Raw genomic sequence first — 54,849 nt, 5'->3', positions numbered from 1 at the left:
CCTTGGAAACGAGAGTGCGCAATGCTGGACGAGCTACTTCGCCGAATGAGCAACCACCAACCTGCTTCACTGGAAACCGACCGACGGTTCCCCGAGGCCGCGGTACTCTTGCCCATTACCCGCAGCGAAGCGCCCGAACTGGTCTTGACCCTGCGTGCCAAGGGCTTGTCGACCCATGGTGGCGAAGTCGCCTTCCCCGGTGGCCGGCGCGACCCTGAAGACCCTGACCTGGTGTTCACCGCACTGCGCGAGGCCGAGGAAGAAATCGGCCTGCCGCCTGGCCTGGTCGAAGTGATCGGCCCGCTCAGCCCGCTGATTTCCCTGCATGGCCTGAAAGTAACGCCATTCGTCGGGCTTATCCCCGATTTCGTCGAATACCGCGCCAACGATGCGGAGATCGCGGCAGTATTCAGCGTGCCGCTGGAATTCTTCCGCCAGGACCCGCGCGACCACACCCACCGTATCGATTACCAGGGCCGCAGTTGGTACGTGCCCAGCTATCGCTATGGCGAATACAAGATCTGGGGGCTTTCGGCGATCATGATCGTCGAGTTGGTCAACCTGTTGTACGACGCTGGGATCAGCCTGCATCACCCCCCCGAGCGCTACATCGAAATCTGAGCGGGGCCCACCCCGCCGCCGTTGCTACCCTGAGGAGCGAACATGAAATACCGCCTGGGCGACCTGCGGGTCGAATGCCATCCCACCAGTTGGGCTGCCCCCAACGCCATGCTGATTGGCAAAGTGCGCCTGCAGGCGCGCGCCAGCGTGTGGTTCGGCGCGGTGCTGCGCGGCGACAACGAGCTGATCGACATCGGCGAGGACAGCAATGTCCAGGACGGTACCGTCATGCACACCGACATGGGCGCGCCGCTGACCCTGGGCAAGGGCGTGACCATCGGCCACAACGCCATGCTGCATGGTTGCACGGTCGGCGATTACAGCCTGGTTGGCATCAATGCGGTGATTCTCAACGGCGCGCACATTGGCAAGCACTGCATCATCGGTGCCAATGCGCTGATTCCCGAGGGGAAGGAAATTCCTGATGGTTCGCTGGTGATGGGCTCGCCCGGCAAGGTGGTGCGCGAGCTGACCGAGCAGCAAAAACGCATGCTCGAGGCCAGCGCCGCACACTATGTGCACAACGCCCAGCGTTATGCGCGGGAGCTGGTGGTGGACGATGAGTGAGGTCATTGCCACTGAACGCCCGGTCGCTTCGCCGTGCGTGAGCATCTGTGCGCTGGACGAGCAGGATATCTGCACCGGCTGCCAGCGCACCGTGGCCGAAATCGGCCGCTGGGGGCGGATGGACAATACTGAGCGCCGGGCGGTGTTGAAGCTATGCCATGAGCGGGCGGTGGCTGCCGGGTTGATCATGTAGGGGCTGCGACTGACCCGAAAATCAAGTAATCTGCCCGGCTTGCCCGACGGTCACCGCCCATGTTCTTTCTCATCGCCTACATCAGCAGCGTTGTACTGATCAACTTCGCCTTTTCCAGCGCTCCGCACCTGGACGTGATCTGGTCCGCCTGGGGTGGGCTGGTGTTCATCCTGCGCGACATGGTGCAGACCCGCTACGGCCATGGCGCGCTGATCGCCATGCTGATGGCCCTGGTGCTGTCGTACGTCACCTCGGAGCCGGCCATCGCCCTGGCCAGCGCCACGGCGTTCTTCATCTCCGAGCTGATCGACTGGCTGGTGTTCAGCGTCACCCGCCGGCCCCTGCGTGACCGCCTGTGGCTAAGCTCGGCGCTGAGCATCCCCGTGGACACGTTCATCTTCTTCGGCATGATCGGCGCCCTGACCCCGGCGGTGATCGGCACCGCCATGGCCTCGAAATTCGCCGGCGTGACGGCGGTTTGGCTGGCCATGGCATTTCGCGCTCGGCGGGCTGCCGTTACCAGCTGATGGTGTAGAATACGGGTCCTTTTTCAGCGGGCGGCGCTAAGCCTGGCGCGGCCCCGGACGCCTTCGAGGACCTGAAATGACCCGTATCGGAACCCCCTTGTCGCCTACCGCGACCCGTGTACTGCTCTGTGGCTGTGGCGAGCTGGGCAAGGAAGTGGTGATCGAGCTGCAGCGCCTGGGCGTCGAAGTGATTGCCGTGGACCGCTACGCCAATGCCCCGGCCATGCAGGTCGCGCACCGTAGCCACGTGGTGAACATGCTCGATGGCGTGGCCCTGCGCGCGGTGATCGAGGCTGAAAAGCCCCATTACATCGTCCCTGAAATCGAAGCGATCGCCACTGCCACCCTGGTCGAGCTGGAAAGCGAAGGCTTCACCGTGGTGCCGACAGCCCGCGCCACCCAGCTCACCATGAACCGCGAAGGCATCCGCCGCCTGGCCGCCGAAGAGCTGGACCTGCCGACCTCGCCGTACCACTTTGCCGACACCTATGAAGACTACGCCAAAGCCGTGGCCGACGTGGGCTATCCGTGTGTGGTCAAGCCGGTGATGAGCTCGTCGGGCAAGGGCCAGAGCCTGCTGCGCAGCGACGCCGACCTGCAGACGTCGTGGGACTATGCCCAGGAGGGCGGGCGTGCCGGCAAAGGCCGGGTGATCATCGAAGGCTTCATCGATTTCGACTATGAAATCACCCTGCTGACCGTGCGCCATGTGGGTGGTACCACGTTCCTGGAACCGGTCGGCCACCGTCAGGAAAAGGGCGACTACCAGGAATCCTGGCAGCCCCAGGCCATGAGCGCGAAAGCGCTGGCCGAATCGCAGCGCGTGGCCAAGGCGGTCACCGATGCACTGGGCGGGCGTGGCCTGTTCGGTGTCGAATTGTTCGTCAAGGGCGACCAGGTGTGGTTCAGCGAAGTGTCGCCGCGCCCGCATGACACCGGCCTGGTCACGCTGATTTCCCAGGACCTGTCGCAGTTCGCGCTGCACGCGCGCGCCATTCTCGGCCTGCCGATCCCGGTGGTACGCCAGTTCGGCCCATCGGCCTCGGCGGTGATCCTGCCGGAAGGCCAGTCGCAGCAAGCCAGCTTCGCCAACCTTGGCGCGGCGTTGAGCGAGCCGGATACCGCGATCCGCCTGTTCGGCAAGCCGGAAATCAACGGCCAGCGCCGCATGGGCGTGTGCTTGGCGCGTGACGAGTCGATCGAAGCGGCGCGGGCCAAGGCAACCCGTGCATCGCAGGCAGTCAAGGTCGAGTTCTGATTCAACGTGGGGCCGCTCTGCGGCCCCCGTTCATTAAAGCTCGGTGTTGCGGGTCTCTTTCAGGCACAACACAGCAATCAAGCTGATCACCGCTGCCACCGACACATAACCACCCACCCAGCTCAACCCGCCCATGCTCACCAGTTTCTGAGCAAAGAACGGCGCCGCCGAAGCCCCCACGATGCCACCCAGGTTGTACGCCGCCGATGCGCCGGTATACCGCACATGGGTCGGGAACAACTCGGGCAGCAACGCCCCCATCGGCGCGAAGGTCACGCCCATCAAAAACAGTTCGATGGCCAGGAACAGCGCCACACCCGTGGTCGAGCCCGAGGTCAGCAACGGCTCCATGGTAAAGCCCGAAGCCACCGCCAGCAGGCCGCCGACGATCAGCACCGGTTTGCGCCCGTAGCGGTCGCTGAGCCATGCCGAAAGCGGTGTGGCCAGGGCCATGAAGACCACGGCGAAGCACAGCAGGCCCAGGAAGGTTTCACGGCTGTAGCCCAGGGTCGTAACCCCGTAGCTCAGCGAGAACACCGTGGAGATGTAGAACAGTGCATAGCACACCACCATTGCCGCAGCGCCCAGCAGGGTCGGCAGCCAGTACTTGCTGAACAGGTCGACCACCGGCATTTTCACCCGTTCATGGCGCGCGACGGCTTTGGCGAACACCGGGCTTTCTTCCAGTTTCAGGCGCACGTACAGGCCTACCAGCACCAGCGCGGCGCTGAGCAGGAACGGAATTCGCCAGCCCCATTCACGGAACTGCTCGTCACTCAGCGTCAGGGCCAAGCTGAGGAACAGGCCGTTGGCGGCCAGGAAGCCGATCGACGGGCCAAGCTGCGGGAACATGCCGAACCAGGCGCGTTTGCCGGGTGGGGCGTTTTCGGTGGCCAGCAACGCCGCACCTCCCCATTCACCGCCCAGGCCCAGGCCTTGGCCAAAGCGCAGCAGGCAAAGAATGATCGGCGCCCACACGCCGATGCTGTCGTAGCCCGGGAGCACGCCGATCAACGTGGTGGACACCCCCATCAGCAGCAGCGAGGCAACCAGGGTCGATTTGCGCCCGATGCGATCGCCGAAGTGGCCGAACAGCGCCGAGCCCAGGGGCCGGGCGAGGAAGGCGATACCGAAGGTAAGAAAGGCCGCGAGCATCTGCGCGGTGCCCGACCCGGACGGGAAGAACACCGGGCCTATCACCAGGGCGGCGGCAGTGGCGTAAACGTAGAAGTCGTAGAACTCGATGGCAGTGCCGATGAAGCTGGCGGTGGCCACCCGCGCAGGCGAGTTGACCGGCGCGGCAGGCGCTTCGGCATAGGTGCTGGTGGTCATTAAGTAGGTCCCTGACAGTCTGGTCGTGCTCCATGGGCCTGATCCGCGTAGGCGCGCGCTGACAAGGGCAGGCACGGTTGCGCGGACGCCGGAGCGTATTGTTCTTTTGCTCGCCCGACTGACGATAGCCCAAGGGGGATAGGGGCGGGAGCGGGCACTGTTCGGGGTGTTGAAGCAGGACCGCGGGGCGTGTCAGTGGAGCGGACTGGCCGTGGGGCGCCGGGTGCGGGTAGCAGGCGGGACGGCGGGGCTGGGTAAGCGTGACCCGAGTATAGCTAGCGGGTCACGGTCCACACCAGTACCTTGCTGGCGCAATTGTCCTCTGTTTCGAGGATTTCCAGGCGATAGCGGCCGATCTTCAGGCAAACAGCGCTTTCCGGGATGCTCTCCAACGCTTCGGTCACCAGCCCGTTGAGGGTTTTCGGGCCGCCGTCACAGGGCAGGTGCCAGCCGAGGGTACGGTTGATCTCACGCAGCGAGGCAGTGCCCTCGATGACAAACGTGCCATCGGGCTGCGGATGCACGTGGGGGTTGTCGAGGCTGTGTTCTTCCTCGAACTCGCCGACGATCTCTTCGAGGATGTCTTCCAGGGTGACGATGCCCTGCACCTCGCCGTATTCGTCCACCACCACGCCCAGGCGCCGTTGCTGCTTGTGGAAATTCAGCAGTTGCAGCTGCAATGGGGTGCTCTCGGGCACGAAGTAGGGCTCGTAACACGCGCCGTGTAGCTTCTCCAGGGTCAGTTCGGCCTTGGGCAGCAGGTGGCTGATCAGCTTGGTGTTGAGGATCGCTTCGACCTGGTTGATGTCGTTGTGGTAAACCGGCAAGCGCGTGTGGCGGCTGACGATCAACTGTTCGATGATCCGCTCGATCGGCTCGTCCAGGTTGATACCGTCGACTTCGTTGCGCGGCACCAGGATGTCGTTGACGGTGACCTTGTCCAGCGACTGCAGGCCATCGAGCAAGCCATGGCGCGGCATCTCGTGGTCTTCATCTTCGGCGAAATCATCATCGGCCTGCGGGTGCAGGGCGACGGCCAGGGGTTGCGCGCGGAAAGGCCGAAGGATCAGTTTGGCGCAGCCGTCCAGCAGGCAGGCGAAAGGTTGCACAACGGCAAGCGGAAACTTCAGCAGGCTGGCGCCCAGGCTGATGAAGGCCAGCGGGTTGCGCCGCGCCAGGCGCCGTGGCAGGTATTCGGCAAAAATCAGCAAGGCCACGGTGGCGACCAGGCCCGCCAGCCAGAACCCGTGCTCGCCGCTGTAGCGCTGGCCGATCAGGCAGGCCAGCCCCAGCACCAGCAGCTTGCCCAGGCTGGCGCACAGCACCAGGGCCTGGGCCGGCAGGGGCGGCTGGCCATCATCGCCTGGGCGTAGCGAGCCATTGAGCTGCAGGCGGGCGGCATCCACCGCGCTGAAGAGCGCCGACCACAGCAGCGCCAGTGCCAGAGTGCCGAGTAGCGGTGCGTACGGCAGGGTGTCCATGGGCGACCGTCAGATATGCAGGATGAATTCGCGAACCAGCTTGCTGCCGAAATAGGCCAGCATCAGCAGGCAGAAACCGGCCAGCGTCCAGCGGATCGCCTTGTGCCCACGCCAGCCCAGGCGGGTGCGGCCCCACAGCAGAACGCTGAAGACGACCCAGGCCACGCAGGCCAGCAAGGTTTTGTGCACCAGGTGCTGGGCGAACAGGTTATCGAGGAACAGCCAGCCGGAAATCAACGACAGCGACAACAGGCACCAGCCGGCCCAGAGGAAGCCAAACAGCAGGCTTTCCATGGTTTGCAGCGGCGGGAAGTTACGGATCAGGCCGGACGGGTGCTTGTTTTTCAACTGGCGGTCCTGCAGCAACAGCAGCAGCGACTGGAACACCGCGATGGTGAACAGGCCGTAGGCCAGGATCGATAGCAGGATGTGCGCAAGGATTCCCGGTTGCTCATTGATCAGCGGCACCGTGCCGGGAGGCGCGAACTGGGCCAGCAGGGCCGTCACCGCGCCGAGCGGGAACAGCAGCACCAGCAGGTTTTCCACCGGTATGCGCAGGCAGGCGAGCAGGGTCAGGCTGATGACCGCCACGGCGATCAGGCTGGCAGCGCTGAAAAAATCGAGGCTCAGGCCCAGCGGGGTGATCAGCTGGAAGAACAGCGCGCCGCCTTGCGCGATCACGGCGAGTGCGCCGAGCAGTCCGAGCAGCCGTTTGTCGGCTTTGCTCGACTGGGCCAGGCGCGAACCCTGATAAACGGTCGCTGCTATATAAAGGCCGGCGGCGATCAGGTTGGGGATGAGGCTGGGTGAGGAGAACATAAGTCCTGGTGGGCAAGCCTTAAAGAGACGGAGTTTGGCATAGATCGCGCTGGTCTAGGAAGACTGATGCTTGCCGCTGGGAAGCCGAGGTGTGCGCCGCCGCCGCTCTTCGCTATAATCGCCGCCTTGCTGTGCCCAGCGCGTGTGCATTTTCACCTGGGCGCCTGACAAACCTCGGCTTTTACTGGGCCTGAAAGGATCACCATGTTCGAAAACCTGACCGACCGCCTGTCACAGACGCTGCGCCATGTCACCGGCAAGGCCAAGCTGACTGAAGACAACATCAAGGACACGTTGCGCGAAGTGCGCATGGCCCTGCTCGAGGCCGACGTTGCCCTGCCGGTGGTCAAGGATTTCGTCAACAGCGTCAAGGAGCGTGCGGTCGGCACCGAAGTGTCGCGCAGCCTGACGCCCGGCCAGGCGTTCGTGAAGATTGTCCAGGCTGAGCTTGAAAGCCTGATGGGCGCGGCCAATGAAGACCTCGCGCTGAATGCCGCACCGCCCGCCGTGGTGCTGATGGCCGGCTTGCAGGGCGCGGGTAAAACCACCACCGCCGGCAAACTGGCGCGCTTCCTCAAAGAGCGCAAGAAGAAAAGCGTGATGGTGGTGTCGGCCGACGTCTACCGCCCGGCGGCGATCAAGCAGCTGGAAACCCTGGCCAACGACATCGGCGTGACCTTCTTCCCGTCTGACATCAGCCAGAAGCCTGTGGCCATCGCCGAAGCGGCCATCCGCGAAGCCAAGCTCAAGTTCATCGACGTGGTCATCGTCGACACCGCCGGCCGTCTGCACATCGACACCGACATGATGGACGAGATCAAGGCGCTGCATGCCGCGGTCAAGCCCATCGAAACGCTGTTCGTGGTCGACGCCATGACCGGCCAGGACGCCGCCAACACCGCCAAGGCCTTTGGCGAAGCCCTGCCGCTGACCGGTGTGGTGCTGACCAAGGTCGACGGCGACGCCCGTGGTGGTGCCGCGCTGTCGGTACGTGCCATCACCGGCAAACCGATCAAGTTCATCGGTATGGGTGAAAAGACCGAGGCCCTCGAGCCATTCCACCCGGACCGTGTCGCCTCGCGCATCCTCGGCATGGGCGACGTGCTCAGCCTGATCGAGCAGGCCGAGCAGACCATCGACAAGGCCAAGGCCGACAAGCTGGCCAAGAAGCTGAAGAAGGGCAAGGGCTTCGACCTCGAAGACTTCCGCGACCAGCTACAACAGATGAAGAACATGGGCGGCCTGGGCGGCCTGATGGACAAGCTGCCGAGCATCGGCGGGGTCAACCTGTCGCAGATGGGCAATGCCCAGGGCGCGGCCGAGAAACAGTTCAAGCAGATGGAAGCGATCATCAACTCCATGACCCCGGCCGAGCGCCGTGACCCGGAGCTGATCAGCGGTTCGCGCAAGCGCCGCATCGCCCTCGGCTCCGGCACCCAGGTGCAGGATATCGGCCGGCTGATCAAGCAGCACAAGCAGATGCAGAAGATGATGAAGAAATTCTCCGCCAAGGGCGGCATGGCCAAGATGATGCGCGGCCTGGGCGGGATGCTGCCTGGCGGCGGCATGCCGAAGCTGTAACCCCTATTCCGAGTGCTTGTCTTTTACCGGACGAGCGCTCTGAACCCCCGCTGCGGCGGGGCAACGGCCGCATAATCTGCGGCTTAACCGGCAGATCTGGACGGCGTGGCGAGGCCTTGCCGAAAAAGTCATTTGCAAATGTCCGTGTATTCCCCGAGAATATGCGGCCTTTTGGGCACGCGTGTGCCTATTTGGCATTCAGATTTGCAGCACCGACTATAGGAACGATGTTCACATGGTAACCATTCGTCTTGCCCGTGGCGGCTCGAAAAAGCGCCCTTTCTACCACCTGACCGTGACCAACTCGCGTAACGCCCGTGACGGCCGTTTCGTTGAGCGCGTTGGCTTCTTCAACCCGATCGCATCGGGCGCCGAAGTCAAGCTGTCGGTCAACCAGGAACGCGTCACCTACTGGCTGAGCCAGGGCGCGCAGCCGTCTGAGCGTGTTGCTCAGCTGCTGAAGGACGCTGCCAAGGCCGCTGCCTAAGAAATATGAACGCGACGCCAGAAAAGGCTGACGACCTCATCGTCGTTGGCAAGATTTTTTCGGTTCACGGCGTTCGCGGCGAGGTGAAGGTGTATTCCTTTACCGATCCGATTGAAAACCTGTTGGATTATCCACGCTGGACGCTTCGGCACGAAGGCAAGGTAAAGCAGGTCGAGCTGGTCAGCGGTCGTGGCTCCCAAAAGGGCCTGGTCGTGAAACTGAAAGGCCTCGAAGATCGTGATGAAGCCCGTCTTCTGAGCGGCTTTGAAATCTGCATACCGCGGAGCCTTTTGCCCAACCTGGCCGCAGACGAGTACTACTGGTACCAGCTGCAGGGCCTGAAGGTCATCAACCAGGACGAACAGCTGTTCGGCAAGGTCGATCACCTGTTGGAGACCGGTGCGAACGATGTAATGGTGGTCAAGCCCTGCGCAGGCAGCCTGGATGATCGCGAGCGTCTGTTGCCCTATACGGCGCAATGCGTGCTGGCAATCGACCTGGAAGCAGGCGTGATGCAGGTTGAATGGGACGCGGACTTCTAAACGATGGGTAACCTTCGCGTAGACGTCATCACGTTGTTCCCCGAGATGTTCTCGGCCATCACGGAGTACGGCATTACCAGCCGCGCGGTGAAACAGGGGTTGCTTCAGGTGACTTGCTGGAACCCGCGGGACTACACCACAGATCGCCACCATACCGTGGATGATCGGCCGTTTGGCGGTGGTCCGGGCATGGTGATGAAAATCAAGCCTCTGGAAGACGCACTGGTTAGCGCCAGGCAAGCGACCGGAGCATCGGCAAAGGTTATCTACCTTTCGCCGCAAGGCCGCAAGCTGGATCAGCAAGCGGTCAAAGGCTTGGCCGAACAGGAATCTTTGATCCTGATCGCCGGCCGTTATGAAGGCATTGACGAGCGTTTTATTGATGCTTATGTCGATGAAGAGTGGTCGATTGGCGACTATGTGCTTTCCGGTGGCGAGCTGCCGGCCATGGTACTGATCGATGCGGTTACACGGCTGCTGCCCGGAGCTTTAGGGCATGTAGGCTCGGCGGAGGAAGACTCCTTCACCGATGGCTTGCTGGATTGCCCGCACTACACCCGACCTGAGGTGTATGCGGATCAGCGTGTACCCGACGTGTTGCTAAGTGGCAACCATGCACATATCCGGCGTTGGAGGATGAAGCAGTCCCTTGGTAGGACCTTCGAACGACGCGCCGATCTTCTGGAAAGTCGCTCGCTTTCTGGAGAAGAGAAGAAGCTGCTCGAGGAATATCTCCGCGAGCGGGACGATAGATAAACGTATCGATGGTGGATCAAGTATCCATCTTAGGAGCACAGCATGACCAACAAGATCATCCAGCAGCTCGAAGCAGAGCAGATGAGCAAGGAAATCCCGACCTTCGCACCAGGCGACACCATCGTCGTTCAGGTTAAAGTGAAGGAAGGTGAGCGTTCCCGTCTGCAGGCGTTCGAAGGCGTCGTTATCGCCAAGCGTAACCGTGGTCTGAACAGCGCCTTCACCGTGCGCAAGATCTCGAGCGGCGTTGGTGTAGAGCGTACCTTCCAGACCTACAGCCCGCAGATCGACAGCCTGGCCGTGAAACGTCGTGGTGACGTGCGTAAAGCCAAGCTGTACTACCTGCGTGACCTGTCCGGCAAAGCCGCTCGCATCAAGGAAAAACTGTCCTGAGTACAGTTTGCCCGGTGGCCAAGGCCGCCTAGCGAGAAAAAAGCAGCCTTCGGGCTGCTTTTTTGCGTTTTGAAAGCCGAGAAAGTGACGGACATGACCAGCCGAGACCAGGAAATCCAGCGCCGCACCGAGTTGTCGGTGACCCGCGTGACCAAAGCGGTGTTCCCCAACACCACCAACCACCACAACACCCTGTTCGGCGGCACCGCGCTGGCCTGGATGGACGAAGTGTCGTTCATCGCCGCCACGCGCTTCTGCCGCCTGCCGCTGGTGACCGTGTCCACCGACCGTATCGATTTCAAGCACCCGATCCCGGCGGGCTCGATTGTCGAACTGGTGGGCACGGTGACCAAGGTGGGCAACACCAGCCTGCAGGTGCAGGTGGATGTGTTTGTCGAAAACATGTACCTGGACGGGCGCGAGCGCGCTATCCATGGCGTGTTCAGCTTCGTTGCCATCGATGAGGACAAGCGCCCGGTGCCGGTGCTGTCGCAGGATTGAGGCCTCAACCTGGCGTGCCTGGCGTGCCGGTAACGGGTGCTGGCACGATCAGCGCCACCAAGGTCCCAGCCGGGCTGCGGTGTGAGCGGGTTGTGGTGGCTCGCTACGTGCACCCAGCCGCAGAAGGGGCTGCTGTTCGTTCATGCAGGCTCCCTATGCCAGCGTTGTTATGAAAGACTAAGCGCCAATTCGTCGTTTGCCACCGAGTTTCCATGCCAGCCCTCGACCACCCTCTGATCGACCAGTTTCTTGACGCCCTGTGGCTGGAAAAAGGCCTGTCCGACAATACCCGCGTCTCCTATCGCAGCGACCTCGCCCTGTTCAACGGCTGGCTGCAGGCGCGCGGCATGACCTTGCCCGACGTCGGTCGCGAGCTGATATTCGATCACTTGGCCTGGCGCCTCGACCAGGGTTACAAGCCGCGTTCCACCGCGCGTTTTCTCTCAGGTCTGCGGGGGTTTTTCCGCTACTTGCTGCGGGAAAAGCTGATTGGTGTCGACCCGACCCTGCAGGTCGAGATGCCGCAGTTGGGCAAGCCCTTGCCCAAGACCCTGTCGGAGGCCGATGTCGAGGCGCTGCTGCAGGCCCCGGACCTTGGCGAAGCCATCGGTCAGCGCGATCGCGCCATGCTTGAGGTCCTGTACGCCTGCGGCCTGCGCGTTACCGAGCTGGTCAGCCTGACCTTGGACCAGGTCAATCTGCGCCAGGGTGTGCTGCGGGTGATGGGCAAGGGCAGCAAGGAGCGCCTGGTGCCGATGGGCGAGGAGGCGGTGTTGTGGCTGGAACGCTACCTGCGCGATGGCCGCGCCGAGCTGCTCAACGGTCGACCAAGCGACGTGCTGTTCCCTAGCCAGCGCGGCGAGCAGATGACCCGCCAGACCTTCTGGCACCGCATCAAGCATCAGGCGCAGGTGGCCGGGATCGACAAGTCGCTGTCGCCGCACACCCTGCGCCACGCCTTTGCCACCCACCTGCTCAACCACGGCGCCGACCTGCGCGTGGTGCAGATGCTGCTGGGCCACAGCGACTTGTCGACCACGCAGATCTACACCCATGTGGCCAAGGCGCGCCTGCAGCAACTGCACGCCCAGCACCACCCCCGTGGATGAATGATTTTCATGTTCCGCCGACCGGTACTCGCAAGCCCCTTACTGGCTAGCGTGTTGTGGTAGGCTTGGGCGGTTTGCACCAAGGGCCGCACGGTCGCCGCGTTATTTACGCAGGTGACGCCTTCCGGCCCCTGTCCGCCTTCAGGAGTTCCCATGCGCGTGACCCAGTTTTTCGCCGCCGCCGCGTTGGCGCTGGCCAGTACCTTTGCCGTTGCCGCGGCAACCGACAGCAATGCCGGGGCCGAGCAGGCCATTCGCAAGTCGTTGCAGAACCTCGAGCTGGAAGTGCCGGTAGAAAGCGTTGCCAGCAGCCCGCTCAACGGCCTTTATGAAGTCAAGCTGCAAGGCGGCCGCGTGCTGTACGCCAGCGCCGATGGCCAGTTCGTCATGCAGGGCTACCTCTACCAGATCCAGGACGGCAAGCCGGTCAACCTGACCGAAAAGACCGAGCGCCAAGGCGTTGCCAAGCTCATCAACGGCATTCCAGCCGCCGAGATGGTGGTTTATCCTGCCAAGGGCGAAACCAAGTCGCACATCACCGTCTTCACCGACACCACCTGCCCTTACTGCCACAAGCTGCACGCCGAAGTGCCAGAGCTGAACCGCCGCGGTATCGAAGTGCGCTATGTCGCCTTCCCCCGCCAGGGCCTCGGCTCGCCGGGTGACCAGCAGTTGCAGGCCGTGTGGTGTTCCAGCGACCGCCGCGCGGCGCTGGACAAGATGGTCGAGGGTAAGGAAATCAAGGCCGCCAAGTGCGCCAACCCGGTCAGCAAGCAGTTCCAGCTGGGCCAGTCGATCGGCGTCAACGGCACGCCGGCGATCGTGCTCGAAAGCGGCCAGGTGATCCCGGGCTATCAGCCGGCGCCGCAGGTAGCGAAGCTGGCCCTGGCCGGCCAGCAGCAAGCAGCCAAGTAATTCATTCAGTACGCCGTCGTCATGGGGTGACGGCATGTTTCACGGTCGGCGCAGGTGCCGGCCGTTCAATGGGGAGTTCACTGTGAAACCGGTCAAAGTAGGCATCTGTGGGTTGGGGACCGTCGGTGGCGGAACCTTCAATGTACTTCAGCGCAACGCCGAGGAGATTGCCCGCCGTGCCGGGCGCGGTATTGAAGTGGCACAGATCGCCATGCGCTCGCAGAACCCGAACTGCCAGATTACCGGTACCCCCATTACCGCTGATGTGTTCGACGTTGCGAGCAACCCGGAGATCGACATTGTCATCGAGCTGATCGGTGGCTACACCATCGCTCGCGACCTGGTGCTCAAGGCCATCGAAAACGGCAAGCATGTCGTTACCGCCAACAAGGCGCTGATTGCCGTGCACGGCAACGAAATTTTCGCCAAGGCCCGCGAGAAGGGCGTCATCGTCGCCTTTGAAGCCGCAGTGGCCGGCGGCATCCCGGTGATCAAGGCCATTCGCGAAGGCCTGTCGGCCAACCGCATCAATTGGCTGGCCGGCATCATCAACGGCACCGGCAACTTCATCCTCACCGAGATGCGTGAAAAAGGCCGCGCCTTCCCCGACGTGCTGGCCGAAGCCCAGGCGCTGGGTTATGCCGAAGCCGACCCGACCTTCGACGTCGAAGGCATCGATGCCGCACACAAGCTGACCATCCTGGCGTCCATCGCCTTTGGCATTCCGCTGCAGTTCGACAAGGCCTACACCGAGGGCATCACCCAGCTGACTACCGCTGACGTGAACTATGCCGAAGCCCTGGGTTACCGCATCAAGCACCTGGGCGTGGCCCGCCGTACGGCCGAAGGCATCGAGCTGCGCGTACACCCGACGCTGATCCCGAGCGACCGCCTGATCGCCAACGTTAATGGCGTGATGAACGCTGTGATGGTCAATGGTGACGCTGCCGGGTCCACCTTGTACTACGGCGCGGGTGCCGGCATGGAGCCGACCGCTTCGTCGGTCGTTGCCGACCTGGTCGACGTGGTCCGCGCCATGACTTCCGACCCGGAAAACCGCGTGCCGCACCTGGCCTTCCAGCCGGACTCGCTGTCGGCTCACCCGATCCTGCCGATCGAAGCCTGCCAGAGTGCCTACTACCTGCGCATCCAGGCCAAGGATCATCCGGGCGTGCTGGCCCAGGTGGCGAGCATCCTTTCGGAGCGGGGTATCAACATAGAGTCGATCATGCAGAAGGAAGCCGAGGAGCAGGATGGCCTGGTGCCGATGATCCTGCTGACCCACGGTGTGGTCGAGCAGCGCATCAACGACGCCATCGTCGCCCTGGAAGCCCTGCAGGACGTGGTTGGCAAGGTCGTGCGGATCCGCGTAGAACAGCTTAACTAATATCGCCGTCGGGCCGCTCGGGCGGCCCGGGCCCCCAGTATCGAAGGTTTGAAGCCATGCGTTATATCAGTACCCGCGGCCAGGCACCGGCCCTGAATTTCGAAGACGTCCTGCTGGCCGGCCTCGCCACCGATGGCGGCCTGTACGTGCCAGAAAACCTGCCACGCTTCACCCAGGAAGAAATTGCCTCCTGGGCCGGCCTGCCTTACCACGAGCTGGCCTTCCGCGTGATGCGCCCGTTCGTCGAGGGCAGCATCGCCGACGCCGACTTCAAGAAGATCCTCGAAGAGACCTACGGTGAGTTCGCCCACGCTGCGGTGGCTCCGCTGCGTCAGTTGAACAGTAACGAGTGGGTCCTGGAGCTGTTCCACGGCCCGACCCTGGCCTTCAAGGATTTCGCCCTGCAACTGCTCGGGCGCCTGCTCGACCACGTGCTCGCCAAGCGCAACGAGCGTGTGGTGATCGTCGGTGCCACCAGTGGCGATACCGGCTCAGCCGCCATCGAAGGCTGCCGCCGTTGCGACAACGTCGATATCTTCATCCTGCACCCACACCAACGTGTGTCGGAAGTGCAGCGCCGGCAGATGACCACCATCTTCGGTGACAACATCCACAACATCGCGGTCGAAGGCAACTTCGACGACTGCCAGGAGATGGTGAAGGCCAGCTTCGCCGACCAGTCGTTCCTCAAGGGCACGCGCCTGGTGGCGGTCAACTCGATCAACTGGGCGCGGATCATGGCCCAGATCGTCTACTACTTCCACGCAGCCCTGCAGTTGGGTGGCCCGGCGCGTTCGGTGGCGTTCTCGGTACCGACCGGCAACTTTGGCGACATTTTTGCCGGCTACCTGGCGCGCAACATGGGCCTGCCGATCAGCCAGCTGGTGGTCGCGACCAACCGCAACGACATCCTGCACCGCTTCATGAGCGGCAACCAGTACGTCAAGGACACCCTGCACGCGACCCTTTCGCCGTCGATGGACATCATGGTTTCGTCCAACTTCGAGCGCCTGCTGTTCGACCTGCACGGGCGCAACGGCGCCGCTATTGCCGAACTGATGGCCAACTTCAAGCAGGGCGGCGGCTTCAGCGTCGACCAGGACCGCTGGACCGAGGCCCGCAAGCTGTTCGACTCGCTGGCAGTCAGCGATGAGCAGACCTGCGAGACCATCGCCGAAGTCTTCGCCAGCACCGGTGAAGTGCTCGACCCGCACACTGCGATCGGCGTCAAGGCCGCCCGTGAGTGCCGCCGCAGCCTGGACACACCGATGGTGGTGCTGGGCACTGCGCACCCGGTCAAGTTCCCGGAAGCGGTGGAGAAGGCAGGTGTCGGCAAGGCGCTTGAGCTGCCTGCGCACCTGAGCGACCTGTTCAGCCGCGAAGAGCGTTGCACGGTGCTGCCCAACGACCTCAAGGCGATCCAGGCCTTCGTCAGCCAGCACGGTAATCGCGGCAAGCCGCTTTAACTGACTCAAGAAGGGCCGCATAGCGGCCCTTTTTAGTGGTTTCCTTCAGCTGATTCAGAATTTTCCTATTTAGGGTGCTCAGCGCCTTACTTAAATTGGCCGGTCCTTCCTCCAGGAGCGGCTCATGCATCAGCCCTACGTGTTGATTCACCAGGCACTGCCTTCCCATCAGGTCCTCCTGCACCAGGCGTGTAACGCCCAGGGCATTTTCCGCGTGCGCGTTACTCTCGACCTTGCCGACCTCGATGCCTGCCTGGCGCGTCAGCGTAAAGCCGACCTGCTGATCCTCGACCATGCGCTGGCCCTGGCCGGCGGGGTTGCCTTGCTCGAACGCATCAAGCGCAACGAAGCTTCGCGCGCACTGCTGTTTACCGGCCAAGCCAACGCGAGCCGCCCGAACCTGGCCAAAGAAGCACGGCGGCGCGGGCTCTGGGTACTCGCCGATCTACCGTGGCCCTTGCCGGTGTTGCAGTGGCAGCAGGCCTTGCGGCGTATTCAAACGGTCACATCGCCCACGCATGCTCACTGAAACAGCCGCGGCGTAACGAACTTTCCGCTGCGCTTGCTGGTCAGTTCCTTCATGTCCCACCACGCAGCGAGTGATCCGGATGGAAAGAATCTGCAGACTGCTTAATGACGCCCTGAGCCCCTACCAGACCCAGCTCGGCACCGCGGATGCCAACGGCAATCGCCAATTGACCATATTCGACAGCCTCGGCGGCACCACCTTGCGCCGCACGGTCAGCCTGCGCCAGTTGCAGGAGCAGAGCCTGCTCATCGACCTGGTCGACGGCTTGCACCGTGACTTGCAGATTGCCGAAGGGCGCCTGCAACCCTGTGTCATCGCCGCGCTGCAGCAACGACAGCAGCCCCAGGGAACCTTTGCTTAGCTGGCTAATCATAGACAGTACGCGTAGCCCGCCAGCACACAGCTCCGGTGATGGCAGGCTGTCGCGGGAAGCCCGACAGGGCTTGCGATTGGCCCCGGGCGTCCTCCCCAGCGTCCGGGGTTTCTTTTTTTACGGCGCTTCGAAGAAGTGTTTGCTCTGTTCCAGGTAATCCGCCTGCAGCTCCGGGTCCAGCCACCGTGCATAAAGCGCTGGCAGGGTGCCTTGGCGTAGCGCAGGCAACAGCTGGTCGATGTGCGCGACGGCTTCGCGCCCCAACGGCGAGTCGGAGCAACCTACATGCAGGAACTGGTAGCGGTTCACCCCTTGTATCGGGTGAAACTGGTACTCATCCAGCGATCCACCTTGCTGCTGGATCAGGTAACGCACTTCCGGCCAGTAGCCCAGCACCAGTTGCAGGCGCCCCAGGCGCTGCATCTGCAGCAGGCTGGCAGTGGCATCGTTGCCGTAGTGGCGGTTGAACACGGTATCGGGCAGTTGCCGCAGGATGTCGTCAATCTGTGTGCTGTAGCTGCGTTCGGCGACGATGCCGAGCTTCAGTTGGGTGGCGCTCAGCAAACCCTTGAGGTCGATCTGCTGGCCATCCAGAAAGGGTGCCAGCCTTGCCTCGCCTTGCTTGTGTATTACCAACCCACCGCTCATCACACCCAGTGTCGGTTCGGAGAAATGCACGAATTTGGCACGTTCCGGTGTCCACAGCAGGGTTGGGTCGCAGGTGAAACTGTTTGGGTCTTGCAGCATCTGGATGCCGCGTGCCCGGTTGACCCGCACAATGGCGTGGTCGTACTCGGGCATCTGCTGGATCAACAGCGGCAACATCTGGTCGATCACGCCCTGGCCTTTTTCCGCACCCTCGAAGATGGTGAAAGGCGGCAGGTCACGGACCAGCCACAGCAGGCGTTCCTTGGCCTGCGCCGGTGCGCCGACGATGCCGAACAGCAGCCCGCACAGCAAGGCCAGCATGCGCATGGGTGAAGGCAATCTCAGACCGTGCCTGCCTGGCGCAAGGCGGCAATGGCGGCGGTGCCATAACCCAGGGTGGTGAGCAGGGCATCGGTATGTTCACCCAGTGCCGGGCCTACCCATTCGGTGGAGCCGGGCGTCTCCGACAGCTTGGGCACGATGCCCGGCATCTTGAACGGTTTGCCATCTGGCAGACGGGCCTGCAGGAACATCTCGCGGGCCAGGTATTGCGGGTCGTTGAACATGTCTTCTGCCGAATAGATGCGGCTGGCCGGCACTTCGGCCGCGGTCAGTGTCTGCATCAATGGCTCCAGGGGCAGGCTGTTGGCCCAGCGGTCGATCACCCCGTACAGCTCGTCACGCCGCGCGTCGCGGCCATCATTGCTGGCCAGCGTGGGGTCATCGGCCAGATCGTCTCGGCCGATGGCCTGCATGAAGCGCTTGAAGATCGCATCGCCATTGGCGCCGATTTGCACGTGCTTGCCGTCGGCGCTGGTGTGGATGGAGGAGGGCGTGATGCCCGGCATGATGTTGCCGGTGCGCTCGCGGATGAAGCCGAACACATCGAACTCCGGGACCATGCTTTCCATCATGGCGAAGATCGCCTCGTACAGTGCCACATCCACCACCTGGCCGTGGCCGCCGTTGACTTCGCGGTGACGCAGCGCCATCAGCGCGCCGATCACGCCCCACAGCGCCGCGATCGAGTCGCCGATGGAAATGCCGGTGCGCACCGGTGGGCGGTCGTCGAAGCCGGTGATGTAGCGCAGGCCGCCCATCGACTCCCCCACGGCGCCGAAGCCTGGCTGATCCTTCATCGGCCCGGTCTGGCCGAAGCCCGACAGGCGCACCATCACCAGTTTCGGGTTGAGGGCGTGCAGGACGTCCCAGCCCAAGCCGAGTTTTTCCAGCACGCCGGGGCGGAAGTTCTCGATGAGAATGTCGGCCTGGGCCAGCAGCTTTTTGAGGATCTCACGGCCTTCCGGGTGCTTGAGGTTCAGCGTCAGCGATTGCTTGTTGCGCGCCTGCACGAACCACCACAGCGACGTGCCCTCGTACAGCTTGCGCCATTTGCGCAGCGGGTCGCCGCCGTCAGGTGACTCGACCTTGACCACCTCGGCACCGAATTCGGCGCAGATGCGTGAGGCGAACGGGCCGGCGATCAGGGTGCCAAGCTCGATGACTTTCAGGCCGGCGAGGGGTTTGCTGGGCGTAGACATGAGGCATCCGTGGCATCAGGGCAGAGCCGTGGTTTTATCATAGGTCGGTAACGGCAGATACTGCTGCGGGGCAACGAAGATCAGGATCGGTTAGACTGTGTGACTTTTCTTTGCGCAAGAAGCCCGTCGACCATGGCCCAGCCGTCCACCACCTACAAATTCGAACTGAACCTGACCGATCTCGATCGCGGCGTGTACGAAAGCGTCAAGCAGACCATTGCACGTCATCCTTCGGAAACTGAAGAGCGTATGGCGGTTCGTCTGTTGGCTTATGCGCTGTGGTACAACGAGAATCTGTCATTTGGCCGCGGTTTGTCGGATGTCGATGAGCCGGCATTGTGGGAAAAGAGCCTGGACGACCGCGTTCTGCACTGGATCGAAGTCGGCCAACCGGACGCTGACCGCCTGACCTGGTGTTCCCGTCGCACCGAGCGCACCAGCTTGCTGGCTTACGGCAGCCTGCGGGTTTGGGAGAGCAAGGTGGTGGGTGCGGTCAAGAACCTGAAGAACCTGAACATCGCCGCGGTGCCTCAGGAAGTGCTTGAAACCCTGGCTACCGAGATGCCACGCAGCATCAAGTGGGACGTGATGATCAGCGAAGGCACGGTGTTCGTCACCGACGACCGTGGCCAGCACGAAGTGCAGCTGCAGTGGCTGCTCGGCGAGCGCGGCTGAGCCGACAGACCCCATGCGTATCGAACCTCGCCCGCTGCCACCGACCCTGCCATTTCTGGGTAACCTGCCACCCTTGCTGACCCGCCTGTACGCTGCCCGTGGCGTGCAGTCCGAGGCCGAGCTGGACAAGAGCCTGGCACGGCTGCTGCCGTATCAGCAGTTGAAGGGCATCGATGCGGCGGTGGACCTGCTGATCGAAGCCCTCGACCAGCGCCAGCGCATCCTCATCGTCGGCGACTTCGATGCCGACGGCGCCACCGCCAGTACCGTGGGTATGCTCGGCCTGCGCCTGCTGGGTGCCGCCCATGTCGATTACCTGGTGCCCAATCGTTTCGAGTATGGCTACGGCCTGACCCCGGAGATCGTCGAAGTGGCGCTGCAGCGCCAGCCGCATTTGCTGGTTACTGTCGATAACGGCATCTCCAGCGTCGAAGGTGTCGCGGCGGCCAAGGCGGCTGGGCTCAAGGTGCTGGTCACCGACCACCACCTCCCGGGCCAGCAGCTGCCGGATGCCGATGCCATCGTCAACCCGAACCAGCCGGGCTGCGACTTCCCGAGCAAGTCGCTGGCCGGTGTCGGGGTGATTTTCTACGTGCTCATGGCCTTGCGCGCGCGCCTGCGCAGCCAGGGGCGCTATGCAACCCAGGCCCAACCGAATATCGGTGAACTGCTCGACCTGGTAGCCCTGGGCAGCGTTGCTGACGTGGTGCCGCTGGATGCCAACAACCGCATTCTCGTGCACCAGGGCCTGGAGCGCATCCGCGCTGGCCGCGCACGGCCGGGGCTGAAGGCGATTCTGGAAGTGGCGCGCCGCGATCATCGGCGCATCACCTCCACCGACCTCGGCTTTATTCTCGGCCCACGGCTCAACGCCGCCGGGCGCCTGGACGACATGAGCCTGGGCATCGAGTGCCTGCTGTGCGAAGACGCGGCCCAGGCCCAGGACATGGCCCAACAGCTGGATGATTTGAACCAGGACCGCAAGTCGATCGAGCAGGGCATGCAGCGCGAGGCGCTGGCCCAGCTCAAGGACCTGCCGGTCGAGTCCATGCCCTATGGCCTGTGCCTGTTCGATGCCGACTGGCACCAGGGCGTGATCGGCATTCTTGCCTCACGCCTGAAGGAGCGTTACCACCGCCCGACCATCGCCTTTGCCGATGCCGGCGAAGGCATGCTCAAAGGCTCGGCGCGCTCGGTGCCGGGGTTCCATATCCGCGATGCGCTGGATGCAGTGGCGGCGCGTCATCCGCAGTTGATCAGCAAGTTCGGCGGGCATGCCATGGCGGCGGGGCTGTCGCTGCCTGAGGGCAACTTCCCGGCGTTTGCCGAGGCGTTCGACGAAGAAGTCCGGCGCCAGTTGCGCGAAGAAGACCTCACCGGGCGCCTTCTGTCCGATGGCAGCCTGGCGGTGGAGGAGTTTCACCTCGACTTGGCCAAAGCCCTGCGCCACGCCGGGCCTTGGGGGCAGCACTTCCCCGAGCCGTTGTTCCATGGCGTGTTCCAGTTGGTCGAGCAACGCGTGGTCGGTGAGCGGCACCTGAAGGTGGTGCTCAAGAGCGAATGCGGCTCGGTACGCCTGGACGGCATTGCCTTCGGTATCGACCGCGAGGTGTGGCCCAACCCCACCGTGCGCTGGGTGGAGCTGGCGTACAAGTTGGATGTGAACGAGTTCCGCGGTAATGAAAGTGTGCAGCTGATGATCGCTCACATCGAGCCGCGCTGAAGGCGGTGCAAACCCCAGGGACCTTCCCGGCTACCAATCTGGTCTAGTCTGAAGAATGACCGATACCGGGCCAGCGTCGTGCATGAGTGTCCGGGCCGGATCACCATTGGAGTCTTTGGGAGGTGCCCTCATGAGCCTGCTGCTCGAGCCTTACACCCTGCGTCAGCTGACGTTGCCCAACCGCATCGCGGTCTCGCCGATGTGCCAGTATTCCGCCATCGATGGCCTGGCCAACGATTGGCACCTCGTCCATTTAGGCAGCCGCGCCGTGGGCGGGGCGGGGCTGGTCATCAGCGAAGCGGTGGCGGTAACTGCTGAAGGTCGCATCACCGCTGAAGACCTTGGCCTGTGGACCGATGAACAGATCGCCCCCCTGCAACGCATCACCCGCTTCATTACTGCGCAAGGCGCCGTGCCGGGTATTCAGCTGGCCCACGCCGGGCGTAAGGCCAGCACCCATCGCCCATGGCTGGGCAAGCATGGCAGCGTCAAACTTGAAGACGGTGGCTGGCAGCCGGTGGGGCCGTCGAAGATTGCCTTCGACCCTGAACACACGGCACCGCGTGAGTTGAGCCAGGACGAAATTCAGGATGTAGTCGCCGCGTTCGTCAAAGCGACCGAACGGGCATTGGAGGCAGGTTTCAAGGTGGTGGAAATCCACGCCGCCCATGGCTACCTGCTGCACCAGTTCCTCTCGCCGCTGAGCAACCAGCGCCGCGACGAATACGGCAGTTGCTTCGAAAACCGCATTCGCCTGACCCTGCAGGTAACCGAAGCGGTGCGCAAGGTCTGGCCGCAAGAGCTACCGGTGTTCGTTCGCGTTTCGGCCACCGATTGGGTGGAAGATGGCTGGAACCCGGACGAAACCGTGGAACTGGCGCGCCGGCTGCGTGCGTTGGGGGTCGACCTGATCGACGTGTCCTCCGGCGGTACTTCGGTGAATGCAGAGATCCCCACCGGCCCCGGCTACCAGACCCGCTTCGCCGAGCGCGTACGCAAGGAATCGGAAATCGCCACCGGCACGGTGGGCATGATCACCGAACCCGCCCAGGCCGAACACATCCTGCGCACCGGGCAGGCCGACCTGATCTTCCTGGCTCGCGAACTGCTGCGCGACCCCTACTGGCCGTTGCATGCCGATGACGACCTGGGTGGCAACAGGGCGACTTGGCCGGCGCAGTATCAACGGGCGACCAGCCGGGCGAACCCGATCCATGAGTCGGATCTGCGGGATTAGCTTTAGCCTGTTCCGGCCTCTTCGCCGGCTTGCCGGCGAAGAGGCCGGGTGATGTCACTTCGGGCTCAATGCTTGATCATCACATGCCGCACACAGGTGTAATCCTCCAGTCCATACATCGACAGGTCCTTCCCGTACCCTGAATGCTTCTGCCCGCCATGGGGCATTTCGCTGACCAGCATGAAGTGGGTGTTGACCCAGGTGCAGCCGTATTGCAGCCGCGCCGCCAGGCGGTGGGCACGGCCGGTGTCGCGGGTCCACACCGATGAGGCCAGGCCGTATTCCGAGTCGTTGGCCCATTCCAGCGCCTGGGCTTCGTCGGTAAAACGCGTTACCGACACCACCGGGCCGAACACTTCGTGGCGGACGATCTCGTCATCCTGCAAGGTATCGGCCAGCACCGTGGGCTCGAAGAAGAAGCCATCCCCGGCCACCGCCTTGCCCCCGGTGACCAGCCGTATGTGCGGCTGGGCAATGGCGCGGCCGACCAGGCCGGCCACCTTGTCTCGGTGCTGGGCGCTGATCAATGGGCCGAGCTCGGTGTCTTCGGCGTCCTGCAGGCCGGTTTTCAGGCTGGCCACGGCCTTGCCAAGGCGCTCGACGAAGCGCTCGTAGATGCCTGCCTGCACATACAGGCGGCAGGCGGCGGTGCAGTCCTGGCCTGCGTTGTAGAAGCCGAAAGTACGGATGCCGTCGATGGCGGCATCGATGTCGGCATCATCGAACACCAGCACCGGCGCCTTGCCACCCAGCTCCATGTGCATGCGCTTCACACTGTCGGCGGTGGCGCCGATAATGTGCGCGCCGGTGGGGATCGAGCCGGTCAGCGAGACCATGCGCACTTTGGGGTGGGTGACCAGCGGGTTGCCGACGGTCTGGCCGCGGCCGAAGAGGATGTTCAGCACGCCGGCCGGCAACACGCTCTTGGCAAGATCGCCCAGGCGCAGGGCGGTCAGCGGGGTCAGCTCGGACGGCTTGATGACCACGGTATTGCCGGCGGCCAGGGCCGGGGCGATCTTCCACGCCAGCATCATCAGCGGGTAATTCCACGGTGCGATCGATGCAACCACGCCCAGCGGGTCACGACGGATCATCGAAGTGTGGCCGGGCAAGTATTCACCCGCCGCCGAGCCACCCAGGCAGCGGGTGGCGCCGGCAAAGTAGCGGAAGACGTCGGCGATGGCTGGTAACTCGTCGTTGAGGGCCGCGCTGAACGGTTTGCCGCAGTTCTGCGACTCCAGCCGGGCCAGTTCATCGGCGTGCGCCTCGATGATCTCGGCCAGCGCCAGCAGTGCCAGCGAGCGTTCCTTGGGGCTGGTCTGCGACCAGCTGTCAAAGGCCTGGTCGGCGGCGCGTACGGCGGTATCGACCTGGGCCTCGGTGGCCTCGTTGATCTGCGCCAAAGCGCTGCCATCGGCCGGGTTGAGTACCGTCCAGACCGGGCCTTCGCCTGCGACCAGGCGACCATTGATCAGCATGTGCGTTTGCATCGGGGGCTCCTTGTGGGTCATTTGCCGCTGCCGGCGACGCTTTCACCGCTGCGGGTCAGGTAATAGGCGCCGAGGATCGGCAGCATGGTCACCAGCATCACCAGCATGGCGACCACGTTGGTCACAGGCACGTCGCGTGGGCGGCTGAGCTGGTTGAGCAGCCAGATTGGCAAGGTGCGTTCGTGGCCGGCGGTGAAGGTGGTGACGATGATTTCGTCGAACGACAGGGCGAAGGCCAGCATGCCACCGGCCAGCAGCGCCGAGCCGAGGTTGGGCAGGATGATGTAGCGAAAGGTCTGCCAGCCATCGGCGCCCAGGTCCATCGACGCTTCGATCAGGCTCTGCGAAGTGCGCCGCAGGCGGGCGATCACGTTGTTGTAGACGATCACCACACAGAAGGTGGCATGGCCGACCACGATGGTGAGCAAGCCGGGCTCGATGCCCAGTGCCTTGAACGCCGACAGCAGGGCGAGTCCGGTGATGATGCCGGGCAGGGCGATCGGCAGGATGAGCATCAGCGAGATGCTCTCCTTGCCGAAAAAGCTGCGCCGGTACAATGCCGCCGAGGCCAGGGTGCCGAGCACCAGGGCGATCAGCGTGGCCAGGCAAGCCACTTGCAGCGACAGCTTGATCGCTTCGAGCACGTCCGGGCGGGCGAAGGCCACGGCGAACCATTTGAGGGTGAAACCCTTGGGCGGGAAACTGAACGCCGCGTCTTCGGTGTTGAAGGCATAGAGGAAGATGATCAGGATCGGGAAGTGCAGGAACAGCAACCCGCCCCAGGCCGCCAGGCGCAGGCCTGTCGAAGCTTTTTCAGAGTGCATCGAAGGCCCCCAGGCGCTTGACGATGGCCAGGTACACCGCGATCAGCACGATCGGCACCAGGGTAAAGGCTGCGGCCATCGGCATGTTGCCAATCGCGCCTTGCTGGGCGTAGACCATGCTGCCGATGAAGTAGCCCGGCGGGCCGACCAGCTGCGGCACGATGAAGTCGCCCAGGGTCAGCGAGAAGGTGAAGATCGAACCGGCAGCGATGCCCGGTATCGACAGTGGCAGGATCACTTGCAGGAAAGTTTGCCCGGGCCGGGCGCCGAGGTCTGCCGAGGCCTGCAGCAATGACGGCGGCAGGCGCTCCAGCGAGGCTTGCACCGGCAGGATCATGAACGGCAGCCAGATGTACACGAACACCAGGAAGCGCCCCAGGTGCGAGGTCGACAGCGTGCTGCCGCCCACCCCAGGCACGCTCAGCAGCGCCTGCAGCAGGCTTTCCAGGTGCAGTTGCTGGACGAACCACTGGGCCACGCCGCCCTTGGCCAGCAGCAGGGTCCAGGCGTAGGTCTTGACGATGTAGCTGGCCCACATCGGCATCATCACCGCGATGTAGAAGAACGCCTTGGTCTTGCCGCGGGTGTAGCGCGCCATGTAGTAGGCGATGGGGAAGGCCAGCACGGCGCTGGCCAGCGATACCGCCACGGCCATGGTCAGGGTGCGCAGGATGATGTCGAAGTTCGCCGGGTTGAACAGCGCGGCGAAGTTGCTCAGGGTCAGCGTCGGGGTGACCGCCATGGTGAAGTCGTCGAAGGTGTAGAAGCCTTGCCACAGCAGGTTGAGCAACGAGCCCAGGTAAATAGCGCCGAACCAGGTCAGAGGGGGGATCAGCAGCAACAGCAGGTACAGGTTGGGGCGGCGGTAGAGCAGGGTGGCGAAGCTGCGCAACGGGCTCATGTCACAGGCCCTCGGTCATGACGGTTTCCTGCAGTGCCGTCATTGCCTCGCGCGGCCAATGCGCTTGCAGCCGTTGGCCGGGCTGCCAGTCACAGGGCTGCTCGTGCCAGCGGTCGTTGGCCTGGCTGACTGCCAGCAGCTGGCCACTGTCCAGCTGCAGTTCATAGCGGGTGGCGCTGCCCTGGTACTGGATATCGCGCAGCAGGCCGCTGATCTGCACACCGTCGCCGGCCCCAGGTTGGCTCAGTAGGCGGATATGCTCGGGGCGAATGGAGAAGGGTGCCCGGCTGCCGCTGAGTTGCTCGGCCAGATCGCCGCGCACCACGTTGGAAGTGCCGACGAATTCGGCGACGAAAGTCGTGGCGGGCTTCATGTAGAGGTTGCGCGGTGTATCGACCTGTTCGATGCGGCCGCGGTTGAATACCGCTACTCGGTCCGACATCGATAATGCCTCGGTCTGGTCATGGGTGACGAAGATGAACGTGATGCCCAGCTGGCGCTGCAGCTTTTTCAGCTCGCCCTGCATCTGTTCGCGCAGTTTCAGGTCGAGGGCGCCGAGTGGTTCGTCGAGCAGCAGCACCCGTGGCCGATTGACCAAGGCGCGCGCCAGGGCCACGCGTTGGCGCTGGCCACCGGACAGCTGTGCCGGTTTGCGCTCGCCATAACCCGCCAGGGCCACCATGGCCAGGGCCTCCTCGGCGCGTGCATGTCGCTCGGCCTTGGCCACACCTCTGACCTTGAGGCCGTAGGCGATGTTGTCGCGCACATTCATGTGCGGGAACAGCGCGTAGTCCTGGAATACGGTGTTGACGTCGCGTTGGTAAGGCGGCACGCCGGCGGCCTCGACACCATGGATGCGGATAGAGCCGCTGTTGGGTTGCTCAAAGCCGGCGATCAGGCGCAGGCAGGTGGTCTTGCCCGAGCCGGATGGGCCGAGCATGGAGAAGAACTCGCCGTCGATGATGTCGATGCTGACTTGGTCGACGGCCTTGACCTCGCCGAAGGCGCGCGATACCTGGGTGAACTGGACGGCTAGGGGCATGGGTGGTACTCAGCTGTGCTTGTGTTGCCAACACCGGCCTCATCGCCGGCAAGCCGGCTCCCACTGGGATTGACGACACCGCTGTCAGTGTGGGGGCGGGCTTGTCCTGCGAAGCGGGAGGTTCAGGCTAAGTCGAACTTAGCGCCCGCCCATGATTGCAATGTAATCCTGCGTCCAGCGGCTGTACGGAACAAACTTGCCACCCTGGGCCTGCGGGGTTTTCCAGAAAGCGATCTTGTCGAAGTTGTCGAAGCCGTTGGTCTTGCAGCCCTCGGCCCCCAGCAGCTCACTGCCGGTGCAGGCTGCCGGCACCGCCGGCAGCGAGCCGAACCAGGCCGCTACGTCACCCTGTACCTTGGGCTGCAGCGACCAGTCCATCCATTTATAGGCACAGTTGGGGTGCTTGGCCTCGCTGTGCAGCATGGTGGTGTCGGCCCAGCCAGTGGCGCCTTCCTTCGGTATGGTCGAGGCCACCGGCTGGTTCTCGGCCTTCAGGCCATTGACCATGTAGCCCCAGGAGCTGGAGGCGACCACGCCTTCGTTCTTCACATCGCTCATCTGCACCGTGGCGTCATGCCAGTAGCGGTGGATCAACGGCTGCTGCTGGCGCAGCAGGTCGAGCACGGCCTTGTACTGGGTTTCATTCAGCTCGTACGGGTCCTGGATGCCCAGCTCGGGCTTGGCCGACTTCAGGTACAAGGCCGCGTCGGCGATGTAGATCGGCCCGTCATACGCCTGCACGCGGCCTTTGTTGGGTTTGCCATCGGGCAGGTCCTGCGGTTCGAACACCACGCTCCAGCTGTTCGGCGCCTGCTTGAAGGTCTTGGTGCTGTACAGCAGCACGTTCGGCCCCCACTGGTATGGGGTGCCAAAAACTTGTTTGTCGACCACGTACCAGCCACCGTTCTGCAGGCGCGGGTCGAGGTTTTTCCAGTTGGGGATCAGCGCGGTGTTGATGGGCTGCACCTTCTTGCCGACGATCAGGCGCAGCGAGGCATCGCCGGAGGCGGTGACCAGGTCGTAGCCGCCCTTGTTCATCAGGCTGACCATTTCGTCGGAGGTGGCAGCGGTCTTGACGCTGACCTTGCAGCCGGTGTCTTTCTCGAAGCCGGTGACCCAGTCATAGGCCTTGTCGCTCTCGCCGCGTTCGATGTAGCCGGGCCAGGCGACGATATCCAGGCGGCCTTCGCCGGCGCCCAGGGCCTTGGGCAGCTCGGCGGCCTGCAGGCCGGCGCTGGCCAGCCGTGCGCCGGTCAAGGCGCCGAGCAATGCGGTCTTGTGCACTGACATGGTGTTCCCTCTTTTGGAGATCTTGGTCGGGGCAGTCATCAAGAAAGCCGTGGAGCGGTTGTCATAAGCGTAGTGCGCTTGTGCAGCTTGTTGGCGAAGACGAGTCTAGTTGGCTTTTTGCCCGCCAACGCAACATCCGGAAGCAAATCCAGGAGTGGCCTCCGACCTGGCAACGCTTACTCTGCGGGTTACCTTCCAAACCGTGGAGACGCACGCATGAACACCCGTGGCCTGCTCGATCAATTGCTCAAATCCGGCCAGGAACTGCTGAACAAACAGGCGGGTGCAGGCAAGCCCGCTGCCGGCTCGGGAGGCCTCGGCAGCCTGCTCTCCGGGGCCGGTGGCGGGGCGCTGGGCGCAGGTGCCCTGGGCTTGCTGCTGGGCAGCAAGAAAGTACGCAGTTACGGTGGCAAGGTCATCACCTACGGCGGCCTGGCGGCGCTCGGTGTGCTGGCCTACAAGGCCTACGGCAACTGGCAGGCGCGCCAGGGGGCAGGGCAGGCGGGCGAACCGCAAACCCTCGACCGCCTACCGCCGGCCCAGGCTGAACAGCATAGCCAGGCGGTGTTGCGTGCGCTGGTGGCGGCGGCCAAGTCCGATGGCCATATCGACGAGCGCGAGCGCGCGTTGATCGAAGGCGAATTCACCCGCCTGGACAGCGACCGCGAGCTGCAGCACTGGCTGCACGCCGAACTGAACAAACCGCTCGACCCGGCCGAAGTGGCCCGCGCCGCGCAAACGCCGGAGATGGCCGCCGAGATGTACCTGGCCAGCCTGATGATGGTTGATCAGGAGAATTTCATGGAGCGCGCCTACCTGGATGAGCTGGCCCGCCAGTTGCGGCTGGACCCGGCGCTGCGCCAGGAACTGGAGAGCCAGGCCCGCCTTGCCGTGGCGCAATAACCCGCCAATGGCCTCTCCATCGGGCATGGATGCCTGATTTACCCCGCATATTCAGCCATATAAACGTAGGACGCCTGGGCTATACTTCGGCGATTTTTCCCGCTCGTTGAGAATTCCTGAGGGCTGAACGTGAAGAACTGGACCTTGCGCCAACGGATCCTGGCAAGTTTCGCCGTGATCATCGCCATCATGCTGCTGATGATCGTGGCCGCCTACTCGCGGCTGGTGGCGATCGAAAGTGCCGAGGAGGCAGTGGGTACCGACAGCATCCCCGGGGTTTACTACAGCTCGATGATCCGCAGCGCCTGGGTCGACAGCTACGTCACCAGCCAGCAGCTGGTGGGGTTGTCCGACCACCGCGAAATCACCGCCGCCGACCTCGAGCTGTTCAAGAGCTTCGAGGACCGCCTCAAGCAACACATGGCCAGCTACCAAGGCACCATTCAGGACAAAGACGACCAGGCCCGCTTCGACACCTTCACCCAGATGGAGGACAACTACACCCATATCGTCGGCCAGGTGCTCGACGCCTATCGCCGTCACGACTACACCGAAGCCGAGCGGTTGATCAAGGACGTCCTCACCCCCGCCTGGGTGGAGGGCCGCAAACACCTCAATACGGTGATCGAACATAACCGCGAAGCCGCAGATGCTGCCACCCACGAGATCGTCAGTGCCGTCAGCACTGCCAAGGGCAGCATGATTGTCTCGCTGCTGCTGGCGATCGTTGCCGCCGGTATCTGCGGCCTGTTGCTGATGCGCGCCATCACCGCCCCCGTTCAGCGCGTGGTGCACGCCCTCGACAAACTGCGTTCGGGCGACTTGAGCATGCGCCTGAGCCTGGACCGCAAGGATGAATTCGGCGCCATCGAAAGCGGCTTCAACGAAATGGCCGAGGCGCTGGCCAACCTGGTGTCGCAGGCCCAGCGTTCGTCGGTGCAGGTGACCACCTCGGTCACCGAAATTGCCGCTACCTCCAAGCAGCAGCAGGCCACCGCCACCGAAACCGCGGCAACCACCACCGAGATTGGCGCCACCTCGCGCGAAATTGCCGCCACCTCGCGCGACCTGGTGCGCACCATGACCGAAGTCACCAGCGCCGCCGACCAGGCTTCGAGCCTGGCTGGCTCCGGCCAGCAGGGCCTGGCGCGCATGGAAGACACCATGCACCAGGTCATGGGCGCCGCCGACCTGGTCAACGCCAAGCTGGCAATCCTCAACGAGAAGGCCAGCAACATCACCCAGGTGGTGGTGACCATCGTCAAGGTCGCCGACCAGACCAACCTGCTGTCGCTCAATGCCGCCATCGAGGCGGAAAAGGCCGGTGAATACGGCCGCGGCTTTGCCGTGGTGGCCACCGAGGTGCGCCGCCTGGCCGACCAGACGGCCGTGGCCACCTACGACATCGAGCAGATGGTGCGGGAAATCCAGTCGGCAGTCTCGGCCGGAGTCATGGGCATGGACAAGTTCTCCGAAGAAGTGCGCCGCGGCATGTTCGAGGTGCAGCAGGTGGGTGAGCAGCTCACCCAGATCATCCATCAGGTCCAGGCGCTGGCGCCGCGGGTGCTGATGGTCAACGAAGGCATGCAGGCCCAGGCCACCGGTGCCGAACAGATCAACCAGGCGCTGGCCCAGCTCAGTGATGCCAGCACCCAGACGGTGGAGTCGTTGCGCCAGGCCAGCTTCGCCATCGACGAGTTGAGCCAGGTGGCCGCGGGCTTGCGCGGCGGTGTGTCGCGTTTCAAAGTCTGACCGCCATGACCGACCTGCATCCCCATGCGGCAGCAGCGGCCAGCGCCAAGGGCACGCTGTACCTGCAGTTTCGTCTCAACGACCAGCGCTTTGCCCTGGATGTGCGCGAAGTGATCGAGGTGCTGCCGCGCCGGCCGCTCAAACCGATCGCCCAGGCGCCGGCCTGGGTCGCCGGTATTGTCGCCCACCGTGGCGTGCTGGTGCCGGTGGTCGACCTGTCGGCCCTGACCTTTGCCCAGCCGGCGGCCGAACGCACCAGCACCCGCCTGGTGCTGGTGCGTTACCGTGGCGAGCATCAGCTGGGGCTGATCCTCGAACAGGCTACCGAGACCTTGCGTTGCCCCGCCGAGCAGTTCCAGCCTTATGGCCTGGACAACGCTGACGCGCGTTACCTGGGCCCGGTTCGCCAGGATGCCAACGGCTTGCTGCAGCGCATCGAGGTCGATGACCTGCTGCCCGATGCCGTGCGCGAGCTGCTGTTCCCCCGTGAGCCTGGGCAGGTGCCGGCATGAGCGAACAACGCTTCTTCCGCTTCCTGCAGGAACGCATCGGCCTGGATGTCGACTCGGTCGGCGTGCCGATGGTCGAGCGCGCCCTGCAGCAGCGCTGTGTCGCGGTCAATGCCGTCGACCTGCACGACTACTGGGTGCGCCTGCAGCAGTCGGCAGATGAACAACAAGCGTTGATCGAAGCGGTGATCGTTCCGGAAACCTGGTTTTTCCGTTATCCGGAATCGTTCACCGCGCTGGTCGGGCTGGCCCATAAACGCCTGGCGGAGCTTGCCGGCGAGCGGCCGTTGCGCTTGCTGAGCCTGCCGTGCTCGACCGGTGAGGAACCTTATTCCCTGGCCATGGCCCTGCTCGACTCAGGGATGAACCCGTGCGCTTTCCACATCGACGGTATCGATATCAGCCCCAACTCGGTGGCCAAGGGCGTGCAGGCCGTGTACGGGCGCAACTCATTCCGTGGCAGCGAGCTGGCCTTTCGCGAGCGCCACTTCCACGCACTCGACGACAGCCATGTGCTGGATGAGCGGGTACGTGAACAGGTGAGCCTGGCAGTGGGCAACGTGCTCGACCCTGCGTTGGGCGGCCGCAACGGTTACTACGACTTCGTGTTCTGCCGCAATTTGCTGATCTATTTCGATGTGCCGACCCAACAACGGGTCTTCGAGGTGCTCAAGCGGCTCACCCATGCACACGGCGTGCTGTTCATCGGGCCTGCCGAGGGCAGCTTGCTGGCGCGGCTGGGCATGCGGCCGCTGGGGATTGCCCAGGCGTTTGCCTATGTCCGTCAGCCGGTAGATGAGCCTTCAGCGGCTGTACCCGCTCGGCGCAGCCCGCCGGTGCCCGCCGTGCCGAACCGGCCGATGCCAGCGCCCGTGCCGGTTGCGAGGCCACTGCGCGCCAGTTCCGTTGCCGCGCCTGCCGCTACGCAGCGCGAGAGCGAAAGTGAGTTGCTGGCCAGCATCGCGCGGCAGGCCAACGCGGGCGACAGCGTACAAGCGCGCGCCAGTTGCCAGCGCTACCTGCAGCAGTTCGAGCCCAAGGCCCAGGTGTATTACTGGCTGGGATTGCTCTGCGATACCGAAGGCGATGCCCGGCAGGCGCTGACCCATTACCGCAAGGCCTTGTACCTGGAGCCTCAACACCCTGAAGCACTGTTGCACCTGGCCATGCTGCTGGCGGCCCAGGGCGACGAAGCCGGCGCCCGGCGCTTGCAGGAACGCGCGGCACGCGCCGGTCGGGAGGCTGAACGATGAACGTCGAACACGCGATCGAGTTGCTCGCTCAAGACGATGAGCGCATTGACGACTGCTGGAACCGCATCGGCGTTCACGGCGACAAGCAGTGCCCGCTGCTGGAGCGGCATATCCATTGCCGCAACTGTGAGGTCTACGCTGCGGCAGCCACCCGCCTGCTCGACCGCTATGCGCTGGTCCAGGACGAGCAGGTGCATGAAGCCGAAGTCGTGGAGACGCGCGCAGGGCGATCGCTGCTGCTGTTTCGCCTGGGCGAGGAGTGGCTGGCCCTGGCGACCGCTTGCCTGGCCGAAATCGCCCCGGTGCAGCCGGTGCATTCCTTGCCCCATCAGCGCTCGCGGGTGTTGCAAGGGGTGGCCAATGTGCGTGGCGCACTGGTGCCGTGCCTGTCGTTGAGCGAGCTGTTGGGGCTGACGGCTGGTGCCGAGCAGGCGCGTAGCGGCCGCAGCATGCCACGCCTGCTGATCCTCGCGGCGGCGGGTGGGCCGGTGGTGCTGGCGGTGGACGAGATCGACGGCATTCATCGCCTCGACACCGCGCAGTTGGGCGCATGTGAAGAGCGCGCGCCGTTCACCGCTGCCGTGCTGCAGTGGCGCGGGCGCAGCGTGCGCGTGCTGGACGATCAACAACTACTGTCTGCCGTGCAGCGGAGCCTGTCATGACCCCTGAGCAAATGCGCGACGCATCGTTGCTCGAACTGTTCAGCCTGGAGGCTGAAGCCCAGACCCAGGTGCTCAGCACCGGGCTGATGGCGCTGGAACGCAACCCGACCCAGGCCGACCAGCTGGAAGCCTGCATGCGTGCCGCACACTCGCTGAAGGGCGCCGCGCGCATCGTCGGTATCGATGCCGGTGTCAGCGTTGCCCATGTGATGGAAGATTGCCTGGTAGCGGCCCAGGAAGGCCGCTTGTTGCTGCGCGCCGAGCATATCGATGCGCTGCTGCGCGGCACCGACCTGCTGCTGCATATCGCCACGCCAGGGGATCCGGCGGGTGAGGCAGCGGTACCCGCGTTCCTGGCGCAGATGGCTGGCCTGCTCGACCCCAGTGCCGCGCCCGTACCTGCTGCGCTGCTGCTCGAGCCCTTCACGCACGTGGTTGCGCCGCCACCGGGCGAACCGGTGGTCAGCGAGCCTGAGCTGGAGGCCGAACCGCAACTGCGGCGCAAGGCCGGCAAGCGCGGCGGGGAAGGCGGCGAGCGGGTATTGCGGGTGACCGCCGACCGCCTCAACAGCCTGCTCGACCTGTCGAGCAAGTCGCTGGTCGAGACACAGCGCCTCAAGCCTTACCTGGCCACCTTGCAGCGCCTCAAACGGATGCACGGCCAGGGCATGCGGGCCCTCGATGGCCTGAAAACCCAGCTGGAAGACAGTGGCCAGAGCGTTGAAGTGCTCGACGCCCTGGCCCAGACCCAGCGCCTGCTGGTCGAGACCCAGCAGATTTTGCAACAGCAGGCCGCCGACCTCGACGAGTTCGGCTGGCAGGCCAGCCAGCGTGCGCAGTTGCTTTACGACACGGCGCTGGCCTGCCGGATGCGCCCGTTTGCCGATGTGCTCGCCGGGCAGAGCCGCATGGTCCGTGACCTGGGGCGCTCACTGGGCAAGCAGGTACGCCTGCAGATCGACGGCGACAAGACCCAGGTCGACCGCGATGTGCTGGAAAAGCTTGAAGCACCCCTGACCCACCTGTTACGCAACGCGGTCGACCATGGCATCGAATTGCCCGAGCAGCGGCTGTTGGCGGGCAAACCGGAGGAGGGCGCGATTCGGCTGCGTGCCTCGCATCAGGCTGGCATGTTGATCCTCGAGCTCAGCGATGACGGCGCAGGCATCGACCTGCAACGGCTGCGCCGCAGCATCGTCCAGCGTGGCCTGTCACCGGCTGAAACCGTGGCGCAGATGAGCGAGGCCGAGCTGCTGACCTTCCTGTTCCTGCCAGGCTTCAGCATGCGCGACAAGGTGACCGAAGTGTCCGGCCGCGGTGTTGGCCTGGACGCGGTGCAGCATATGGTGCGTGACTTGCGCGGTGCGATCGAGCTGACCCAGCAGGCCGGCCAGGGCTGCCGCTTCCACCTGGAGGTGCCGCTGACCTTGTCGGTCGTGCGCAGCCTGGTGGTGGAGGTGGGCGGGGAAGCCTATGCATTCCCGCTGGCGCATATCGAGCGCACCCTGACGGTGGAGGCCGAGCAGATCGTGCAGATCGAAGGGCGTCAGCATTTCTGGCATGAAGGCCGGCATATCGGCCTAGTCGCGGCCAGCCAATTGCTCAACCGCCCGAGCGCGCCGGGTGATGAAAACAACTTGCGGGTGGTGGTCATTCGCGAGCGTGAACAGCTGTATGGCGTGGCCGTGGAGCGCCTGGTCGGCGAGCGCGTGCTGGTGGTGATGCCGCTCGACCCGCGCCTGGGCAAGGTCCAGGACATTTCCGCGGGGGCGTTGCTGGACGACGGTTCGGTGGTGCTGATCGTCGATGTCGAAGACCTGCTGCGTTCGGTCGAGAAGCTGCTCAGCACCGGCCGCCTGGAGCGTATCGAGCGCGGCGTGCAGGGCGGCCGAGGTGCCAGCTGCAAGCGCATCCTGGTGGTCGACGATTCGCTCACCGTGCGCGAGCTGCAACGCAAGCTGCTGAGCAACCGCGGCTTCGAGGTGGCCGTGGCGGTCGATGGCATGGACGGCTGGAACGCACTGCGCAGCGAGGACTTCGACATGCTGATCACCGACATCGACATGCCGCGCATGGACGGTATCGAACTGGTCACTCTGGTGCGCCGCGACCAGCGCCTGCAGTCACTGCCGGTGATGGTGGTGTCGTACAAGGACCGCGAGGAAGATCGACGGCGTGGTCTGGATGCGGGCGCCGACTACTATTTGGCAAAGGCCAGCTTCCATGATGATGCGTTGCTGGATGCCGTGGTAGAACTGATCGGAGATGCTCAAGGATGAAGATCGCCATCGTCAACGATATGCCCATGGCGGTAGAGGCGTTGCGTCGGGCCCTGGCCTTCGAGCCCGCGCACGAGGTGATCTGGGTGGCCGCCAATGGCGCCGAGGCCGTGCGCCTGTGTGCCGAGGCGACGCCCGACCTGATTCTGATGGACCTGATCATGCCTGTGATGGATGGCGTCGAGGCGACCCGGCGGATCATGGCCGAGACCCCCTGCGCGATCGTCATCGTCACCGTCGATCGCAAGCAGAACGTGCACCGGGTGTTCGAGGCCATGGGCCACGGCGCGCTGGATGTGGTCGACACCCCGGCGCTCGGTGCCGGTGATGCGCGTGAGGCGGCGGCGCCGCTGCTGCGCAAGATCCTCAACATCAGCTGGCTGATCGGCCAGCAGCGGCCCAGCGCCACCAAACCGGTCGCGGCGCCCTTGCGCGATGCCGCGCAGCGCCGAGGCCTGGTGGCGATTGGCTCATCGGCTGGCGGGCCGGCCGCGCTGGAGGTCTTGCTCAAGGGGCTGCCCAAGGCGTTTGGGGCGTCCATCGTGCTGGTCCAGCACGTCGACCAGGTGTTTGCCGCCGGCATGGCCGAGTGGCTCGGCAGCGCCTGCGGCCTGCCAGTGCGCCTGGCCCGCGAGGGCGAGCCGCCACAGCCGGGGCAGGTCTTGCTGGCGGGCACCAACCACCATATCCGCCTGCTGCAGAACGGCCAGTTGGCCTACACTGCCGAACCTGTCAACGAAATCTACCGGCCCTCGATCGATGTGTTCTTCGAGAGCGTGGCGCGCTATTGGCGCGGTGATGCCGTGGGCGTGCTGCTCACGGGCATGGGCCGCGATGGCGCCGAGGGCCTGAAACTCATGCGCCAGCAAGGCTTCCTGACCATTGCTCAGGACCAGTCCAGCAGCGCAGTCTATGGCATGCCCAAGGCCGCAGCGGCCATCAATGCAGCGGTGGAAATCCGCCCGTTGGAGCGAATCGCCGGGCGCTTGATGGAAATCTTTGCAAAATGACGATATGTATTGAATCACCCCGCGCGCGCGGCAGTGATCAGGTGAAAACGGATGACTGATCTACCGATCGAAGGTTTTGCGACCGCCAACGAAAATTCGGCGATGGTCTTGCTGGTCGACGATCAGGCGATGATCGGCGAAGCGGTGCGTCGTGGCCTGGCCCATGAGGAGAACATTGACTTCCACTTCTGCGCCGACCCGCATCAGGCGGTGGCGCAGGCCATGCGCATCAAGCCCACGGTGATCCTCCAGGACCTGATCATGCCGGGCCTCGACGGCCTGACCCTGGTGCGCGAGTACCGCAACAACCCGGCCACCCAGGACATCCCGATCATCGTCCTGTCGACCAAGGAAGACCCGCTGGTCAAGAGCGCGGCCTTTGCCGCCGGGGCCAACGACTACCTGGTCAAGCTGCCGGACACCATCGAGCTGGTGGCGCGCATCCGCTACCACTCGCGGTCGTACCTGACCCTGCTGCAGCGCGACGAGGCCTACCGCGCGCTGCGCGTGAGCCAGCAGCAGCTGCTTGACACCAACCTGATGCTGCAGCGGCTGATGAATTCCGACGGCCTCACCGGGCTGTCCAACCGCCGCCATTTCGACGAGTACCTGGAACTGGAGTGGCGCCGGGCCATGCGTGAACAGCAGCAGTTGTCGCTGCTGATGATCGATGTCGACTACTTCAAGGTCTATAACGACAGTTTCGGCCACCTGGCCGGCGACGAAGCCCTGCGCCAGGTCGCCGAGTCCATCCGCGGCTCCTGCTCGCGGCCCACCGACCTGCCGGCACGCTACGGTGGCGAGGAGTTCGCCCTGGTGCTGCCCAACACCTCGCCAGGTGGCGCGCGCCTGGTGGCCGAAAAACTGCGCCAGACCGTGCATGGCCTGAATATCCCGCACACCGCGCCGCAAGCCGATTCACGCCTGACCGTGAGCATTGGCCTGGCCACCCAGACACCGGCGGTCGGCAGCCATTGCCGGCAACTGATTTCGGCGGCGGACAAGGGCTTGTACCTGGCCAAGAACAGCGGGCGTAATCAGGTCGGCATCGCCTGAGGCGCACGCGGCTGCCCAACGGGCTGCCGCAGCTCCCTGGATCAGTTATACTCGCGGGCTTTTCACCGAATTCGTACGAGAGCCGCGCGCCATGGAAATCCAACCGATCCTGAACACCATCAAGGACCTCACCGAGCGTTCCCAGTCCATTCGGGGGTATCTTTGACTACGATCAAAAGCATGACCGCCTGATCGAAGTCAACCGCGAGCTGGAAGACCCCAACGTCTGGAACAAGCCCGAGTACGCTCAGGCCCTGGGCCGAGAACGTGCCATGCTGGCGCAGGTCGTCGAGACCCTGGACAAGATGTCCGGTGGCCTGGCCGACTGCCAGGACCTGCTGGACATGGCCGTGGAGGAAAATGACGAAGGCGCCGTGAGCGACGTCGTGACCGAGCTGCGAGGCCTGGAAGAAAGCCTGGCACAGCTTGAGTTCCGTCGCATGTTCAGCGGCGAGATGGACATGAACAACGCCTACCTGGACATCCAGGCCGGCTCGGGTGGTACCGAAGCGCAGGACTGGGCCAACATCCTGCTGCGCATGTACCTGCGCTGGGCCGACAAGCGCGGTTTCGACGCCACTATCATCGAGCTTTCCGAAGGTGAAGTCGCCGGCATCAAGGGCGCCACCGTGCACATCAAGGGCGAGTACGCCTTCGGCTGGCTGCGCACCGAGATCGGCGTGCACCGTCTGGTGCGCAAGAGCCCGTTCGACTCCGGCGCCCGTCGTCACACCTCGTTCTCGGCAGTGTTCGTGTCGCCCGAGATCGACGACAAGGTCGAGATCGACATCAACCCGTCCGACCTGCGTATCGACACCTACCGCTCCTCGGGCGCCGGTGGTCAGCACGTGAACACCACCGACTCGGCAGTACGTATCACCCACGTACCGACCAACACCGTGGTGGCCTGCCAGAACGAGCGCTCCCAGCACGCCAACAAGGACACCGCCATGAAAATGCTGCGGGCCAAGTTGTACGAGCTGGAAATGCAGAAGCGCAACGCCGCGTCCCAGGCGCTGGAAGACAGCAAGTCGGACATCGGCTGGGGCCACCAGATCCGCTCCTACGTGCTGGACGACTCGCGTATCAAGGACCTGCGTACCGGCGTCGAGCGCAGCGACTGCCAGAAGGTCCTGGACGGCGACCTCGACCAGTACCTGGAAGCGAGCCTCAAGCAGGGGCTGTAAGCCGCACACCACTGCCGCGATGCCCGGCCGCCCGCCGGCATCGCGTGCCCTGCCCGAAAAGGGCAACGAATACCTGATGGAAAGAATGACGACATGAGCGACCTCAAGACCGAATCGCAAGACCTGCAACAGGAAGAAAACACCCTGATCGCCCTGCGCAAGGAAAAACTTGCCGCCGAGCGCGAGAAGGGTCAGGCCTTCCCCAACGACTTCCGCCGCGACAGCTACTGCAACGACCTGCAGAAGCAATACGTCGACAAGACCAAGGAAGAGCTGGAAGCTGCAGCGATCCCGGTCAAGGTTGCCGGTCGCATCATGCTCAACCGTGGCTCGTTCATGGTCATCCAGGACATGACCGGTCGCATCCAGGTCTACGTCAACCGCAAGACCCTGCCGGAAGAAACCCTGGCCGCGGTCAAGACCTGGGACCTGGGCGACATCATCGCCGCCGAAGGCACCCTGGCCCGCTCCGGCAAGGGCGACCTGTATGTCGAAATGACCAACGTGCGCCTGCTGACCAAGTCGCTGCGCCCGCTGCCGGACAAGCACCACGGCCTGACCGACACCGAGCAACGCTACCGCCAGCGCTACGTCGACCTGATGGTCAACGAAGAAACCCGCCACACCTTCCGTGTGCGTTCGCAGGTGATCTCGCACATCCGCAAGTTCCTCATCGAGCGCGACTTCCTCGAAGTTGAAACGCCGATGCTGCAGACCATCCCGGGCGGTGCCGCGGCCAAGCCGTTCGAAACCCACCACAATGCCCTGGACATGGCCATGTTCCTGCGCATCGCGCCGGAGCTGTACCTCAAGCGTCTGGTGGTCGGTGGCTTCGAGAAGGTCTTCGAGATCAACCGCAACTTCCGTAACGAAGGCGTTTCGACCCGGCACAACCCCGAGTTCACCATGCTCGAGTTCTACCAGGCCTACGCCGACTACAACGACAACATGGACCTCACCGAAGAACTGTTCCGCGAGCTGGCGCAGCTGGTGCTGGGGACCACCGATGTGCCGTACGGCGACAAGGTGTTCCACTTCGGTGAGCCGTTCGTGCGCCTGTCGGTGTTCGACTCGATCCTCAAGTACAACCCGGACCTCACCGCTGCCGACCTGCAGGACGTCGACAAGGCCCGCGCCATCGCCAAGAAAGCCGGCGCCAAGGTGCTTGGCCATGAAGGCCTGGGCAAGCTGCAGGTGATGATTTTCGAAGAGCTGGTCGAGCACAAGCTGGAGCAGCCGCACTTCATCACCGAATACCCGTTCGAAGTCTCGCCGCTGGCCCGCCGCAACGACGAAAACCCGGCCGTGACCGACCGTTTCGAGCTGTTCATCGGTGGCCGCGAGATTGCCAACGCCTACTCCGAGCTCAACGATGCCGAAGACCAGGCCGAACGCTTCCTGGCCCAGGTGGCCGAGAAGGACGCCGGTGACGACGAAGCCATGCACTACGACGCCGACTTCGTTCGCGCCCTGGAATACGGCATGCCGCCGACCGCCGGTGAAGGCATCGGCATCGACCGTCTGGTGATGCTGCTGACCAACTCACCGTCGATTCGCGACGTGATCCTGTTCCCGCACATGCGTCCGCAGGCCTGAGTGAAGTGAACAAGCCGCCTTTCGGGGCGGCTTTTTCTTGCCTGTACACTTGTAGTGTCGGTACCGGCCTCTTCGCGGGGTTACCCGCGAAGAGGCCGGTACCGACAAACCACTGTCTGTGAGGTACCCCCGTGACACCCGCAATGGCCCAGCAAGGCGCCGCCGGCATCGCCACCGCCGTCGCCGAAAGCGTGCAATACCAGGGGCGCAAGACCGCCCGCCAAGGCAGCGAACAGCGCCGTCAGCTGATCCTCGACGCCGCCATGCGTATCGTCGTGCGTGATGGCGTGCGCGGCGTGCGCCACCGCGCGGTGGCTGCAGAGGCCGGCGTCCCGCTTTCGGCCACCACTTACTACTTCAAGGATATCGAGGACCTGCTCACCGATACCTTCGCCCAGTACGTCGAACGCAGTGCCGCCTACATGGCCAAACTCTGGGCCAACACCGAGGTGGTGCTGCGCCAGTTGCTCGCCCAGGGTGACGGCAGCGCGCAGTCGCGGGCGCGCCTGGCCGACGAAGTGGCGCGCATGACCGCCGATTACGTTTCCCGTCAATTGTTGAATCGCCGCGACTTCCTGATGGCCGAGCAGGCCTTCCGCCAGGAGGCATTGCTGTGCCCGCGCCTGGCCGAGCTGGTGTGCGCCCACGAGCAGATTCTGCTGCATGGCACGCGGCAACTGTTGCAGGTGGTTGGTTCGCAACAACCGGAACAGGACGCCCAGATGTTGACGGCGATTATCGAGCAGATGGAATATCAGGGCCTGCTCAAGGATGCCGATGCGCAAGCCGACGGGCAGATGCTCGCTATGCTTACCCGTTACCTGCACCTGGTGTTGGCATCGGCCTGAGCACAGTCCGAACTTTCAAGGAGAACCTGATGAAAGCCTGGCGTGTGGTGTTGTTGACGTTGTCATTCCTGCTGCTGGGCGGTTGTCTGGTGACCTTCCACGAGCCGCTGCCGAGCAACCAGGCGGCGCCCAAGGCCCTGCTCGGCAAGTGGAGCAGCAAGGATGCCTGGGGCGAACCGCTGAAGCTGGTAATCAGCCGCAGCGGCGCCGATGCCTACAAGGCGGTCGCCACGGCCAAGGGCAAGAAAGCCGAAGAATACGTGTTCACCGTGTCGCGCCATGGCAACCGTTGGTACCTCTCGGCCGGCGTGCCCAAGCGCCTGGGCGGTAATTTCCTGATCGGCGGTTTCGACATCGTCGATGGCAAGGAGCTGGTGCTCTACACCCTCGATGTCGAGCAGGTGCAGCAGGCCGTCGAGAAGAAGGAACTGACCGGGCGCGGCACCGAAGTGCCTGAGGACAACGGTGCCGGCGTACTGATCGACAGCCCGTCGGCGCGGGTGCTGGCCTACCTGGATGACCCGGCCAACTCCGACCTGTTCGTCGAAGTGGCACGCTTCCAGCGCAGCAGTAAATAGCCAGGATCTGATTTTCAAGGAGTCCCCGGTGGACGAGTACCAGCAGACCATACGCGCACTGTCCGATCGCATCGTCACGGCGCAGACCCCAATCCGCGTGCTCGACGCGGTGAAGTGGGATGACAACGTCCGCCACGGCTTTCTCAAGGCCAAGGGCAAGGAGCCGCCCGCCGTGGACCGCGCCTATTACCAGTCGCGTCCGTTGTCGTTCGACTCCAGCGCGGTCAAGGCCGAGTTCCAGAGCATCGAACGCGACATCACCCGCCAGCTGGGCCAGTTCAACCCGGTCGGGCAGATCATGCGGCGCATGTGCAAGGAATACCGCATGGTGGTGCGCATGCTTGAGGCCCGCGGCACCGAAGACTTTGGGCTGATCTCCCAGGAACTGTATGGCGCGGCGTCGGACGCCTTCCACGCCGGCGACCCGACCCTGGCCGACCTGGGCCTGATGCTGTCGGATTACCTGAACAACATCGATGGCCGCGGCGACCTCAAGGACGAGCCGAAGAACCTCACCGCCAAGGAGGCCGTGGACATTCTCCAGCGCCGCTTGAACAAGGTGTTCGGCGAAGCCGAGGAAACCATCCGGGTGTTCGAGTCCGACGGTATCGTCGCCGATGCGGCGGCGGGCGCCGATTACATCAAGGTGCGCGCCGACGCGATGTTCAACAGCCGCGACGTGCGCGCGCTGGAGGTGCACGAGGGGTTGGTGCATGTGGGCACCACGCTCAATGGCCTCAACCAGCCGATCTGCACCTTCCTGGCCAAGGGCCCACCTTCGTCGACGGTGACCCAGGAAGGCCTGGCGATCCTCATGGAGGTGATCGCCTTCGCCTCGTACCCCAGCCGCCTGCGCAAGCTCACCAACCGCACCCGCGCCATCCACATGGTCGAGGAGGGCGCCGACTTCCTTCAGGTGTTCGAGTTTTTCCGCGCCCAGGGTTTTGAAATGGCGCAGAGCTACAGCAATGCCAGCCGGGTGTTCCGCGGCTCAGTGCCCAATGGCCTGCCGTTTACCAAGGACTTGTCCTACCTCAAGGGTTTCATCATGGTTTACAACTACATTCAGTTGGCCGTGAAGAAGGGCAAGCTGGAGCAGATTCCGCTGCTGTTCTGCGGCAAGACCACCCTCGAAGACATGCGCACCCTGCGTCAGCTGGTCGAAGAAGGCCTGGTGGAGCCGCCCAAGTACCTGCCGGAGCAGTTTCGCGACCTCAACGCGCTGTCGGCCTGGATGTGCTTCTCCAACTTCCTCAACCACCTGAGCCTGGATCGCATTGAAGCCGATTACGCAAATATTCTCTGAGCGCTGCCGCTGGCTGGCACTGGGCCTGCTGCTAGGGCTGGGCGGTTGCAGCAGCCTGCTGTTCTACCCGGAGCCGGGCCAGCCGTTCACCCCGGAGCGGGCCAAGCTGCAGTACCGCGATGTCACCCTGACCACCGCCGACGGCATTCGCCTGCATGGCTGGTGGCTGCCGGCCAAGGCCGGCGTGGCGGTCAAGGGCACGGTCCTGCACCTGCACGGCAATGGCGGCAACCTGGCCGGGCATCTTGGCGGCAGCTACTGGCTGCCGGAGCAGGGCTATCAGGTGCTGATGATCGACTATCGCGGCTATGGCTTGTCGCAGGGCAAACCCAGCCTGCCTGAGGTCTACGAAGACATCGCCGCCGCCATGGCCTGGCTCGACCAGGCCCCAGAGGCCAAGGGCAAACCCTTGGTGTTGCTGGGCCAGAGCCTCGGCGGTGCGATGGCCATCCATTACCTGGCCGACCACCCGGACCAGCGCCAGCGCTTCAGTGCATTGGTGTTCGATGGTGTGCCGGCCAGTTACCGCGATGTCGGGCGTTTTGCCTTGAGCACGTCATGGATGACCTGGCCGCTGCAGGTGCCGTTGTCCTGGCTGGTGCCTGATGGCGACAGTGCCATCCGCTCGGTCGAACGCCTGAGCAGCCCGCCGAAGCTGTTCTTCCACAGCATCGACGACAACCTGGTACCGATGAACAACGGCATCCGCCTGTACCAGCACGCACCACCGCCGCGAGTGCTGCAACTGACCCGTGGCGGCCATGTGCAGACCTTCGCCGATCCGGTGTGGCGCCAGGTGATGCTGCGTTTCCTCGATGACCCCAGCCATTTCAACGGCCTGCGGCGGCTGGCCGAAGTGCCCAACTACCCTGACGAGAAGAACAAGCAATGAGTGAAGAACGCAACGCCATCCCGCTGATCCTGACCGGTGTCGGCAGCATCATCGTGACGGTAGGGGCCCTCTGGTATTACGGCTACCTGCATTTTGCCAAGCCGGAAGATGCGCTGCTGCTGCAGGACTTCACGATGCTCAAGACCCTGCCGGGCGAGGATTACAAGGTATCCCTCGACCCCGCGCCGCAGGTTGCGCAGTGTTTGGATGGCGTGCTGGTATTGTTCGATACCCAGCAGAAAGGCCTGACCGGCGTGCTGGTGGACAACCGCAAGCGTGCGGTGCGGTGCATGGGCGAAGAGACGCCGCAGCAGGTGCAGTGATTGCGTTGGGGCGGCGGGGTGGATGGCGTGAGAGTGATGCATCCTGGAAACAACAAAAAACCCCGCCATCACGGCGGGGTTTCTGCTTTGGGCCAATGAGCCTTACTGCACCTGGCTCACCGAACGCGGCGCTACCGGTTGGTTGTCGTTGGAGATGGTCACCTCCACCCGACGGTTCTGCGCCCGGCCCGAGTTGCTGCCGTTGTCAGCCACCGGGTACTCCTTGCCGTAGCCCTGGGCGACGATACGCGCCGGGTCCACGCCTGCGCGTACCAGCGCCATGCGCACGGCACCTGCGCGTCGCTCGGACAGGCTCTGGTTGTAGTTGGCCGAGCCGACGGCGTCGGTGTAGCCCTCGACGATCACCTTGCGCTCAGGGTTTTCCTGAAGGAACTGCGCCAGCTTGGTGACATTGGGCAAGGCGCTGCTCTTGAGCTCGGCCTTGTTGAAGTCAAACAGCACGTCGCCGAAGGTCACCAGCGTGCCGCGGTCGGTCTGCTTGGCGTTGAGGCTGTCCTGCAGCTTGGCGATCTGCGCGTCGCGGGCATCCAGCTTGGCCTGGGCACGTTGCGCGGAGGCGTTTTTCAGCTCGGCTTCGGCGGTACGCAGGGCGATGGTCTGCTTGGCCACTTCGACGCGCTGGTTGGTCAGGTAGGCCAGTTGGTCGACCTGCTTGCTGTCCTCACGGTCCATGTAGGCCTTGTCGGCCTTGTTCAGCCAGTCCTGCGCGTCCTTGGTTTCAAGGGCCGCGACCTTGCTCGACTGCGGGTCGCTCTGCAGCGCGGAGAAGTTGGTGCGGGCCGACTCCAGGTTGGCATTCGGGTCGTGCGAGCACGCAGCGAGACCGACGCTCAGGGCCAGCAGGGCGGGAATCATGACGTAATTGCGCATAGTGTTCATCCTTTGATCGAGTGCGAAGGCTAAAGGCGGCGGGGCAGGGCTCACTGAGCGCTGCGCAGGCCTTCCTCACGTACGTCCTGAACGCCCTGGCGGGCATCCTGCACGGCCTTCTGGGCCTTTGCCGCCTGGGCCTTGCGTTCGGCGAGGCGTGCGTCCCATTCGGCCTGCTGGGCCAGGCGCTTGGCGTCGTCGTACTTTTTGTCATGCATGGCGATTTCGGCCTGCTTGAACTTGTCCTGCGCCGCTTTCATCTCCACGGCGGCGAACTCGGTGCCACCTGCACTGACGGCGGAGTTCACGGCGGACTGGGTGACGGCATACTGCTCGGTGGGCGGGTTGCCTGCACAGCCGGCCAGGACCAGGCTACTGCCCAGGGCCAGCGCGGCCAGCTTGAACCCGCGCAGGTGAGTGGATGAAAGTTTCGAAGTGCGGGTCTTCATGGTGGTCAGTTCCATTGGATCACTCCTGATAACGACGATGTCCGTAGCAGTCCATCGCTCAATCCCTGGCATCGCCTCGCGTGTCGGCTTAACGGTGCACAACGGCAGGTGTGCAGGGTTTTAGCGTGATGGCTATTGGCTCTGACTGAGGCGTTTTTTGAATAGTTCAGAAAAAAATACGAAGTTTTTCTGACTGATTGGTCAGTGGTTTTTGTGTGGAACTTCCACTGCCGGAAGGGGTATTCCGGGCTGGCACGCAGCCCGGAACAGAAGGCGGCTAGTCAGTTGCCGCTGTCGTCGCCGGTGTTGCTGAGGGTGTGCAAATGACGCCGAGACAGGGCCAGAAAGCGCGGGGTAGAGCCGATGTCTTCGTACAGCGGGTCGCCTTCCTCGTCAGTGGAAATGACCTTGTGACCCTGCACGTAAGGGAAGCTGGCCTCCAACTCCTCAAGCGCGGCAGCGACCAGTTCGCCGAGCAGCTCCTCGGCGGTACGCTTGGGGTACATGTCGATCAATGCCGCCAGGCGCGCCTCGGACTCCAGGTCCAGGTGCAAGGTATGGCCGGTCGGGCTGAGGGTGCCGGCGGCATTCTGTTCCCAGTGCTGGGCGAGTTCGCGGATTTTCATGATGACCTCTGTCAACGCCTTGAAAGGCTGCATTGCATCGGACTGCAGTGATCTAACTTTAGTTTGCTTTGCCCTTCGCGGCTTGCCATCGGCTCCCGGCTGTGGGCACTCTTGGGTCAGTGCTGTTTCCGGAGCAGAGCGCGTGCGAAGCGCGCCGAAGAGAGGGCCAATGACCGATATCGATGTGCGCTTGCGTGAAGATGTCCATGTGTTGGGCGAGTTGCTCGGCGAAACCATTCGCCAGCAGCACGGAGAGGCGTTCCTGCAGAAGATCGAGGACATACGCCACAGTGCCAAGGCCGACCGCCGCAGCGCCGGCGAGCAGCTTAGGTCGACCCTGGCGGACCTCGCCGAGGAAGACCTGCTGCCGGTGGCACGGGCGTTCAACCAGTTCCTCAACCTGGCCAACATGGCTGAGCAGTATCAGTTGATCCGCCGCCGTGATGCCGACCAATCCGAACCTTTTGAAGCGCGGGTGTTGCCCGAATTACTGGCGCGCCTCAAGCAGGCCGGGCACAAGGACGATGCCTTGGCCAGGCAGCTGGCCAAACTCGATATCCAGCTGGTGCTGACGGCGCACCCCACTGAAGTAGCACGCCGCACGCTGATCCAGAAATACGATGCCATCGCCGGCCAGTTGGCCGCCCAGGACCATCGCGACCTCACACCCAGCGAGCGCCAGGATGTGCGCGAGCGCCTGCGCCGGCTGATCGCCGAGGCCTGGCACACCGAAGAAATCCGCCGCACCCGGCCAACGCCGGTAGACGAAGCCAAGTGGGGCTTCGCGGTGATCGAGCATTCCCTATGGCATGCCATCCCCAGCCACCTGCGCAAGGTCGACAAGGCGTTGTTCGAGGCCACTGGTCTGCGCCTGCCGCTGGAAGCCGCGCCCATTCGCTTCGCGTCGTGGATGGGCGGCGACCGTGACGGCAACCCCAACGTCACCGCTGCGGTTACCCGTGAGGTGCTGCTGCTGGCGCGCTGGATGGCCGCCGACCTGTTCCTGCGTGACATCGATGCGCTGGCCGCGGAGCTGTCCATGCAACAGGCCAGCAGTGCGCTGCGCGAGCGTGTGGGGGAAAGCGCTGAACCCTACCGCGCCGTGCTCAAGCAACTGCGTGACCGCTTGAGGGCGACACGCGCCTGGGCCCATGCATCGCTGGCCAGCACCCAGCCGGCCAGTGCCGATGTACTGGTGGACAACCGTGAGCTGATCGCGCCGCTGGAGCTGTGCTACCACTCCCTGCATGAATGCGGGATGGGCGTGATTGCCGATGGCCCGTTGCTCGACACCTTGCGCCGTGCCGTGACCTTCGGCCTGTTCCTCGGGCGCCTGGACGTGCGCCAGGATGCCGCCCGGCACCGCGATGCGCTGGCCGAGATCACCGATTACCTGGGGCTGGGCAGCTATGCCGAGTGGGATGAAGACAAGCGCATCGAGTTTCTGCAGGCCGAACTGAAAAACCGTCGGCCATTGCTGCCGGCGCATTTCAAACCGCAGGCCGACACCGCCGAGGTGCTCGCCACCTGCCGTGAAATCGCCGCAGCGCCAGGGGCGTCGCTGGGGTCATACGTCATCTCCATGGCCGGCGCGGCGTCTGACGTGCTGGCCGTGCAGCTGCTGCTCAAGGAAGCGGGCCTGACCCGGCCCATGCGCGTGGTACCGCTGTTCGAGACCTTGGCCGACCTGGACAACGCCGGGCCGGTGATGGAGCGTTTGCTCGGTTTGCCAGGCTATCGCGCCGGCCTGCGCGGGCCGCAGGAAGTGATGATCGGGTATTCCGACTCGGCCAAGGACGCGGGCACCACGGCAGCGGCCTGGGCCCAGTACCGCGCGCAGGAAAACCTGGTGCGCATCTGCCGTGAACACCAGGTCGAACTGCTGCTGTTCCATGGCCGTGGCGGCACGGTCGGCCGTGGCGGCGGCCCGGCCCATGCGGCGATCCTGTCGCAGCCGCCGGGCTCGGTGGCGGGGCGTTTCCGTACCACCGAGCAGGGCGAGATGATCCGCTTCAAGTTCGGCTTGCCGGGCATCGCCGAGCAGAACCTCAACCTTTATCTGGCTGCGGTGCTGGAGGCGACCTTGCTGCCACCACCACCACCAGAGCCGGCTTGGCGCGCAGTGATGGATCAGTTGGCTGCCGATGGGGTCAGGGCCTACCGCGGTGTGGTAAGGGAGAACCCGGATTTCGTCGAGTACTTCCGCCAGTCTACCCCTGAGCAGGAACTGGGACGCCTGCCGCTGGGCAGCCGCCCGGCCAAGCGCCGCGCCGGCGGTATCGAAAGCCTGCGGGCGATCCCGTGGATCTTCGGCTGGACCCAGACCCGCCTGATGCTGCCGGCCTGGCTGGGCTGGGAAACCGCCTTGAGCAATGCCCTGGCGCGGGGGCAGGGTGAGCTGTTGGCACAGATGCGCGAGCAGTGGCCGTTCTTCCGTACCCGCATCGACATGCTGGAGATGGTCCTGGCCAAAGCCGACGCGCAAATTGCCGAGGCCTACGACGAACGTCTGGTGCAACCGCACTTGCTTCCTTTAGGTGCGCATCTGCGCGACCTATTGTCGCAGTCGTGCCAGGTGGTGCTGGGCCTGACCGGGCAGCCGGTGCTACTGGCGCACAGCCCGGAAACCTTGGAATTCATCAGCCTGCGCAACACCTACCTGGACCCGCTGCATCGTCTGCAGGCCGAGCTGCTGGCGCGTTCGCGCAGCCGCGAAGCCGCTCTGGACAGCCCATTGGAGCAGGCCTTGCTGGTGACCGTGGCCGGCATTGCCGCAGGCCTGCGCAATACCGGCTGAGGCCAGGCCACGGTGCCCGCCCCCGGGGGCACTGCACTGGCCAGGGCAGGGCGCAGTGGGTGGTTGCGCTGGGCGCAACCACCTGCAACCCAGGTCGCGAACGGCACATTCCTGTAACTTTGGGACGCTTGTCTGGCTGACGGGCGCTGTGTATCTTGAGCAGCCTTCTGACCGATTTATGGTCATACCCGATATTCCGGACTTGGCCCTGGTTGCCGAATCCATTGAATTTCATAAAAAAATTTGAGGAGCACGAGATGCGCGTAATTCTGCTGGGAGCTCCCGGGGCCGGTAAAGGTACTCAGGCAAAGTTCATCACCGAAAAGTTCGGTATTCCACAGATCTCCACCGGTGACATGCTGCGTGCCGCCGTTAAAGCCGGTACCCCGCTGGGCCTGGAGCTCAAGAAAGTCATGGATGCCGGCCAGCTGGTTTCCGACGAGCTGATCATCGGCCTGGTCAAGGAGCGCATCGCCCAGCCAGATTGCGCCAACGGCTGCCTGTTCGACGGTTTCCCGCGTACCATCCCGCAAGCTGAAGCCATGGTCGCTGCCGGTGTCGACATCGATGCCGTGGTCGAAATCGCCGTCGACGACGAAGAGATCGTCGGCCGCATGGCTGGCCGCCGCGTGCACCTGGCCTCGGGCCGCACCTACCACATTCAGTACAACCCGCCGAAAGTGGAAGGTAAGGACGACGTCACTGGCGAAGACTTGATCCAGCGCGACGACGACAAGGAAGAAACCGTGCGTCATCGCCTGTCGGTCTACCACACCCAGACCAAGCCGCTGGTGGACTTCTACCAGAAGCTGTCGGCCGCCAACGCTGGCAAACCGAAGTACAGCCACATCGAAGGTGTCGGTTCGGTCGATGCCATCACCGCCAAGGTGCTGGCAGCCTTGAGCTGATCCATCACCGTGCGTCACGACGGCCCGCTTGCGGGCCGTTGTCGTTTATACTGCCGCTCTTTTCACTTGCACCTGGATACCCGTTCGATGACCACCCTGCTGGCCCTGGATACCGCCACCGAAGCCTGTTCCGTCGCGCTGCTGCATGATGGCAAGGTAACCAGCCATTACGAGGTGATCCCGCGCATGCACGCGCAGAAGCTGCTGCCGATGATCAAGCAGCTGCTGGGCGATTCCGGTGTGGCCCTGAACGCCCTCGATGCCATCGCCTTCGGCCGTGGCCCGGGCGCCTTCACCGGTGTGCGCATTGCCATCGGCGTGGTGCAGGGGCTGGCGTTTGCCTTGGAGCGCCCGGTGCTGCCGGTGTCCAACCTGGCTGCCCTGGCACAGGGCGCGTTGCGCGAACATGGCACCGAGCAAGTGGCGGCTGCCATCGATGCGCGCATGGATGAGGTGTACTGGGGTTGCTACAAAGCGGTAGAGGGCGAGATGCGCCTGCAAGGCCTGGAAGCGGTGCTGCCACCCGAGCGTGTGGCATTGCCTGACGGCAGCAGCGGCGACTGGTACGGCGCGGGTACCGGCTGGGGTTACGCCGAGCGTTTGGCGGTGCAAGCCAGTGCCTGCAACCCGGCGGCGCTGCCGAATGCGCTGGATATCCTCAGCCTGGCCCGCTTCGCCTGGGCACGCGGCGAGGCGATCGTCGCCGAACAGGCGCAACCGGTTTACTTGCGCGATAATGTAGCGACGCCCAAGGCGCGCTGACCGCTGTTCGTCGGTTATCGCGGTTGTCGATAAAACCTTTCGCGCAAACTGTGGTCCAGTTATCACTCGAGCATTAGCGACGGAACTCTGATGCTGCTAAATTGCCATCATTGGTCCTGAGTGCTCATCATGCGTATCGACGGTTTCTCACCGCAGTCCTACCCGGTCAAGCGCACATCGCGCAAAGCGGCGGTGCGCGATGAAGCCATCGACGATGCCGAGCTGGTCGAAGAGGGCGAGGTTGCCCAGGAAGCGGCACCACGGCGCCGCCCCGGTGGCCTGCCGGCCCGCCAGCAGGACCTGGTCTTCCCCCGTGCCCGCGACCGGCGCACCGCAACCGCGCTGGCCAGTTACCTCAGCACCGCCGGTTTTACCGAATGGGACATGGAAGTACTGGGGCTCGACCTGTACATTTGAGGGATGAGCCCATCCCCCCTGCCTTATTTTCTCGGCTGTCCGTCGTGGAGCGAAAACGCCTGGCGCGACTACCTGTACCCCGCTGATGCCACGACCCGCGACTACCTGGGGCTGTACAGCCAGGTGTTCAACGCGGTCGAGGGCAATACCACGTTCTATGCACGCCCCGCGCCCAGCACGGTCGGGCGCTGGGCGCAGGTGATGCCTGCGCACTTTCGCTTCACCGCCAAGTTTCCTGGTGATGTCAGCCACGAGGGTGATTTACGTGAGCGATTCGAAGCGGCCTGCGACTTTACGCGGTTGATGGCGCCGCTTGGCCAGCGCGTCTCGCCTTACTGGCTGCAACTGCCGGCCCAGTTCGGCCCGTCACGCTTGGCGGAGTTGGGCCAGTTTCTCGATGAGGTCGGCGTGCCGGTGGCCGTCGAAGTGCGCAACCAGGCGTTCTTCGCCAAGGGCGAGGAAGAGCGCCTGCTCAACCGCCTGTTGCGTGAGCGCGGTGTGGAGCGCATCTGCCTGGACCCGCGTGCGCTGTTCAGCTGCACCTCGCGCGATGCCGCGGTGCTCGACGCTCAGGCCAAGAAACCCAAGGTGCCGCCGCGCCCCGCAGCCTTCAGTCAGCACCCGCAGGTGCGGTTTATCGGCCACCCCGTGCTCGATGCCAACGAACCCTTCCTCTCGCCCTGGGTGGAAAAGGTCGCCAGCTGGATCGAGGAAGGGCGTAGTCCCTACGTGTTCCTGCACACTTCGGACAACCGCCTGGCCGCCGCGCTGGCCCAGCGCTTTCACCAGCGGCTGATGGCGCGCCTGCCAGGCTTGCCAGCTTTGCCGGAATTGCCACGCGCCCCTGAGGTCGAACAACTGGGACTACTCTGACCATTCCCCGACCATCCGGAGGTTGTGACCATGGATGTACAAACCCTGCGTGCCGAAGCGTTCAAGGCGCTGCACGAGCGCGATGGCGCCTTCGTCATCCCCAACCCCTGGGATGCCGGCTCCGCCAAGCTGTTGGCCAGCCTGGGCTTCGAGGCGCTGGCCACCACCAGTGCAGGCCTGGCCTTCAGCCTGGGGCGGCCGGATGCCGAAGGGGCCTTGAGCCTGGACGAGACCCTGGACAACGCCGGGTTGATCGTGGATGCCACGGCCTTGCCGGTCGCTGCCGACCTGGAAAACGGCTTTGGCGACCTGCCCGATGACTGTGCGCAGACCATTCTGCGTGCCGCCGAGGCGGGGCTGGTGGGCGGCTCGATCGAGGATGCCAGCGGCCGCAGCGATGCGCCGATCTATGACTTCGGCCTGGCCGTGGAGCGTGTAAGGGCTGCGGTGCAGGCGGCGCGCAGCCTGCCATTCCCCTTCACCCTCTGCGCCCGCGCGGAGAACCTGCTGCACGGGCGCATGGACCTGGATGACACCATCCTGCGGCTGCAGGCTTACGCCGAGGCGGGCGCCGATGTGCTTTACGCGCCGGGCTTGCGCAGCGTCGACGAGGTTCGCGCGGTCGTGCAGGCCGTGGCGCCGAAACCGGTCAATGTGCTGATGGGGCTGGCAGGCGTGCCGTTGAGCGTGAACCAGCTGCAGGACCTGGGCGTGCGCCGCATCAGCGTGGGCTCTTCGTTGGCCCGTGCGGCGCTGGGGGCGCTTCAGCACGCGGCGCTGGAGATTCGCGACCAGGGCACGTTCAGCTACGGCGAGCAGGCCTTGCCGTTTGCCCAGCTCAACGACCTGTTCCGCCGCTGAGGCCCTGTGCGCGCACTGGCGCTGCTGTGCGGCCTGCTGTTGGTCGCGGGCCTGGTGTGGCAGCTGGGCTGGCGCCTGCCGGCCGCCTGGAACCCATGGGCCGTGTTGGATGTGCGCCAGCCGCCGAACTGGCTGACCCCTTATAAACTGGCGCGTCTGCGCGATGACCCCGCTTTGTGTCGACAGGCGCTGGCGGCCAGCCAGTTGCGTTTCAGGGCACAAGCCGACAGCCCCGCGTCGGCCCTATGCCCATTGCAAAACGTGTGGCGCATCGAGCGAGGTGATGCGCGCTTGAGCAGCAGCTTCCTGGCCAGCTGCCCGTTGGCGGTCGCTTACGCGCTGTTCGAGCAGCATGGGCTGCAACCGGCGGCGCAGCGGGTGTTTGGCCAGCCCGTGGCGCAGGTCGAGCACCTGGGCAGTTTCGCCTGCCGCAACGTCTATCACCGCAAGCAGGGCCGGCTGAGCCAGCATGCCACGGCCAACGCACTGGACATCAGTGGCTTTCGCCTGCAGGACGGCCAGCGCATCGTGCTGGCGCGGGACTGGCAGGCGGGCGGGCAGAAGGCGGCGTTCCTGCGCGAAGTCCAGCAGGCTGCCTGCGAAAGTTTCAGTACAGTATTGGGCCCGGATTACAATGCGGCGCACCGCAACCACTTTCACCTGGACATGGGGCTGTGGCAGATCTGCCGCTGACCTCAGGCGTGGACGCGGACGTTGTTCAATACCACCGGGCGCGCCCAGTGCATGTCGAATTCCAGGTCGTTCTGTTGCTTGGCCAGGGTCGCGTCGTCGAATGGCTCTGGCGCGGGGTCGAGCAGGTTCATGTCAAATTCGGCGATGGGCAGGTGCAGCGGGCGCGGGGAGGGTGCCGGGCCAGGTTCGCCCAGGGCCTGGCCCTGGCTCATGACCACCGGGCGCAGCCAGGTGTTGCTGATGTCGAGCTGGCGCTGTTGCTGAATCATCTCGGCTGTGCTGAAAGGCTCGGCGGCCGGTTCCAGCAAGCTGGCTTCAAGTTCGGCCTTGGGCAGGAACAAGGGCTCTGGCGGGGCGACAATGGTGTCATGTACAGGGCAGGCACGCTGGGCATCGATCAGCGCCAGGGCCTTGGCCCCGCCAATCGGCTCGCCGCTGTCCGGGTCGTACTGCACCAGCGCCTGGCTGACACTGTCGGGCGCTTCTGCTTGCTGCTCGGCCATGGCGCGGGCGAAGAAATCCTGCCACAGGTGGCTGACGCCCCCGAGTGCCTGGGTATTCTGCCGACCGTAGTTGCCGACAGGCGACAGGTAGGTCAAGCCGATGGGAAGAGTATCTGTCATGGCAGTCGCGCGCGTTGTGCTCTGGCAGAATAGCGGGATATTGCCTATATCGGCCGTGGCCGGTGATTCATTAGGCTCTGTACGAAAAGCCTTGATACTCGGTGATGCTGCGTTGAAAAACAGCCTCGGAATGCTCATTTACAACCCGTAAACTCTGCTTCCTCGGCTGTTTTCGCCTTGCCTGACCTTCGTCTCAAGGCTTTTCATACAGAGCCTAAGGGCGTCTTCAATTTTTTCGAGTGCGGGTTGTGATGGAAGAGCAAGAGCTGGGCGCAGGTCTGAGAGTCGAGGCGCTGGCGCCGGAATATGCGGCGCAGGCTGCCGTCTGGGCCGAGCGCCTGGGATTGCCGTTGGAAGATGAAGCCGCCGCATTTGCCGTGCAGGTCGGCGCCGACGGCTTGCAGATCCAGCAGCTCGGGCCGCAGGCGCCGGGGCCGGTGCGGGTCGACTTCGTCGAGGGCCAGGCGGCGCATCGGCGCCAGTTTGGTGGCGGCAACGGGCAGATGATCGCCAAGGCGGTGGGCATTGCTCAGGGCGTGCGGCCGCAAGTGCTGGATGCCACGGCAGGTCTGGGCAAGGACGCGTTC

57 protein-coding genes (1 of these 57 cut by a window edge) are annotated in these 54,849 nt (G+C 64.0%); 43 read left to right on the top strand and 14 right to left on the bottom strand.

All coding sequences use genetic code 11. The features are described 5' to 3' along the window. Positions 1-21: 21 nt before the first annotated feature. The 5 genes from ACIPIJ_RS03275 to purT all read left to right on the top strand — a co-directional run bounded on the left by ACIPIJ_RS03275 (position 22) and on the right by purT (position 3,166). A complete protein-coding gene (locus ACIPIJ_RS03275; RefSeq protein ID WP_103445470.1) occupies positions 22-621 on the top strand; it encodes a CoA pyrophosphatase in 600 nt (199 codons plus the stop codon). A 42-nt stretch (positions 622-663) separates the two neighbouring features. Further along, positions 664-1,188, top strand: coding sequence for a gamma carbonic anhydrase family protein (locus ACIPIJ_RS03270; RefSeq protein ID WP_401072639.1), 525 nt, complete (start codon positions 664-666; stop codon positions 1,186-1,188). Continuing rightward, entirely contained in the window at positions 1,181-1,381 is a 201-nt protein-coding gene (locus ACIPIJ_RS03265) for a DUF1289 domain-containing protein (RefSeq protein WP_401072637.1), read from the top strand. The genes ACIPIJ_RS03270 and ACIPIJ_RS03265 overlap by 8 nt, the downstream gene beginning before the upstream one ends. A gap of 59 nt (positions 1,382-1,440) precedes the next feature. Continuing rightward, complete coding sequence (locus ACIPIJ_RS03260) at positions 1,441-1,908, top strand: preQ0 transporter (RefSeq protein WP_401072636.1); 468 nt, start codon at positions 1,441-1,443, stop codon at positions 1,906-1,908. Positions 1,909-1,984: 76 nt separating this feature from the next. Further along, positions 1,985-3,166 carry a formate-dependent phosphoribosylglycinamide formyltransferase gene (purT, locus tag ACIPIJ_RS03255; RefSeq protein ID WP_401072634.1) on the top strand — a complete coding sequence of 394 codons (1,182 nt, stop codon included), beginning with the start codon at positions 1,985-1,987 and terminating at the stop codon, positions 3,164-3,166. A gap of 33 nt (positions 3,167-3,199) precedes the next feature. On the opposite strand, the gene ACIPIJ_RS03250 is transcribed toward purT, so the two are convergent. From ACIPIJ_RS03250 to ACIPIJ_RS03240, 3 genes are all read right to left on the bottom strand, one after another. Next, complete coding sequence (locus ACIPIJ_RS03250; protein ID WP_401072632.1) at positions 3,200-4,498, bottom strand: MFS transporter; 1,299 nt, start codon at positions 4,496-4,498, stop codon at positions 3,200-3,202. Between the two features lie 275 nt (positions 4,499-4,773). Next, a complete protein-coding gene (locus tag ACIPIJ_RS03245; RefSeq protein ID WP_401072630.1) occupies positions 4,774-5,979 on the bottom strand; it encodes a transporter associated domain-containing protein in 1,206 nt (401 codons plus the stop codon). A 9-nt stretch (positions 5,980-5,988) separates the two neighbouring features. Further along, positions 5,989-6,798: an inner membrane protein YpjD gene (locus tag ACIPIJ_RS03240; protein WP_401072628.1), complete on the bottom strand. Its 810-nt coding sequence runs from the start codon at positions 6,796-6,798 to the stop codon at positions 5,989-5,991. A gap of 204 nt (positions 6,799-7,002) precedes the next feature. Here ACIPIJ_RS03240 and ffh point away from each other — a divergent pair, with 204 nt between their 5' ends. The 12 genes from ffh to ACIPIJ_RS03180 all read left to right on the top strand — a co-directional run bounded on the left by ffh (position 7,003) and on the right by ACIPIJ_RS03180 (position 16,825). Next, entirely contained in the window at positions 7,003-8,379 is a 1,377-nt protein-coding gene (gene ffh / locus ACIPIJ_RS03235) for a signal recognition particle protein (RefSeq protein WP_401072626.1), read from the top strand. A 235-nt stretch (positions 8,380-8,614) separates the two neighbouring features. Beyond that, on the top strand, positions 8,615-8,866 hold the full coding sequence (rpsP, locus tag ACIPIJ_RS03230; RefSeq protein WP_008094480.1) for a 30S ribosomal protein S16: 252 nt from the start codon (positions 8,615-8,617) through the stop codon (positions 8,864-8,866). Between the two features lie 5 nt (positions 8,867-8,871). After that, positions 8,872-9,408, top strand: a complete 537-nt coding sequence (rimM, locus tag ACIPIJ_RS03225) for a ribosome maturation factor RimM (protein WP_401072624.1) — start codon at positions 8,872-8,874, stop codon at positions 9,406-9,408. Between the two features lie 3 nt (positions 9,409-9,411). Next, on the top strand, positions 9,412-10,164 hold the full coding sequence (gene trmD / locus ACIPIJ_RS03220; RefSeq protein ID WP_401072622.1) for a tRNA (guanosine(37)-N1)-methyltransferase TrmD: 753 nt from the start codon (positions 9,412-9,414) through the stop codon (positions 10,162-10,164). 42 nt (positions 10,165-10,206) lie between these two features. After that, positions 10,207-10,557 (top strand): 50S ribosomal protein L19, encoded by a 351-nt coding sequence (gene rplS, locus ACIPIJ_RS03215; protein WP_008094487.1) that lies wholly within the window; start codon positions 10,207-10,209, stop codon positions 10,555-10,557. 93 nt (positions 10,558-10,650) lie between these two features. Continuing rightward, positions 10,651-11,058: an acyl-CoA thioesterase gene (locus tag ACIPIJ_RS03210; RefSeq protein WP_401072620.1), complete on the top strand. Its 408-nt coding sequence runs from the start codon at positions 10,651-10,653 to the stop codon at positions 11,056-11,058. 212 nt (positions 11,059-11,270) lie between these two features. Continuing rightward, on the top strand, positions 11,271-12,167 hold the full coding sequence (gene xerD / locus ACIPIJ_RS03205) for a site-specific tyrosine recombinase XerD (RefSeq protein WP_401072618.1): 897 nt from the start codon (positions 11,271-11,273) through the stop codon (positions 12,165-12,167). A gap of 153 nt (positions 12,168-12,320) precedes the next feature. Continuing rightward, positions 12,321-13,082 carry a thioredoxin fold domain-containing protein gene (locus ACIPIJ_RS03200; protein ID WP_401072616.1) on the top strand — a complete coding sequence of 254 codons (762 nt, stop codon included), beginning with the start codon at positions 12,321-12,323 and terminating at the stop codon, positions 13,080-13,082. A gap of 82 nt (positions 13,083-13,164) precedes the next feature. After that, the gene (locus ACIPIJ_RS03195) at positions 13,165-14,469 is read left to right on the top strand and encodes a homoserine dehydrogenase (RefSeq protein ID WP_401072614.1); all 1,305 of its coding nucleotides are present in this window, start codon (positions 13,165-13,167) and stop codon (positions 14,467-14,469) included. A 56-nt stretch (positions 14,470-14,525) separates the two neighbouring features. Beyond that, a complete protein-coding gene (thrC, locus tag ACIPIJ_RS03190; RefSeq protein ID WP_401072612.1) occupies positions 14,526-15,935 on the top strand; it encodes a threonine synthase in 1,410 nt (469 codons plus the stop codon). Between the two features lie 124 nt (positions 15,936-16,059). After that, complete coding sequence (locus tag ACIPIJ_RS03185) at positions 16,060-16,464, top strand: histidine kinase (RefSeq protein ID WP_401072610.1); 405 nt, start codon at positions 16,060-16,062, stop codon at positions 16,462-16,464. A gap of 79 nt (positions 16,465-16,543) precedes the next feature. Next, positions 16,544-16,825 carry a DUF3509 domain-containing protein gene (locus tag ACIPIJ_RS03180; RefSeq protein ID WP_401072608.1) on the top strand — a complete coding sequence of 94 codons (282 nt, stop codon included), beginning with the start codon at positions 16,544-16,546 and terminating at the stop codon, positions 16,823-16,825. A gap of 129 nt (positions 16,826-16,954) precedes the next feature. On the opposite strand, the gene ACIPIJ_RS03175 is transcribed toward ACIPIJ_RS03180, so the two are convergent. After that, a complete protein-coding gene (locus ACIPIJ_RS03175; RefSeq protein ID WP_401072606.1) occupies positions 16,955-17,812 on the bottom strand; it encodes a TIGR02285 family protein in 858 nt (285 codons plus the stop codon). Between the two features lie 14 nt (positions 17,813-17,826). Continuing rightward, positions 17,827-19,026, bottom strand: coding sequence for a CaiB/BaiF CoA transferase family protein (locus ACIPIJ_RS03170; RefSeq protein WP_401072604.1), 1,200 nt, complete (start codon positions 19,024-19,026; stop codon positions 17,827-17,829). A gap of 132 nt (positions 19,027-19,158) precedes the next feature. On the opposite strand from ACIPIJ_RS03170, the gene ACIPIJ_RS03165 reads away from it, so the two are divergent. The 3 genes from ACIPIJ_RS03165 to ACIPIJ_RS03155 all read left to right on the top strand — a co-directional run bounded on the left by ACIPIJ_RS03165 (position 19,159) and on the right by ACIPIJ_RS03155 (position 22,661). Further along, positions 19,159-19,701 (top strand): YaeQ family protein, encoded by a 543-nt coding sequence (locus ACIPIJ_RS03165; protein ID WP_401072602.1) that lies wholly within the window; start codon positions 19,159-19,161, stop codon positions 19,699-19,701. Positions 19,702-19,714: 13 nt separating this feature from the next. Next, entirely contained in the window at positions 19,715-21,424 is a 1,710-nt protein-coding gene (gene recJ, locus ACIPIJ_RS03160) for a single-stranded-DNA-specific exonuclease RecJ (protein ID WP_401072600.1), read from the top strand. Between the two features lie 130 nt (positions 21,425-21,554). Beyond that, a complete protein-coding gene (locus tag ACIPIJ_RS03155) occupies positions 21,555-22,661 on the top strand; it encodes an NADH:flavin oxidoreductase/NADH oxidase (protein ID WP_401072598.1) in 1,107 nt (368 codons plus the stop codon). A gap of 65 nt (positions 22,662-22,726) precedes the next feature. On the opposite strand, the gene ACIPIJ_RS03150 is transcribed toward ACIPIJ_RS03155, so the two are convergent. The 5 genes from ACIPIJ_RS03150 to ydcS form a co-directional block, all read right to left on the bottom strand. Continuing rightward, positions 22,727-24,151, bottom strand: a complete 1,425-nt coding sequence (locus tag ACIPIJ_RS03150) for a gamma-aminobutyraldehyde dehydrogenase (protein WP_401072596.1) — start codon at positions 24,149-24,151, stop codon at positions 22,727-22,729. A gap of 17 nt (positions 24,152-24,168) precedes the next feature. Beyond that, on the bottom strand, positions 24,169-24,975 hold the full coding sequence (locus ACIPIJ_RS03145; RefSeq protein WP_401072594.1) for an ABC transporter permease: 807 nt from the start codon (positions 24,973-24,975) through the stop codon (positions 24,169-24,171). Beyond that, on the bottom strand, positions 24,965-25,876 hold the full coding sequence (locus ACIPIJ_RS03140; protein WP_401072592.1) for an ABC transporter permease: 912 nt from the start codon (positions 25,874-25,876) through the stop codon (positions 24,965-24,967). The genes ACIPIJ_RS03145 and ACIPIJ_RS03140 overlap by 11 nt, the downstream gene beginning before the upstream one ends. Before the next feature lies 1 nt (position 25,877). Beyond that, a complete protein-coding gene (locus ACIPIJ_RS03135) occupies positions 25,878-26,918 on the bottom strand; it encodes an ABC transporter ATP-binding protein (RefSeq protein ID WP_401072590.1) in 1,041 nt (346 codons plus the stop codon). Positions 26,919-27,056: 138 nt separating this feature from the next. Further along, positions 27,057-28,208, bottom strand: coding sequence for a putative ABC transporter substrate-binding protein YdcS (gene ydcS, locus ACIPIJ_RS03130; RefSeq protein WP_401072588.1), 1,152 nt, complete (start codon positions 28,206-28,208; stop codon positions 27,057-27,059). Positions 28,209-28,424: 216 nt separating this feature from the next. On the opposite strand from ydcS, the gene ACIPIJ_RS03125 reads away from it, so the two are divergent. The 15 genes from ACIPIJ_RS03125 (at position 28,425) to ACIPIJ_RS03055 (ending at position 44,362) form a co-directional block, all read left to right on the top strand. After that, positions 28,425-29,111, top strand: a complete 687-nt coding sequence (locus tag ACIPIJ_RS03125; protein WP_401072586.1) for a tellurite resistance TerB family protein — start codon at positions 28,425-28,427, stop codon at positions 29,109-29,111. A gap of 129 nt (positions 29,112-29,240) precedes the next feature. Then, a complete protein-coding gene (locus ACIPIJ_RS03120) occupies positions 29,241-30,863 on the top strand; it encodes a methyl-accepting chemotaxis protein (protein ID WP_401072584.1) in 1,623 nt (540 codons plus the stop codon). A gap of 5 nt (positions 30,864-30,868) precedes the next feature. Next, positions 30,869-31,375, top strand: a complete 507-nt coding sequence (locus ACIPIJ_RS03115) for a chemotaxis protein CheW (protein WP_401072582.1) — start codon at positions 30,869-30,871, stop codon at positions 31,373-31,375. Continuing rightward, a complete protein-coding gene (locus tag ACIPIJ_RS03110) occupies positions 31,372-32,625 on the top strand; it encodes a CheR family methyltransferase (RefSeq protein WP_401072580.1) in 1,254 nt (417 codons plus the stop codon). The genes ACIPIJ_RS03115 and ACIPIJ_RS03110 overlap by 4 nt, the downstream gene beginning before the upstream one ends. After that, positions 32,622-33,287 carry a chemotaxis protein CheW gene (locus ACIPIJ_RS03105; RefSeq protein WP_401072578.1) on the top strand — a complete coding sequence of 222 codons (666 nt, stop codon included), beginning with the start codon at positions 32,622-32,624 and terminating at the stop codon, positions 33,285-33,287. The genes ACIPIJ_RS03110 and ACIPIJ_RS03105 overlap by 4 nt, the downstream gene beginning before the upstream one ends. Continuing rightward, positions 33,284-35,566, top strand: coding sequence for a hybrid sensor histidine kinase/response regulator (locus tag ACIPIJ_RS03100; protein ID WP_401072576.1), 2,283 nt, complete (start codon positions 33,284-33,286; stop codon positions 35,564-35,566). Before ACIPIJ_RS03105 ends, ACIPIJ_RS03100 begins: the two co-directional genes overlap by 4 nt. After that, the gene (locus tag ACIPIJ_RS03095) at positions 35,563-36,576 is read left to right on the top strand and encodes a chemotaxis response regulator protein-glutamate methylesterase (protein ID WP_401072574.1); all 1,014 of its coding nucleotides are present in this window, start codon (positions 35,563-35,565) and stop codon (positions 36,574-36,576) included. The genes ACIPIJ_RS03100 and ACIPIJ_RS03095 overlap by 4 nt, the downstream gene beginning before the upstream one ends. A gap of 51 nt (positions 36,577-36,627) precedes the next feature. Beyond that, positions 36,628-37,632, top strand: a complete 1,005-nt coding sequence (gene wspR / locus ACIPIJ_RS03090; RefSeq protein ID WP_401072572.1) for a Wsp signal transduction system regulator diguanylate cyclase WspR — start codon at positions 36,628-36,630, stop codon at positions 37,630-37,632. 91 nt (positions 37,633-37,723) lie between these two features. Further along, positions 37,724-38,819 (top strand): peptide chain release factor 2 gene (gene prfB / locus ACIPIJ_RS03085; RefSeq protein WP_401072570.1). Its coding sequence is split into 2 segments (ribosomal slippage): positions 37,724-37,795 and positions 37,797-38,819, totalling 1,095 coding nucleotides; the frame shifts between segments, so codons are not numbered across the junction. A 93-nt stretch (positions 38,820-38,912) separates the two neighbouring features. Next, on the top strand, positions 38,913-40,415 hold the full coding sequence (lysS, locus tag ACIPIJ_RS03080; protein WP_401072568.1) for a lysine--tRNA ligase: 1,503 nt from the start codon (positions 38,913-38,915) through the stop codon (positions 40,413-40,415). Between the two features lie 143 nt (positions 40,416-40,558). After that, positions 40,559-41,263 (top strand): TetR/AcrR family transcriptional regulator, encoded by a 705-nt coding sequence (locus ACIPIJ_RS03075; protein ID WP_401073423.1) that lies wholly within the window; start codon positions 40,559-40,561, stop codon positions 41,261-41,263. Positions 41,264-41,292: 29 nt separating this feature from the next. After that, positions 41,293-41,841: a hypothetical protein gene (locus tag ACIPIJ_RS03070; protein ID WP_401072566.1), complete on the top strand. Its 549-nt coding sequence runs from the start codon at positions 41,293-41,295 to the stop codon at positions 41,839-41,841. Positions 41,842-41,869: 28 nt separating this feature from the next. Further along, entirely contained in the window at positions 41,870-43,147 is a 1,278-nt protein-coding gene (locus ACIPIJ_RS03065) for a flavohemoglobin expression-modulating QEGLA motif protein (protein ID WP_401072564.1), read from the top strand. After that, entirely contained in the window at positions 43,119-44,039 is a 921-nt protein-coding gene (locus ACIPIJ_RS03060) for an alpha/beta hydrolase (RefSeq protein ID WP_401072562.1), read from the top strand. The genes ACIPIJ_RS03065 and ACIPIJ_RS03060 overlap by 29 nt, the downstream gene beginning before the upstream one ends. Beyond that, positions 44,036-44,362, top strand: coding sequence for a hypothetical protein (locus ACIPIJ_RS03055; RefSeq protein ID WP_401072560.1), 327 nt, complete (start codon positions 44,036-44,038; stop codon positions 44,360-44,362). Before ACIPIJ_RS03060 ends, ACIPIJ_RS03055 begins: the two co-directional genes overlap by 4 nt. 102 nt (positions 44,363-44,464) lie before the next feature. On the opposite strand, the gene ACIPIJ_RS03050 is transcribed toward ACIPIJ_RS03055, so the two are convergent. The 3 genes from ACIPIJ_RS03050 to ACIPIJ_RS03040 all read right to left on the bottom strand — a co-directional run bounded on the left by ACIPIJ_RS03050 (position 44,465) and on the right by ACIPIJ_RS03040 (position 46,328). Next, complete coding sequence (locus tag ACIPIJ_RS03050) at positions 44,465-45,253, bottom strand: OmpA family protein (RefSeq protein ID WP_401072558.1); 789 nt, start codon at positions 45,251-45,253, stop codon at positions 44,465-44,467. 50 nt (positions 45,254-45,303) lie between these two features. Then, entirely contained in the window at positions 45,304-45,717 is a 414-nt protein-coding gene (locus ACIPIJ_RS03045) for a DUF4398 domain-containing protein (protein WP_401072556.1), read from the bottom strand. 266 nt (positions 45,718-45,983) lie between these two features. Beyond that, a complete protein-coding gene (locus ACIPIJ_RS03040; RefSeq protein WP_401072554.1) occupies positions 45,984-46,328 on the bottom strand; it encodes a pilin assembly protein in 345 nt (114 codons plus the stop codon). 169 nt (positions 46,329-46,497) lie between these two features. Between ACIPIJ_RS03040 and ppc the strand changes: the two genes are divergently transcribed. The 7 genes from ppc (at position 46,498) to ACIPIJ_RS03005 (ending at position 53,639) form a co-directional block, all read left to right on the top strand. Then, complete coding sequence (gene ppc, locus ACIPIJ_RS03035; protein WP_401072552.1) at positions 46,498-49,125, top strand: phosphoenolpyruvate carboxylase; 2,628 nt, start codon at positions 46,498-46,500, stop codon at positions 49,123-49,125. Between the two features lie 257 nt (positions 49,126-49,382). Continuing rightward, positions 49,383-50,033 carry an adenylate kinase gene (gene adk / locus ACIPIJ_RS03030; protein WP_401072550.1) on the top strand — a complete coding sequence of 217 codons (651 nt, stop codon included), beginning with the start codon at positions 49,383-49,385 and terminating at the stop codon, positions 50,031-50,033. Between the two features lie 87 nt (positions 50,034-50,120). Beyond that, positions 50,121-50,795, top strand: coding sequence for a tRNA (adenosine(37)-N6)-threonylcarbamoyltransferase complex dimerization subunit type 1 TsaB (gene tsaB / locus ACIPIJ_RS03025; protein WP_401072548.1), 675 nt, complete (start codon positions 50,121-50,123; stop codon positions 50,793-50,795). A 129-nt stretch (positions 50,796-50,924) separates the two neighbouring features. Beyond that, positions 50,925-51,212, top strand: coding sequence for a hypothetical protein (locus tag ACIPIJ_RS03020; RefSeq protein ID WP_401072546.1), 288 nt, complete (start codon positions 50,925-50,927; stop codon positions 51,210-51,212). A gap of 3 nt (positions 51,213-51,215) precedes the next feature. Then, positions 51,216-52,085 carry a DUF72 domain-containing protein gene (locus ACIPIJ_RS03015; protein ID WP_401072544.1) on the top strand — a complete coding sequence of 290 codons (870 nt, stop codon included), beginning with the start codon at positions 51,216-51,218 and terminating at the stop codon, positions 52,083-52,085. 30 nt (positions 52,086-52,115) lie between these two features. Continuing rightward, positions 52,116-52,946 (top strand): oxaloacetate decarboxylase, encoded by an 831-nt coding sequence (locus tag ACIPIJ_RS03010; protein ID WP_401072542.1) that lies wholly within the window; start codon positions 52,116-52,118, stop codon positions 52,944-52,946. Between the two features lie 6 nt (positions 52,947-52,952). After that, positions 52,953-53,639 carry an extensin family protein gene (locus ACIPIJ_RS03005; RefSeq protein ID WP_401072540.1) on the top strand — a complete coding sequence of 229 codons (687 nt, stop codon included), beginning with the start codon at positions 52,953-52,955 and terminating at the stop codon, positions 53,637-53,639. A 2-nt stretch (positions 53,640-53,641) separates the two neighbouring features. Here the strand turns inward: ACIPIJ_RS03005 and ACIPIJ_RS03000 are convergent, their stop codons facing one another. Next, entirely contained in the window at positions 53,642-54,262 is a 621-nt protein-coding gene (locus ACIPIJ_RS03000; RefSeq protein ID WP_401072538.1) for an energy transducer TonB, read from the bottom strand. Positions 54,263-54,513: 251 nt separating this feature from the next. On the opposite strand from ACIPIJ_RS03000, the gene ACIPIJ_RS02995 reads away from it, so the two are divergent. Continuing rightward, positions 54,514-54,849: the start of a class I SAM-dependent methyltransferase gene (locus ACIPIJ_RS02995; protein WP_401072536.1), read on the top strand. 447 nt of this gene lie beyond the right edge of the window; only the first 336 of its 783 coding nucleotides appear in the window; its start codon is at positions 54,514-54,516; the stop codon falls past the right edge of the window.

It is taken from the genome of Pseudomonas sp. NPDC087185 (assembly GCF_044744955.1).
Lineage (GTDB): Bacteria > Pseudomonadota > Gammaproteobacteria > Pseudomonadales > Pseudomonadaceae > Aquipseudomonas.
The sequence above is the reverse complement of the archived record's forward strand: the minus strand, read 5'-3'. Positions and strand labels throughout refer to the sequence as shown.

Bases quoted from the DNA above. Each gene is read 5' to 3' on its own strand.
- ACIPIJ_RS03275 (WP_103445470.1), top strand. From the start codon at position 22: ATGCTGGACGAGCTACTTCGCCGAATGAGCAACCACCAACCTGCTTCA.
- ACIPIJ_RS03270 (WP_401072639.1), top strand. From the start codon at position 664: ATGAAATACCGCCTGGGCGACCTGCGGGTCGAATGCCATCCCACCAGT.
- ACIPIJ_RS03265 (WP_401072637.1), top strand. From the start codon at position 1,181: ATGAGTGAGGTCATTGCCACTGAACGCCCGGTCGCTTCGCCGTGCGTG.
- ACIPIJ_RS03260 (WP_401072636.1), top strand. From the start codon at position 1,441: ATGTTCTTTCTCATCGCCTACATCAGCAGCGTTGTACTGATCAACTTC.
- purT (WP_401072634.1), top strand. From the start codon at position 1,985: ATGACCCGTATCGGAACCCCCTTGTCGCCTACCGCGACCCGTGTACTG.
- ACIPIJ_RS03250 (WP_401072632.1), bottom strand. From the start codon at position 4,498: ATGACCACCAGCACCTATGCCGAAGCGCCTGCCGCGCCGGTCAACTCG.
- ACIPIJ_RS03245 (WP_401072630.1), bottom strand. From the start codon at position 5,979: ATGGACACCCTGCCGTACGCACCGCTACTCGGCACTCTGGCACTGGCG.
- ACIPIJ_RS03240 (WP_401072628.1), bottom strand. From the start codon at position 6,798: ATGTTCTCCTCACCCAGCCTCATCCCCAACCTGATCGCCGCCGGCCTT.
- ffh (WP_401072626.1), top strand. From the start codon at position 7,003: ATGTTCGAAAACCTGACCGACCGCCTGTCACAGACGCTGCGCCATGTC.
- rpsP (WP_008094480.1), top strand. From the start codon at position 8,615: ATGGTAACCATTCGTCTTGCCCGTGGCGGCTCGAAAAAGCGCCCTTTC.
- rimM (WP_401072624.1), top strand. From the start codon at position 8,872: ATGAACGCGACGCCAGAAAAGGCTGACGACCTCATCGTCGTTGGCAAG.
- trmD (WP_401072622.1), top strand. From the start codon at position 9,412: ATGGGTAACCTTCGCGTAGACGTCATCACGTTGTTCCCCGAGATGTTC.
- rplS (WP_008094487.1), top strand. From the start codon at position 10,207: ATGACCAACAAGATCATCCAGCAGCTCGAAGCAGAGCAGATGAGCAAG.
- ACIPIJ_RS03210 (WP_401072620.1), top strand. From the start codon at position 10,651: ATGACCAGCCGAGACCAGGAAATCCAGCGCCGCACCGAGTTGTCGGTG.
- xerD (WP_401072618.1), top strand. From the start codon at position 11,271: ATGCCAGCCCTCGACCACCCTCTGATCGACCAGTTTCTTGACGCCCTG.
- ACIPIJ_RS03200 (WP_401072616.1), top strand. From the start codon at position 12,321: ATGCGCGTGACCCAGTTTTTCGCCGCCGCCGCGTTGGCGCTGGCCAGT.
- thrC (WP_401072612.1), top strand. From the start codon at position 14,526: ATGCGTTATATCAGTACCCGCGGCCAGGCACCGGCCCTGAATTTCGAA.
- ACIPIJ_RS03185 (WP_401072610.1), top strand. From the start codon at position 16,060: ATGCATCAGCCCTACGTGTTGATTCACCAGGCACTGCCTTCCCATCAG.
- ACIPIJ_RS03180 (WP_401072608.1), top strand. From the start codon at position 16,544: ATGGAAAGAATCTGCAGACTGCTTAATGACGCCCTGAGCCCCTACCAG.
- ACIPIJ_RS03175 (WP_401072606.1), bottom strand. From the start codon at position 17,812: ATGCGCATGCTGGCCTTGCTGTGCGGGCTGCTGTTCGGCATCGTCGGC.
- ACIPIJ_RS03170 (WP_401072604.1), bottom strand. From the start codon at position 19,026: ATGTCTACGCCCAGCAAACCCCTCGCCGGCCTGAAAGTCATCGAGCTT.
- ACIPIJ_RS03165 (WP_401072602.1), top strand. From the start codon at position 19,159: ATGGCCCAGCCGTCCACCACCTACAAATTCGAACTGAACCTGACCGAT.
- recJ (WP_401072600.1), top strand. From the start codon at position 19,715: ATGCGTATCGAACCTCGCCCGCTGCCACCGACCCTGCCATTTCTGGGT.
- ACIPIJ_RS03155 (WP_401072598.1), top strand. From the start codon at position 21,555: ATGAGCCTGCTGCTCGAGCCTTACACCCTGCGTCAGCTGACGTTGCCC.
- ACIPIJ_RS03150 (WP_401072596.1), bottom strand. From the start codon at position 24,151: ATGCAAACGCACATGCTGATCAATGGTCGCCTGGTCGCAGGCGAAGGC.
- ACIPIJ_RS03145 (WP_401072594.1), bottom strand. From the start codon at position 24,975: ATGCACTCTGAAAAAGCTTCGACAGGCCTGCGCCTGGCGGCCTGGGGC.
- ACIPIJ_RS03140 (WP_401072592.1), bottom strand. From the start codon at position 25,876: ATGAGCCCGTTGCGCAGCTTCGCCACCCTGCTCTACCGCCGCCCCAAC.
- ACIPIJ_RS03135 (WP_401072590.1), bottom strand. From the start codon at position 26,918: ATGCCCCTAGCCGTCCAGTTCACCCAGGTATCGCGCGCCTTCGGCGAG.
- ydcS (WP_401072588.1), bottom strand. From the start codon at position 28,208: ATGTCAGTGCACAAGACCGCATTGCTCGGCGCCTTGACCGGCGCACGG.
- ACIPIJ_RS03125 (WP_401072586.1), top strand. From the start codon at position 28,425: ATGAACACCCGTGGCCTGCTCGATCAATTGCTCAAATCCGGCCAGGAA.
- ACIPIJ_RS03115 (WP_401072582.1), top strand. From the start codon at position 30,869: ATGACCGACCTGCATCCCCATGCGGCAGCAGCGGCCAGCGCCAAGGGC.
- ACIPIJ_RS03110 (WP_401072580.1), top strand. From the start codon at position 31,372: ATGAGCGAACAACGCTTCTTCCGCTTCCTGCAGGAACGCATCGGCCTG.
- ACIPIJ_RS03105 (WP_401072578.1), top strand. From the start codon at position 32,622: ATGAACGTCGAACACGCGATCGAGTTGCTCGCTCAAGACGATGAGCGC.
- ACIPIJ_RS03100 (WP_401072576.1), top strand. From the start codon at position 33,284: ATGACCCCTGAGCAAATGCGCGACGCATCGTTGCTCGAACTGTTCAGC.
- ACIPIJ_RS03095 (WP_401072574.1), top strand. From the start codon at position 35,563: ATGAAGATCGCCATCGTCAACGATATGCCCATGGCGGTAGAGGCGTTG.
- wspR (WP_401072572.1), top strand. From the start codon at position 36,628: ATGACTGATCTACCGATCGAAGGTTTTGCGACCGCCAACGAAAATTCG.
- lysS (WP_401072568.1), top strand. From the start codon at position 38,913: ATGAGCGACCTCAAGACCGAATCGCAAGACCTGCAACAGGAAGAAAAC.
- ACIPIJ_RS03075 (WP_401073423.1), top strand. From the start codon at position 40,559: ATGGCCCAGCAAGGCGCCGCCGGCATCGCCACCGCCGTCGCCGAAAGC.
- ACIPIJ_RS03070 (WP_401072566.1), top strand. From the start codon at position 41,293: ATGAAAGCCTGGCGTGTGGTGTTGTTGACGTTGTCATTCCTGCTGCTG.
- ACIPIJ_RS03055 (WP_401072560.1), top strand. From the start codon at position 44,036: ATGAGTGAAGAACGCAACGCCATCCCGCTGATCCTGACCGGTGTCGGC.
- ACIPIJ_RS03050 (WP_401072558.1), bottom strand. From the start codon at position 45,253: ATGCGCAATTACGTCATGATTCCCGCCCTGCTGGCCCTGAGCGTCGGT.
- ACIPIJ_RS03045 (WP_401072556.1), bottom strand. From the start codon at position 45,717: ATGGAACTGACCACCATGAAGACCCGCACTTCGAAACTTTCATCCACT.
- ACIPIJ_RS03040 (WP_401072554.1), bottom strand. From the start codon at position 46,328: ATGAAAATCCGCGAACTCGCCCAGCACTGGGAACAGAATGCCGCCGGC.
- ppc (WP_401072552.1), top strand. From the start codon at position 46,498: ATGACCGATATCGATGTGCGCTTGCGTGAAGATGTCCATGTGTTGGGC.
- adk (WP_401072550.1), top strand. From the start codon at position 49,383: ATGCGCGTAATTCTGCTGGGAGCTCCCGGGGCCGGTAAAGGTACTCAG.
- tsaB (WP_401072548.1), top strand. From the start codon at position 50,121: ATGACCACCCTGCTGGCCCTGGATACCGCCACCGAAGCCTGTTCCGTC.
- ACIPIJ_RS03020 (WP_401072546.1), top strand. From the start codon at position 50,925: ATGCGTATCGACGGTTTCTCACCGCAGTCCTACCCGGTCAAGCGCACA.
- ACIPIJ_RS03015 (WP_401072544.1), top strand. From the start codon at position 51,216: ATGAGCCCATCCCCCCTGCCTTATTTTCTCGGCTGTCCGTCGTGGAGC.
- ACIPIJ_RS03010 (WP_401072542.1), top strand. From the start codon at position 52,116: ATGGATGTACAAACCCTGCGTGCCGAAGCGTTCAAGGCGCTGCACGAG.
- ACIPIJ_RS03000 (WP_401072538.1), bottom strand. From the start codon at position 54,262: ATGACAGATACTCTTCCCATCGGCTTGACCTACCTGTCGCCTGTCGGC.